Consider the following 57671-nt stretch of genomic DNA (forward strand, 5'->3'; position numbering starts at 1 on the left):
TGCGCTCCTGTTTCGCATTCCTTGCGAAGTGTGCCGTAGACAAACAAATAATGGCTTTCGGGTTTTTCGTTAAAGTGCGAGTCGTACATTTCTGCTATTTACCTGTACTGCTGGCTTTATATTTGTAACAAGTGGTGATGTGATCGTTCACCATGCCCGTGGCTTGCATAAACGCATAGCAAATTGTAGTGCCTACAAAATTAAAGCCCCTTTGTTTCAATGCTTTGCTCATAGCATCTGACTCTGGCGTGGAGGCTACTGCCTGACCCATATTTTTTAATTTATTTTGTTTGGGTTTTCCGCCAACAAAACTCCATAAAAATTCGCTAAAGTCTTCGCCGTTTTTTTGCATGGCCAGGTAGGCTTGGGCATTTTTAACAGCGCTCTCAATTTTTAACCGATTGCGAATGATGCCTTCGTTTTGCAATAGCTTGGCTTTTTTGGCGTCGCTATAGCGAGCGATTTTTGCCGGATCAAAGTTATCAAATGCTTTGCGATAGTTTTCACGTTTGCGTAAAACTGTAATCCATGAAAGACCGGCCTGCGCGCCCTCCAGAATCAAAAACTCAAACAGCGTTTGATTGTCATACAGCGGTGTGCCCCACTCGTTATCGTGATAGTCAACATAAAGGGGATCATCTCCGCACCAGGGGCAGCGAATTTTTTCAATCATTGTTCCAATCCTGACAAGATTCATCCTGCAACGCTAAAAAATGTTTCAGGCTTTTGTTATCGTGGGTTTCAAAAATTTCGTTCAACACGTCGAGTGTATTGATGCGGTCAAGCCTAAAGGTGCGGTATTCCACTCTGAGTTGGCACCAGGCAACCAGTGTCCACACCTTGCCCCAAAAGATAAGTCCCAGCGGTTCGATAGTGCGCGTGGAAGCTTGTGCGTCGGCGCGAGTGTAATCAATTTTAATGCGCTGGCGGGCGCGTATGGCTTCGCGGATAGGTTGGCTGTGCGCCGTATAAAATTTTTGTATTTCTTCCATATTCGGGACGAGCAGGGGTAAGTTTTCATCGCTATGGCGCAAGTGGTCGGGCAGTACAGCAAGAATTTTCTGTATGGCTTGTTTGGCGTGTGCAGCCATATCCATGTCGCCCCAACTGCTTACCATGCGCGCGCCCAGCAATAGCGCTTCAACTTCATGGCGATCAAACATCAGGGGTGGGAGTTGGTAACGATGCGAAAGCCGATAGCCCACACCTGCTTCGCCTTCAACCGGAACGCCAGAAAGGCTTAGCGATTGGATATCGCGGTACACGGTTCGCTCGGAGACTTGTAAATGCTCGCTCAACTGTTTGGCGGTCATAACCGTGCGGCGATTGCGCAGCAAGGTCAGCAGTTGGAATAGGCGTTCGGCGCGTTGCATGGAATTCCTGAATCGGGTTTTACAACGTTAAAGTTAAGGAGGTTGAGCAAAGTTTACACGACCCGCTGCCAATAAATGTCAGTAGCGCGCACATTGGTCTTTTATTTGTTGGTTTGGAGGAGGAATGGACCAAAAAGTCCGCCTAAAGCCGGGCGCTCTGTGCTACCTTTAGACATTGCCCGGCCTTGTGCTGGGGCGCTTTGTGCTTCAACTTGCTTTGGTTCACATAAGTTTCATGCAAATAACAAGGTCAGTCTATGCATACTTTTTTTCCTGAGATAAAACCCTACCAGCGTCATATCATTGCAGTTGAACCACCTCATGAACTTTATGTGGATGAATCAGGAAATCCTGATGGTATCCCAGTGTTATTTGTACACGGCGGCCCCGGAGCAGGCTGCGGCAAATTCGACCGCCGTTTTTTCGATCCTCAAATCTATCGCATAGTCTTATTTGATCAACGCGGTGCGGGTCGCTCGCGTCCCCATGCAGAATTGCAAACCAACAGTACCCAAAAGCTGGTTGAGGATATTGAATTTATCCGTAAAACCCTGGGAATTGATAAGTGGGTTTTGTTTGGTGGCTCTTGGGGTTCAACCCTGAGTTTGGTGTATGCGCAAACCTACCCCGAGCGGGTTTTAGGTTTGATTCTGCGCGGTATTTTTCTCTGTCGCCCGGTCGATTTGTTGTGGTTCTATCAGGAAGGTGCGAGCCGTTTGTTTCCGGATTACTGGGAGGATTTTATCCAGCCCATTCCAGAAGAAGAACGCCACGACATGATGAACGCTTATTATCGCCACCTCACTGGCGATAACCAAATCCAGCAAATGACTGCCGCCAAAGCATGGTCCCTGTGGGAAGGTCGTACTGCCACTTTGCGCCCCAATCAAGAGGTGGTTGAGTCATTTACCGAGCCGCATCGTGCGCTTTCCCTTGCACGTATTGAAGCCCACTATTTTGTGAACAATGCATTCCTCGAAGAAAACCAGATTCTGCGCGACGCCCACAAGCTTGCCGATATTCCGGGCGTTATTGTTCATGGCCGCTACGATGTAATTTGCCCCTTGGATAACGCCTATTTACTTCACAAAGCCTGGCCTGGTTCAGAGCTCAATATTATTCGCGAAGCGGGGCATGCATCGCGCGAAGCCGGTATTGTTGATGCACTAATTCGAGCCACCAATGATATGGCGAAAGATCTGGGTGAAAGACCTGATCAGTTGGCCTAGTCATCAAAAAGTTAAAAAATTGAATGGAGCCTTAAGGCTCCATTTTTATTTGTGGCGGTCTCGCACGAATAGATTTCTCACGCTTAAGTGAGAACTAATAGTTAAGTTGAGTTCAGCAGAGTGCATTTAGTCATATCTAGCGGTTACACTTTATAAAAAAGTAATTCGCTAAAATCTAAAAAAACATTAAAAGTTCAAAACAACAATAAAATCCAAAAAGTTTCCTGGCGTGCAACCTTCTTATAACAAGAGTGTGAGGGACTATGTATCAAGTGATTTTCAATACTCACGATGTCGTGCTATTGATGACGGCATATCAATGCATTTTGTTTGCGATTCTCCTACTGACGATCAAGCGTGAAAAGCCCCTAAGCAATGTGTTTTTGGCTTTTTTTCTGTTGCAGCAAGCGGCAATTCCATTAGATATCCTTATCAGCTTTGGCGCTGAATTTCGCCATGTAGCCTTAGGTTGGTCTCCCAATCTATTTTATGTTTTTGGGTTTGGCTATTGGTTAGAGGCGCCGTTTTTGTTGTGGTACACGCGGTCGTTAATTTACAAAGATTATCGCCTCACAAAAAAAGATCTCATTTTTTTGATTCCGTTTTTTAGCTACCTCGTTTATCAAATCCTCTTTTATTACCGCTTGGCGTGGCATGACAAGCTCCATTTGCAGGAGGCCTACAATCTATTCTCTGCACCTCACTATATGAATTATGTAACTCTCTTTAGGGAAGTGTTTCGTGCGGCGCTGGGGGTGATGTGTATTCTGGAGATAAAGCGCTACAGTCAGCACATCAAAACCAATTTTTCAGATATAGATCGAATAGACCTCACCTGGTTGAAAATCCTGGCGATAGGTTTCCTCGGAATCAGAGTCTGGGCAGTGTTGGTGGGTGTATTAATTTTGTTGTCGGTAAGCTTTGGGGTAACAACTAATTTTGAAATTATGGGGCTACTTGGTAATTACACCACCTTCATTATGGTAAGCATGCTGATCTTTTTTGGTTTGGGTCATTCGTCCGTTTTTGAGGGAATAGAAGCCAAACACACAGATTCTGCAAAAGCCGATGTGCCTAAGGACAAAATAAAAGATGCCCAAATTAAACAGGTAGTCGATTATATGAAGCAGGAAAAGCCTTATCTTGCTCCGGCTTTGACCTTGGATAAATTGGCGGCGCAACTAAAAATGCAGCCGCGTATTTTATCGCATCTTATTAATCGCCACTTTTCCTGCAACTTTTTTGAGTTCATTAATTCCTACCGTGTCGAAGAATCCAAACGCTTATTGACTGATCCGGCTTGCGCAGAAAAAAATATGCTGGATATCATGTATGATGTTGGTTTTAACAGTAAGGCCACCTTTAATACTTTATTTAAGAAAAAAGTAGGTATGACGCCCACTGAATATCGTAAGCAATCAATGGCACAATCCAATATTACGCAAGTGACAGGTTTATAAATGTTAGGCTTAATCCAACGAGTAAAAAAAGCGCAAGTTGATGTTGATGGCGAATGTGTAGGAAATATTGAGCAAGGATTGTTGTTGTTTCTCGGTTTGGAAAAAACCGACACACAAGTTACGGCCAACAAAATGATTGATAAGTTGCTGGCCTATAGAGTTTTTGCCGATGAGCAAAACAAAATGAATTGCAGTGTTCAGCAAATTAATGGCGGGGTCTTGGTCGTTTCGCAATTTACTTTAGCTGCAGATACGCAAAAAGGTTTGCGCCCCAGTTTTTCATGTGCCATGCCGCCTGCGGAAGCAGAAGAGTTGTACAATTATTTTGTGGCTCAATTGGGTAGCAAGCATGAGAAAATTGCTACTGGAATATTTGCGGCGGATATGCAGGTGAGTCTTGTAAACGATGGGCCGGTAACGTTTATATTAAATATGGAATAACCTAATTTTTTTGTGCATCAATGACGCTTGCTATTTCCGCCATTAGTTCATCAAGAAATTGTTCTGCTAGTACCAAATCATACTGGCGCATAGCATTGTGAATCTTTTGGTAGGAGTTTTTACCCAGTGTTTGCACGCTCTGCAAAGCAAAAAGCTTTTTGCTGTTATTCATATCGCCACTATTTAGGCTTAATTTAAGTGTTTGAAGCTGTTGTTGTAGCGCCATTAATTCATCTGGAATATGCCAGATGCCTCTTTCAATCACGTTCTGGTCGTGACTTATCAAGCTATCTTCGGTAGCAACAAATGCTACGCCGGTAAATTTTTGCAGGGCGCTATAAATGTCGCTAAATTGGTAAGGCTTGCCAATAAATTCATGGAAGCCTTCACCCAAATAAAAGTTGCGTTCATGTTCAAGGCTGGATGCGGATACGGCCACGACAGGTAAATCTGATTTTGCAAAAGTTTTGCGCAACTCCTTGAGCATGTCAGTCCCGCTTAGTTCCGGCATGCGAATATCCGTGAAAATAATATCCGGCTTTTGCGCCAGTGCGTTAAAAAGACCTTCCTTGCCGTTATGTGCTTCTTTTACATCGCAACCCATGTCGCGCAATAAATTCACTAACAAATCGCGGCTTGCCGGGTCGTCTTCAATAACCAGCACCTTGCATTCTTGACCTTCAGCCAATTTGGCATTTACGACTAAAGGTGCGCTATCAATTTCGGTGTCCTCTTCAATCTCAAGTGGCAAACGCAAGCATGCGCGCGTGCCTCTGCCGGGTTCGCTATCCAGGGTGATATCGCCACCTAAACTTTCTGCAATGTGTTTGGATATAACTAATCCTAAGCCAGTGCCGCCAGATTCCTCGCCGGCCTTCCCCTGTTTAAATACGGCGAATAATAATTGCAATTCTTGTGCAGTAATCCCTGGGCCTGTGTCGATAATATTAATCACCAGGCTTTTGTTATCGGTTTGCACTTTGATATTAATTTCGCCTGTGTGCGTAAATTTAATAGCGTTGCCCAACAGATTTAAAATGATTTGACCAATTTTTTGTCGGTCACTTTTCACTATGGCAGGTGTTGGCAATTGAATATCGTAATGCAAAGCCAGGCCCTTTGCAGTTGCCTTGGTGCGCATGATAGCAATGGTGTCATTTAACTCCTGCCGCAAGTCAAAAAGATCTTGTCGGAAATGTAAAACGCCGGCCTCAATTTTCGATAAATCCAAAACATCATTAATCAAATGTAGCAGGCGTTGGCCTGCATTGAGAATTGCCTGCAACCGCTCGTGTTGTTGTGTAGAGAGCTGCGGCTCAGTCATCAATAATTGTGAATAACCTAAAACAGCATTAAGCGGTGTACGGATTTCGTGGCTCATATTAGCGAGAAAACGGCTCTTGGCTCGTGTGGCTTCTTCTGCTGCTTCCTTGGCTACCTGCAAAGATTTTTCAATTTGTTTTTGTTCGGAAATATCACTCATGATTTCGCCGATGTATAAAGGTTTCCCCTTATCATCGCGCAGTGCGAAAAAAGTAGCTTTGGTGGGGAAACGCGATCCATCTGCCCTTAGCGCCGCCAACTCGCCCTGCCAATACCCTTTTAACAATACATAGGGAAAAATATCTTCACGCCATTGCTCGTGCAGGTCTGCTGGAAAATAGTTCAGGAAGTGATTGTGTGAAAATGTATTGTCGCTTAATAACATCCGCTGCATGCTGCGATTCATATACAAGGTTTCGGCAGACAAGGACATAATTGAAAAGCCTTCGCTGGCATATTCAGAAAAACGTTTAAATTTTTCCAGTTCATCAATTAAATAATGTTGCTCGGTAATATCCCGCGCAATGCTCAGGATGCCCGTAGGTTTATTATTTTCATCGCGCATTGCGACTTTAATGGTATCCATCAGACGGTTTTCGTTACTGGCTGGTATGTGCATCCACAGCTCGCGTCTGACAGCTTTTTTGCTGGCTAATACGCTGGCTTCAAATCTTTTGATAGTGGCTTCGAAGTCTGCGTCAACATAGTCGCCGGCTTTTTTTCCTATCATTTCCTTTTCGTTGCGTTTAAACAGCGCAACTACAGCTTTATTAAAGCTTAAATAAACGCCTTCGGGAGATTTAAACCAGATAGGATCAGGTATGTTGTCTAAGAGCGCGCGCATGTGCGCTTCACTCGCTTTGAGCTGGTCTTGTGTTGTGCGTTTTTCTTCAATCTCTTTTAACAGCCAATCATTCGCAGCACGCAATGCTTCTGTCTGGCTATTGATTTCTTCTTTGAGCTTTTCCCTGCTATCAATAATTAATTGATCCTGGCGATAGAGCGCTTGTAAATAAGCACTTAATAAACATACCAGTGCACATCCGATAACGAAGATAAAGCATTGCAGCAGGTTTGGTAAAAACCAAATGGAAATATTTTTTTGGCTAACCAGTAATTGCCATTGGCTATCCATTATTTTAATAACAGGAATTCTTCCATGTAGCAGGGTTGAACTTTTAACGAGACTTAGATTGCCTTCGGCTTGTTTAATCCATTGATCCCCGCTCCATTGCCAATAAGTGATTTGGTGTGGTGAGCTGTTGATTGCGAGTTGAATGTCGAGTTTCACCAACGGGTTTCGGCTTGTAACAGAGTGCATAAGCGAGTTTAAATTGAGAGCGCTGCTGACCACGTTATGAATTTTGCATTGGTGTTTTTGGGCATGGCTGCAACTATAGATAGGGGCCGCTAAATTAATTATTGGGCTGGCGCTTTGCTTTCCGTCAGCATCACTTCGTAAAAAAATGTCGCTATTAGCGATTGAAAGTTTTTTGGTTAAATCCGCAAGAAGATCATTTGTGAAACCTTGATCGTTAGCGGTTTGCCAGGATGAACTTGTCTCTTTGCTGCGAGCAAGCTCGAAGCCATCGTTAAAATTGAGCGCCAGGTTCGCTTGTTTGCTGTTGGTTGCCGGTATCCAGCTGAAGGAATCAAGCGACGGATTACGTTTTAGCAAAGGTTCTGTCAGCTTGCGGAATTCATCTTGATTGGGAATATTATTTGAAAAATATTCCTGCAAGGTGCTGAGATCGCGAATTGCTAAATCAATATTCGATTGAATTCCCGTCTGTAAATTTTCTGTCTCGTGGATTAAGTTTTTCTGGTAAGTTTCGCGTTCGTTATGGCCTACTGCGGCTACTGTAAGCAGCACCATGCCGATGCCGGCACAAAAAATAAGGAACGCATGGGTTTGCGGACGTTGGGAAAAAGCTTTGCGGTGATAAATCCACAACAACAATGGGCTAATAATTAACACACCAATGCTGTCGCCCATCCACCAGACTGCCCAATTTTGCAAGGCTGTAGCAAGATTAATGATATCGGCTTGCCAAAGTGTGATATTGCCAATGGTTGCCGCAATAGTGCAAAAAATTAAGACTTTTAGCGTGAAATAAACTGCAGAAGATGTTGTAACGCAGAAATTGTTTAAATAATAATGTTTTGAAAAGCGCGCAATAACAAACGCTTGTAAAATACTTGCACTACCGGTGATGCTTGCAATGAAATAAGCAAAGGCGCTGGCGCCAGCGGGGTTCGAAAACGAAATGCTCTGGCTGGAAATAATCGCGCCCAATACCAAACCCGGTAGCGCACGATAACCAAAAACAATACATGCAAAAACGGCGAGGCCTGAGGGTGGCCATAAAAGCGTGGCGTTAGCCGTTAACGCACCCCATTGAAAACCTAGAGTAGCCAATAGAAAATAACTGACACAGAGCAGGACATTCAGCGTAATGGTGTTGTTAATGAAATCCTTCAAAGCTCCGCCTTTGTGTGTAGCTGTTATTTGTTATGCGAATTCTTTTGTATTGATGCTCTAATACTTGCCCTTATCGGATCTGTAATTTATCAAAAACTAGCTCTTCAAATGGCTAAGCAGAGCTTCATAACTCAATGCTTCTGGTTTATGGTACAAAAATCCCTGTCCCCATTTAACATTGAGTTTTTTCAATAGTTCTACTACTTCAGCCGTTTCGACAAATTCAGCAACCACTTCTTTTTCAAGTGAATGCGCCATCTCTACAATGGCTTTTACCATCGCGTAGTGATTGGGTTCGCGGTCCATGTCACGTACAAAAATGCCATCGATCTTTAAAGTATCGAAAGCCAACTTATGTAAATAAGCATAGGAGGCAAACCCGCTACCGAAATCATCTAAAGAAAAGTAGCAACCTAACTTATGCAAGCGCTGCATAAATTCGTTAGCAACTTCCAGATTGGTGATGGCTTCGGTTTCAGTTATTTCAAAATTAATTAAGGATGGTGGGATTTTGTATAAATCTATTAAATGAATAATGTGATCGGCAAAATGTGGCTCACGCAACGACAGCGCAGAGAGATTCATGGATACAGATTCAATACCCGTGAGCAGATCTTTATGTTGGGTCAGTAAATGAAATACTTCTTCAATCATCCATTTGTCCAGCTCGGGGATTAAATGCAAACGTTCGGCCGGGCCAATAAATTCACCCGGTGGAATCAAGCGCTCCTGAATTGGATCCCACATGCGAATAAGCGTTTCAATGCGAATCTTTTTCGGCTTGGTGTTATCAGGTATAAAGTCTTCGATCAGTTGAAAATGTGCGCGGAAATGTTTGTTGTGATTGGCATCCACCAGGCGCTGCGCCCAATTAACGTTTTCTTTGTCATCACTGGAGCGCTTGGTGGCTTCGTTGTAGGTGCGAATTAATCCACGGCCCTCACGTTTGGCGAGAAAGAGAACTTCGTCAGCCATGAGCATAACCTGGTCAAAGCTGACAATTTCCCGGTTCAGCGGCACCAATGCAATGGATGCTACTAGCCTGAATTCGCGTTCTTCCCAAACAAATTTAAAGTTTTTAATGTGCTGCAGTATTAGCTCTGCCAGTTCGCTGCTGTTATCGACGTTAGACTTATGCGTGACAATGGCGAATTTATCACTGCCAATGCGCGCAAAAAAATCGTCGCGTGAAAGCAGGCCCGCAATAGAATCAGAAAATTGACGCAAAAGTTCGTCGCCTGCAATGCAACCACAGCTTTCGTTAATTACCCGAAAGCGATCTATATCAATTAATAGAAACGAAGCTTTAATGCTCGCGGTTTGAACTCTTGCTAGCAAGCCACAAACATAAGCTTCTAATGAATTGCGATTGTGCAAACGCGTGACAAAATCGTGGGTGGCTAAATAGCTCAAGCGATCTTGCATGTAGCGACGTTCATTAATTTCTTCACGCAGCTGGCGGTTTACAATCGTTAAGTCTGCTGTGCGTTCGCGTACCTTTTGTTCGAGTTCCTTGTTGAGGGTTTGCAACTCGTTTAGTAAAAGTCTGCGCTCAAGTTGATGGCGCACACGCGCACGCACCTCATCGGCATTAATAGGTTTTGAAATATAATCATTACCGCCTACAGAAAATCCAATACTGATATCGTCGGTGCGGGCGGTGACAAAAATAATGGGAATTTCAGCGGTGGCTGAATTTGCTTTTAATAGATTGCAAACTTCAAAGCCATTCATGCCCGGCATCATGACATCGAGCAAAATTAAATCGGGGGATTGTTTTTGGGCGAGTTCTATAGCGCGCTCGCCGTTGGTGGCAACAATAAGTTGGCACTCAAGATCTTCCAGGATTGCGCTTAGCACATCCAGATTTTCTGGGGTATCGTCAACCAGCAGTATCCGTGAACTCGCAAGCATAACCAGCCTCATTCCATCGTTATTTTCTATGGGCCACATTTGAGAAGAGCTTACAAAGTGTAGCCTATGAATGCGGTTTGATAATAACAGAGGCTAGCTAAATTGCACTATTGCTCGCTTTGAGACGCCTGAGAAATTGTAGGGTTTGTTACTTCAGGCGTTTCTTTTTGAGAGAAACGAATGTGGAATCATAAAAATAGTTTTTTTATGACTTTTTAATCAGAGCGGCTATTCCCAATCCGATAAGAATAATACTGGTGGCAGTGAAATTGAGGTGATGGAGATAGGTGCCAACCGCTTCGTAAATTACCGGATGCGCCAGCGCAATTGCGGCTACTAATAAACTGCCTGCTACCCAATAGCGGCGTGTGGATTGTGCAGTGCGCTTTTGCAATTGCTGTGCGGCCTTATGTAATTCTGGTGCGAGCTGACCGATATTTTGCAGTTGTTGCAAGCCGTTAAAAATGAGCTGTGGCACTTGTGGAAATTTTTCCATCCAGTCTGGGCCGTAACGCTTGAGTTCGCTCCACAATGTTTTGGGGTGAAAACGCTTTTTCAACCAGCGCTCCAGGAAAGGGTGCGCAGTTGTCCATAAATCCAGATCGGGGTACAGCTGGCGCCCCAGGCCTTCAATGTTAAGAAGTGTTTTTTGCAATAAGACAAGTTGTGGTTGCACTTCCATATCAAAGCGGCGTGCAGTCCGAAATAAATTCAATAAGACGTGGCCGAAGGAAATATCTTTTAATGGCTTTTCAAAAATCGGTTCGCATACGGTGCGAATGGCGGATTCAAATTCATCTACCCTGACATGTGCGGGAACCCAGCCGCTTTGTACGTGAAGCTCGGCGACCTGACGATAATCACGGCGGAACATGGCGAGCAAATTGCGCGCTAAATAATATTGGTTTTCGCGGGTAAGCGAACCCACAATCGCCATATCAACAGCCATGTATTGTGGGAGTTCCGGATGCTCGCGCGAAACAAAAATATTCCCGGGGTGCATATCAGCATGGAAGAAGTTGTGATCAAACACTTGCGTAAAAAATATTTCTACTCCGCGCTCGGCCAATCTTTTCATATTGGTATTTTGCGCTTTAAGTTCATCAATATTGGTAACGGGAATGCCGTGAATACGTTCCATTACCATGACATTGCTGCGTGTGTATTCCCAATAAACTTCCGGAACATAGAGTAACGACGAGTTGGCGAAATTACGACGCAGCTGTGATGCGTTAGCCGCTTCTTTTTGCAGGTTTAATTCATCGAAAATGGTGTTGCGGTAATCTTCTACAATTTCAACGGGGCGCAAACGGCGACCATCAGTACTGTATTTTTCCAAAAGTTGTGCGAGCTTTAGTAAAAGTGCAACATCTTGCGCGATGATATTTTCAATATTAGGTCGAATAGCTTTAATCACTACCGCTTTGCCATTTTTTAAAGTGGCAGTGTGGACTTGCGCTACAGATGCTGAGGCCAATGGCTCGTGATCGTAGTCGTTAAAGATGTCGTCAACTGATGCGCCCAAAGCGCTTTCCACAATGCTGCGGAATTCGTCGTTGGGGAAAGGAGCCACACTGTCTTGTAAATAATTTAATTCTGCAACTATATCGTCGGGCACTAAATCCGGGCGGGTGGAAAGTAACTGGCCGAATTTTACAAAAATGGGCCCCAGCTCCTCGCAAGCGCGGCGTAGCCTTTCACCACGACTTAATCTGGCGGCGGGGAAAAGTGCGCACGGAGATAACAGCAACCTGGCGCGTAAGGGCAGATGCTGTTTGGGAATGAGTTCATCCAATCGATAACGCGAGAAGATGCGGATAATGGTTAGGAAGCGAAAAAAAACGGTCACAAATAAATTCCTATTGGGCGCCTTGGCGCTCTATGCGTGCGAGGATTTGCTCAATGCGCGCAGCTACGCGATCTGCACCTAATCGTAATTCGTCAACTTGTGCGTTAAAAAAAGCCAACTCCGGTTGATTGGGTAATATGCGCAATTCTTCAGTGAGAAACTCGCTCGTCAGTCGTTGGATATTAGCTGCGCGATCTTTCGCCCACGACATTTTCCCGCGAATTAATTCTGCACTTTGGTGGCCCACAATATCGCCGAAAACCTGGCTCAGCATTTCTTCCCAGTCAATCTCAAGATTTTTTAATATTCTTTGTAGTTCTGCGAGAAAATGAGTGCTGCCAAATATCTGAACACCTGTATCTTTTAAATTCAGTCTGGCGCTTTTTGCCAGGCTGATTAATGCCGGTATTGTGCCTTGCAATTGCGTGGTGATCTCGCCTTCGTAATGGCCGCGCAAATTAACGCCATCTTGAGTGGGTAGCACAAATAATTTGAAATCGGGCGAGATGAATTGTATGGCCAACACCTGCGGTGCCAGTTGTTCGAGCGCAATGCGCGAGGCTGGATCATAAGCGAGCGCTGAATTAATAATTTTTTCAGCGCTGGCAATTGCCGCAGTGCTAAGCATTGGGTCCATACGCAAATTCCTTAGGGCTTTATGCCTTTATGAAGCGCGACAATACCGCCGGTCATGTTGCTGAATTCTGTATTCACAAAGCCTGCGTCTCGCATCATGCCTTTCAAGGTTTCCTGATCGGGATGCATACGGATGGATTCGGCTAAATAGCGATAACTATCGGCGTCATTGGTAATGAGCTTGCCCATTAGCGGCAGCAATTTAAATGAGTAGGTGTCGTAAACTTTTTCCAAGGCTGTGTGCTGTGGTTTTGAAAATTCCAGTACCAATAAACGGCCACCGGGCTTGAGTACTCGCAACATGGAGCGCAAAGCCAAATCCTTGTCGGTTACGTTGCGCAAACCAAACGCAATAGTAATGCAGTCAAAAGTATTATCGGGGAAAGGTAGATACTGCGCATCGGCTTGGGCAAATTGCAAATTGCCAGCTACGCCACGGTCTATCAAACGATCACGACCAACATTGAGCATTGAGGCATTAATGTCCGCGAGAATCACCTGACCATCTTTGCCCACCAATTTTGAAAATTGATAACTTAAGTCACCGGTACCGCCAGCAATGTCCAACACTTTATGGCCAGCACGAACGCCGGAAGCTTCAATGGTAAAACGCTTCCACAAACGGTGAATGCCGGCTGACATCAAGTCGTTCATCAAATCGTATTTGGCGGCTACCGAATGGAATACATCCGCAACGCGCTCAGCTTTTTTCTCAACGGCTACTTGCTCAAATCCGAAATGCGTTGTTTTTTGGTCGTTCGTCATAAAAAAGGCCGCCTTAAAAATGTGGCGGCTATTGTACAATGCCCGCCTAATACACCCAATATAAAAGTCGGGAGAAATGAATTAATGCGTATTTCCTACGCAATAGCACCCTTTAGCCTTATCTTGGCGTTGATTTGTGCGCAACCAAGCCTCGCCCAACCGGGCGGGACTTTAAAAGACACCTTAAAGCCATTCACTACCGATGGTTGCTCTGTCTGGATTGATGGTCCGCCCAAGGCTCCCTATTTATGGCGTCATTGTTGTGTCGCACACGATATAGCTTATTGGCAGGGTGGTTCGCAGCAGTTGCGCGTGCAGGCCGATAAAGATTTGCAGGCTTGCATTGCGAAGTTGGCAGGCGATGGCATGGCCAATTACATGTATTTTTTTGTGAGCACGGGCGGCAGCCCTCTCTGGCTAACGCCTTATCGCTGGGGCTACGGTTGGAGTTATTTAGATGCTGGAAAGCCGCGCGGTTATAAATTGCTGACGGCGGAAGAGCAAGCGCAAGTAGCTGCTCTTATGCCAAAAGCTGAAGAAACAATCGCAGAAGATGCGAAAAATCATCCTGCATCATCTACGACTTTATTGTTTAAATAAGTGTTATTTCAGAGTTAGCCAAGGATGGTTAAGACTGCTCGCGATGCAAATGGATTCTGGCCCGCCATTCACCCAAAGCCGCCAGCGCGCCCTGGAATTCACGCTCGATTAAATCTGCTTCGCGCTCGGTAATAACACCATCCATTAATGCTTCAGAAACAGCTTCAGCAACATCTCCCACCTGGCTCATCACCTTGCAAACGATTTGTGACAAATCGTCATTGCTGATTTTAGAGGGCTCAGGAACCAAAAACGCCGCCATACCGTGACGAGCCATAAGCGCATGCAATGGCAAGGTTGCATCCTTCACCCCTGCCTCCTGGCACAAGCTAATAATGTTCGACACTTCTTCAAACGACGGGTAATGCGATGCAATGCCCGGCGCTAATTTATTGCGCAACACATTGGCAGACATGTTCAGGTTTTGCGCAAGCGCTTCAATGCCGCCGGGATAAGCGCGGGCAATTTTATAGAGAGCGTCGTGTTGGTTCATATCTGAGTAGCGGCGCGTCATGGTGATTATTCCTGTTTTTTACCGATGCGACTGAAGCAACTGCGACTTATGCTGCGTCAACAGATTGCGATTGGGGAATTGTAGCGAATCTGCAACGGATTTGTATCAGGGATTGAACGGATTTTTTTAACCATGAGGAGGAGTAAATGAAAACAATCAAATTATTTGTTTATGCGTTAGTTGTATGCATGAGTTTTGTTAGTGTCGCCGAAGCTAAAGGCCGCAGCGGATCATTCAAAACCGGCTTTTCGTCACAGAAGCGTGCCGCGCCAAAACCGGCTCCTTCTACGTATCAGGCGCCTCCAACAAACACGCAAGCGAAAAATACGGCGTTCGGTTCTTTTGGGGCTTCGAATCCCAAGCTTGACCAAAAAGTTGCGAATGTTCCTCAGTCGCAAATGAGTAAAGATTTGAGTGCAACGGCTGCGCAGTCCAACGCGTTAAAAACAGCGGATGCACGCACCAAAACAAATGCGAACGGAATGAATAACGCAACCAACAGTGAAAGCGGTTGGTTTAGAAGTGGTAACCAAAATGCAACAACGCAAAAGCCAAATGCAGTTGCCGGTGGTGCAACAAATTCGCAACCGACGCGTTACCAACCGGCGCCACAGCATAACAGTGGGCAGCAAAGTAGTGGGCTTTTGCCAGGGTTGATCGGTTTTATGATTGGAAATTCGCTGGCGCAGCAACATGCAAATACGGCGCATGTGCAACAGCCGAATCAAAATGCAGGAACTGATACTGGCGCAATAAATTCGACAACGGCTGATGGAGTTGCAATTCAACCGACACAAGATGTACCTGTTGTTGAAACAGAATCTTTTTTTGTAAAGCTACTGCGCTTTGCATTGTGGATAGCAATGATCAGTGGAGTGGTTTGGTTGGTGAGAAAATTTATGAATTTTCGCAGCCGCAATTTGCATCAAGCAGCAAACTATAGCTTAAGGAGTTAATCATGAGTTGGAAAAGTGCAGTGAGCTACGCAAAGGATATCGCAGAAAAGCACGGTTTCGGAGGCGAGAGCGCGCAAGATGAAGATTTGCCTTTGGGCGCGCGTATAGGTGGATTTATTCGTTTGCAAAAATCGCCATTTATTCGCGCTGTATCAGAAGGCTCTTTAATCGATATGCCGACTGACGCGCAGAGCGTAGTTAAAGCGATTAGCCGAGTGAAGTTAAATTTATCTGGAAGTTTGTATCGCTACTATCTGCAAACGGGTGACACAAACGAAAAAGAAATTTTTCTACAAGTATATGTCGATGAGTTGGGGCAGGTAAGTGAAGCAATTTATTGCACACAGCTGACGCGTTTGATTCCGGAAACCGATGAAGACCAACAAATATTTATGGGCTTGGCGGGCTACGGTCTGGGCGATAAGCGCTATAGCTTGTGGCGTTTTCAGTTGGAAGAGCTGGGTTACGTAGAATCTGATTTGCAAGTGATTTTTGGCGGCGATGAAACGATTGATTACAGCCGCGATGCTGGCGATATAGATCAGGAATTTATCGTGCCCTTCACAGGTTCAGAGGTGCGTTTGGATGACGCCAAAGGGCAGCAGGGATTGCAACAGGAAATTTACTTTATGCCATATAAGCGGGAGGTGAAAGGACATACCGAATATTTATTCATTACAACTGAATTAGTAAAAAGCAAAAACGGCGATGCCAGCCAGCGTGAGATTCACGTGGATTTTATGGTGGGCATTCCTGTAGAGCTTGAGCGCTTAGTCATTCAATAGTGAATTTCATTAGTTTAAGCACATAAATTTATTTCGAGGAATTGATCATGAGTAATTTAAAAGGTTGGAATTTAACAGCACGTTTAATCTCAAAACATTTTGGTGTTTTGGGCGATAAAATTTCCGAAGCCATAGCTAACTTCGACCCCGAAACCGCCACCGAAGCAGATCGCGATAATTTGGCCGATACTTTGCGCCAAACCGCACAAAAATTAGCAGCAGCGCGTAGTTCTTTTGAAAAAGAGCGCCAGGATGTAGCAAAGCTACGCACACTTATCGAAAACGATGAAAAAGCGTTTGATGTGCTCGCTACCCGTTTGCAAAGCGGGGCGATTACAGAAGCAACAGTAAACCTGTTTTGCGATGAGTTGGAAGCTAACAAAGCTCGCTTGCCTATTGAGCAGCAAGAGGAAGCCGACGCTCAGGAATATATGAATGAGTTGCAAAAAATAGTTGATGCGCTTTCGCAACAATTGGCCGAGTTTGACGCTCAAGCGAAAAAGGCGTTAAAGTCGCTCGCTGCTGCCCACGCACAACGCGATTTGCAAGAGCTGCGCGCTTCACGTCAACAGCAATTGTCAGAATTGGGTGGTTTAAAAACGAAATCGTCAGCGCTGGATGCTTTGACTCGTCGTGCACAAAAAGTAGCAAACGATGCCGAAGGTTTAAAAATTATTGCAGATATCAATCAAAAACCGCGGGATCAACAAGCAGAGCTGGATGCAATCCGTAAATCGGTAGCAGAACCAGAAACTGCAGGTGAAACAGCGTTGGAAAGATTGAGACGCTTGTCGGGCAAGGTAGAGACGCAAGTCGCATAATCAAGACCTAATTATGCAATTATATCCCCGTTGCCCATTGGGTCGCGGGGATATTTAATTCTGTTTATGCATTTCCCATAAGTGCGCTGCAACTAGAGCGCGCCAGGGCGAAAAATCCAGCAGCCATTGTTGAGTTTCCTTTTCTGAGATTTTATCGTTCGCACCTAATAAAGTTTGCAAGCTTCTTCGCACGGCGACATCGCCGTGTAGTGATCCATCAAGCCAGCCGAGGCCGCGCAGTAAAGCATAATTGATGGTCCAAGGGCCTATGCCGCGTATTTGCATAAGTTGATCGGATAATTGAGCAACGGATTCTGTGTTCGGCTTTAGATTGTTTAAATCTATCTTCTGCGCAACAAGATGATTGCTTAACATTAATATTGTGTTGGCTTTGGCCTTTGAAAAACCTGCGGATCGAAGTTGTTCTTCAGTTATGTTTATTACGCAGTATTCATCGGGGTAGCACCACAAGCCAGACGCCTGTTGTATTCCGGCAAGCTTAATAAATCGGCGACGAATGCTAATAGCCGCGCTTAAGCTAATTTGTTGACCAATGATTGCCCAGGCTATAGCTTCGTAAGGTGTGGAGGTTACTGCGACACGCAAACCCGGATTTTTCTTAATCAGCAATCCAAGTCGTGGGTGGTCTGAAAATTTTGCTTCAAATTCTTTAACATTTTGCTGTAAGCCCAACATACGCTCTATGCTGGCTTGAAATTTTTCCAGCTCAAAATTTAGTGTGTTGGTTGTATTCAACTTAATGTCAGCACGATTTTTCTGGAAGTTGATTTGCAATTTTGCCGGCTGGCCTTGCCACATAATTCCCTTAATCAAACTTTTGTTCTGTACTTGTTCGGCAATCATTTGCGAATCGCGTTGGTGAAACGCAAGAAAATCGGCGCAGCGATAATTGTGTGGAATTTTTATGCTGAAAGCATGGTTCATGATGGGCGCTCAAGTTCCAATAATTTACGCTTGCGCTCTACACCCCAGCGATAACCGGATAGGTCGCCATTGTTGCGCACTATGCGGTGACAGGGAATTGCTACGGCTAATACATTAGCTGCACAAGCACTAGCCACTGCTCGTGATGCTTTAGGTGAGCCTATAAGCATAGCTAATTCGCTATAGCTGAGTGTTTGGCCGGGCGCAATTTTTTGCAGGGCTTGCCATACTTTTTGTTGGAAGACAGTTCCGCGAATGTCCAAAGGTAAATCAAAATTTGCACGGGGTTGTTCAATAAATCCTATCACTTGCGCAACTGTAGCTTCGTAATTTTTATCGCCGCCAATTAATCTTGCATGTGCAAATTGTGTTTGCAGCTCCTGTAGCAAAACATCGGGATCATCGCCCAAGGCAATTGCACAAATGCCACGTTCACTTTGTGCGACCAAAACCGAACCCAAAGAGCATTCGCCAAGCGCAAAATAAATTTCGGTGGCCAATCCGCCGGCTTTATATTGTTTAGGATTCATGCCCAATAATTGTTTGGATTCTGCATAAAAGCTACTGTTGGAATTGTAACCTGCTGTAAAGAGCGCATCGGTAACTCTAGTGTTTGGTGTGAGTGATTTGCGCATGCGCGCTATTCTATTGACGCGAGCATATGCTTTTGGTGTGACACCTGTGATGCGTTTAAATAATTTATGTAAATGATAGGGGCTGAGGCCCGCGCGTTCACTTAAGTCTGCAAGGCTTGGCTCTAGCTCTCCGCTCACTATAAAGCGGCAAAGGTCCACGATCATTTGCTGTTGTTGTTTGTGGAACGACTGTTGGTCTGGCTTGCAGCGCTGGCAGGGGCGAAACCCTGCCTCTATGGCTTCTTTGTTGTTGGAAAAAAATAAAACATTTTGGAATTTTGCATGACGTGAGGGGCAGCTTGGCAAGCAAAAAATACCCGTGGTTTTTACCGCATACACAAAGCTGCCATCAGCCTGGTTATCGCGCGCCATTACTGCTGCCCAGCGCGAATCCACAATAGTGGTGGTGCCATTTTTACTGCTTGATGTAGTCATAGTTTCTACAGCTGGTAGTGAATGCATGGCTTACTTTAGCCTGTTTCAGCAATGGCAACATCCTGAATCTTGCGGTTAAATTCAGTTGCTATAAATATGTAGGGGAATGTTTTATTTTGGCATGCAAATGTTGAGAAATGCGCACCCGGCTTAATTCAGTTGTAGAACTGTTAATATGGCGACATTGAACCAACCGTGTTTTTTAGTGATCTTGGCCCTAAAGGTGATGGCAAATGAATAATAAATATATCGGGATAGTTTGCATGCTCGTGCTTTTATCCGGCTGTGCGACTATGAGTAAAGAAGAGTGTAAGCAAGCGGATTGGTATATAAAAGGTGTTGAAGACGCTACCAAAGGCTTTCCGCTGGATCGCGTTATTGAACATGGCAAGGCTTGTGCACGTATAAAAATAACTCCCGATATGAAGGAGTACCGCGAAGGGCACGCCAAGGGCGCGCGCTTATATTGCGTGCCGGAAAAAGGCTACAGCGAGGGCAGGGATGGCGCTGCTTACAATGGCATTTGTCCGGTGGAGTTGGAACCAAAGTTTTTGCGCGCTTACCGTGATGGCCAGGAGCTCTACAGGATTCAACAAAACATGAATCGCATGCTCAATGAAATCAATGGCAACAATTCACAAATTGATAGCTATTACAACGAAATATCACGCTTGAAATACGAGATAGTGAACAGTCGTGATGAAAATGATCGCCGCTACAAAATGCGCCGTATTGACGAGTTAGAGCAGGACATCCGCAATCTATCGCTCAATGCTGATCGCGCCGCGCGCGAATTGGAATTATTTAAAAATGATTACCGGGTGGTGGAGGATAAACATCGCCGCATGGGGTATCTATAGCAGAGAATTTTATGCCGAGTTTAAATCAGCAAATTTTTATAGGCGCGTTTGTCGGATTAGTGGTAGGTAGTTTACTCAATCAATTTGGTGGAGCAGGCGAAATCCAAAACGGCGTGCTCTACGCCAGTACATTGGTCGCCAACTTCTTTGTTGATTTACTAAAAATGGTATTAATACCTTTGGTGTTTACCACTTTGGTAGTTGGCGTTGCAAATTTACAAGCACATAAAAATATCCATAAAGTCTGGACAACCACCTTAATCTTTTTTGCTACTTCCACGAGTTTGGCGATGCTGTTGGGTTTGGTGGTGATGAATTTATTTCGTCCTGGTGAAGGAATGCACCTTGCGATGTTCCATGATGCCATGGGGAATTTCCAGCCCCTTAAAATGACGACATCCGAATTCTTTGTTCACTTTTTACATAACATTTTCCAAAACCCTTTTTCCGCTTTGGCAAAAGGCGATGTTATGGGCGTGGTGGTTTTTGCACTATTTCTCGGCGTTGCTTTGGTAATGGGAGGCGAGCGTTACCGCAATATATTGAATTTATTCCAGGAGTTCCTGGATGTAATGATGCGCATCATCGGTTGGATTATGTATATAGCCCCGCTCGGTGTGTGCGCACTTTTGCTGAAGTTGGCTGCCACGCAAAATGTCGAGTTACTCGCAACCCTTACAAAATTTGTAGTGATTGTTACGGGAGCAACATTATTTCATGGCGTAGTTGTTCTTCCATTGCTGCTATTTTTAGTGACAAAAAAATCACCCTTCTGGTTTTGGCGTGGTGCTCGCGAAGCTCTTATAACAGCTTTCGCCACCAGCTCCAGTAATGCAACACTTCCGGTTACCTTGCGCTGTACTGAGAAAAATTTAAACGTGCGCAAAGATGTTGCCGGTTTTGTGGTTCCTTTGGGCGCAACTTTGAATATGGATGGTACCGCTTTATATGAAGCCGCTGCCGCATTGTTTGTAGCGAATTTGGCGGGAATTGATTTAAATCTTTCACAACAGTTGGTGGTATTTTTTACGGCTATGGTTGCATCTATAGGAGCGCCAGGCTTGCCAAGTGCAGGTATGGTGACCATGGTATTAGTGCTACAAGCTGTTGGGCTACCGGTTGAAGCTATTGCAATTTTATTACCTATTGACCGCTTATTGGATACGGTGCGCACAGCGGTGAATGTGCAAGGCGATATGATTGGCAGCGTGATTGTGCAAAATTATGTCGATAAGAGTGAACAAATCCGTTAAGGGAACACCGATTGCTGAGCAATAAAAAGGGCGCCTTGTGCGCCCCTTTTATTTTCTTGATTAGCGTTTTACAAACGGAACATTGGTCGTTAAATAAGTTGCTGCTCTCCACACCCACTCTAGAGGGCCGTAATGGAAGCGTTTTAACCACCAGTGCGCAAACAATACTTGCAGGCTAAAAAATGCCATCCCGATCATAAGTGCTTGCGCTTGCGAAAGCTTGTCGTACATGTGCAAGCCATAGCCGTAGAAAAAAGGAACACTGCACAGGCTTTGGCTAACATAAATCGTTAAGCTCATACGGCCAACGGGTGCGAGCACATCGAGAACTTTTTGACCAAGAGGTTTCAAATAAATGGCAATAAATGACAAGACTAAAATAGTCATAAAGGCTACGCAGAAGTAACCATTGACCATTTCATCTAAAAACCATTTCGCATTACCCGTTGTTGGCCATTGCGCTTTAATTGCCGGGGTATTCAAATATTGTTGCAACGCGAATAATCCGATCGCAGCTAATATGGCAAATACAAATAGTGTTTTGCGAACGTGAGTAAATTTAATCGGATGCACCAGGAAACCAATGCGCCCCAAGACAAGGCCTATAAAAAACAAACCAAATAGTTGGAAGCCGCGAGCACCATCAAAAAAGAAAAACCATTTTGCTAGCGAGCCCGTGGTGACATTGAACGCAAGCACTTCGGTGAGTGATCCTGTTGTCCACATTTCGCCTGTATGTTCGTACAAAACCGAGCTGAGCAATTTGTCATTGGCGCCCGGTAAATTGTTCATGGCGGCCCAATAGTGATAAATAAGATTTGGTGTGAGCAAAAATAAAATCGCCAGCGCAATTAGCCATTTAGTTGGAACGCGATACAGCAGAATCAAAAAGAAACCGTAGCCTGCCAAAACCTGCAGCACTTCGCCGGAATACACCATGCTATTAAGCGTTCCCAAGGCGAACAAAATTAATAAACGCCACGCAAATCGTAAACGGAAGTCAACACCTTTTTGCGCCTGTTTATCCATAATGATAAAAAAGCTAATGCCGAACAACATGGCAAATATTGCATAGGCCTTACCGGCAAATAAAAAGAAAATAACATCGTGTACTTTGCTCTCAACGGGGTTTTGCCAGTAGAGTTCAAAGAGTTCGATGGAATGCACCAGGAATAAACCCATGAGGGCAAAGCCCCGTAGCGCGTCGACCAGCGAGATGCGCTGGGGTGTATCCGGGTGTTGCAAAAGGGAGGATGTAGTCATGACTTTATTCTTTGTTAGGTTGATTAAATTAGCCCGATTATTATTTTGGGTAAGTTGAACTCCTGTGTCTTTCAAGAATTGTTAAGTTTCCCTTTACATAGGTATTCAGCAATCATTTTAGTTGCGGTCACTCTATAATGCGAACTTTCGCAGTGCTGGAGCAGCTCGTGTCGTCCGCCCCCCATGAAACCCCCGCTCTAAAGTCCAAAACCTTTTTGGTAACCCTATTAATGCTTGCCCTGCCGGTTGCCGGGCAAATGTTGCTGCAATCCTTCCTGGGGATGGCAGATGTAATGATGGTCGCGCCGCTGGGTGAACAGTCAATTGCTGCGGTGGGGCTTGCTGCAAAAATCCATTTTTTATTGTTGGTGTTGATGAGCGGTTTCGCGACCGGTGGCAGCGTGCTCATTGCCCAGTATTTTGGTGCAAAAGATTTTGTGAGTTGCCAGCGCATGCTGGCGGTTACATTGGTGGTTGGTATTTCTATTATCCTTCCCATCATGTTCCTTTGTGGTTTTGCCGCTCCAATCTGGATTCACTGGATAAATCCAGATCCTGAAGTTGCAAAACTTGCTGCGCAATTTTTGGTGATTACCGCGCCCGTACTTTTGCTGACACAAATTATTGTCATTATTGAAGCCTCTTTACGCGCGCTTGGTCAAACCACCATGCCGTTATTCGCGGGCGTGATTGCTGCAATCATTAATGTGACTTTAAATTACGCGTTAATTACCGGCAATTGGGGTTTCCCGGCCCTGGGTATTGCAGGCGCCGCCTGGGCGACGCTTACTGCTCGCTGTGTGCAGCTTCTGTTTATGCTGGCTTATGTGTATGGCACCAGGCACGGTTTTGCATTGAAGTTCAAACAGCTCGCGCAGGGAATTGATCCTGTGCAAATCAAACGTTATCTCGCTTTTTCTTTACCGCTGGTTGCTAACTACGGCATTTGGGCCGTGGGTAATGCAACCTATCATGTGTTGACCGGCTTTGCTGGCACCGATGCTCTGGCAGTTATGGGCATGGTGGTACCTGTTGAAAGTACATTCTTTGCTTTATTTGTAGGCATCGCCAATGCGGCAGCGGTTCTTATTGGTCGTTCGCTGGGTGCTGACCAAACGGAAGAAGCATGGCGATTACAAAAATTCTTTAACCGTATCACTTTATTTCTGGTAATTATTTTTTCCAGCACATTGTGGTTTGCACGACCTTTGGTGGTAGATATTTTTAAGCCTATGGCTGATGAAACTGCCCAGTTGCTCATGCAAACACTCGCTGTTTTTTGCGGATTAGTGTGGTTAAAAGTATTGAATATGATCCGCATTATCGGCGTGCTTCGCGCAGGCGGTGACAACAAATTTTGCCTAATTACCGATACTATTGTGATGTGGTTGTTTGGTTTGCCTATTTACGCTTTGGCGATATTTGTAGGCGGTTGGCCGTTTACTATTTTATATGCGCTCATGTTTTTTGAAGATGCCTTAAAATTCCTGCCAGTTTATTTCCGCATTCAAAAAAGAAAGTGGATGAAAAATTTAACTCTGTCGCATTGATATTCTTGCCGCTTTTCTGCGACTACTCCGTACTGATTGCGCACATTTGCCCTTCTAAACTCAATCGTTTAGCAGCGGATTATCGCTCTTACGCCACAAGATTTTCGGGACTTCATTGTCTCCCTCATTAATAGTCTTAGATTAAATTCCGCTCAAATCGCCGCCGCTCTGGGGCATCTTGCCTGCGTAAGTAACGGAAAAACCTATGCATTCACACTTAAAAAATGGCTTAACCGATTTCATTCTTTCTTTTGGTTGCGCAATCAAATCGGGATAGTAGTACACTAGTTGTAGGCAGAATCGGGTTAATCCCCATCTGCAGGGTATCCGGGTGAGACCAGGTGAGAGTGGGATTATTGGGTGGCCTTACAAGGACTCGTCGAAGTTGTTTCGTCTTAAATAGGACAATATTTAGTCGATACCAGGTATCGACAATTGCCGATCCGGCTTGGCCCGGAGCAATAATAACGAGTCATTGGGAGTCGTATATGAACTCAACAACTGTTTTGCGCAGTGCTATTTTTTCGGTGTGTTCCCTGTTTGGCATACAGGCGATTGCCTGTGAAACGCAGCCTAACCAGCCCGCCATTTATAAAAATCCGGATTGTAGTTTTGAGGCGCGCGCCGATGATTTGTTGGCGCGCATGACCTTGGAAGAAAAAATCAGCCAAATGATGAATGCAGCGCCCGCCATCCCGCGCCTGCAAATACCTGCCTATGAGTGGTGGAATGAGGCGTTGCACGGTGTTGCGCGTGCAGGGGCCGCTACCGTATTTCCGCAAGCTATAGGTTTGGCTGCAAGCTTTGATACCCATTTGATGGGCGATGTGGCAAGCGTAATTAGCGATGAGGCACGCGCAAAACATCATGACTTTATCAGCCGGGATTCTCGCTTACGTTATCAGGGGCTTACTTTTTGGTCTCCCAATGTAAATATTTTCCGCGACCCGCGTTGGGGCCGTGGCCAGGAGACTTACGGTGAAGATCCATTTTTAACGGCTGCTATGGGTGTGGAATTTGTAAAAGGTCTGCAGCAAACCGATGGCAAATATCGCAAGCTTGACGCTACTGCAAAACATTTCGCCGTGCACTCGGGGCCAGAGGCAAATCGCCACGAATTTAATGCCAAGCCGAGCGAACGCGATTTGTATGAAACTTATTTACCCGCGTTTCGCGCGTTGGTTCAAGATGCCAATGTGAAATCTGTAATGGGTGCGTATAACCGTGTTAATGGCGAATCTGCATCAGCAAGCCAGCGTTTGCTGCAAGATATTTTGCGCAAAGACTGGGGCTTTAAAGGTTACGTAGTTTCAGATTGCGATTCGGTTGAAGACATCTATTTGTTCCATAAAATTGTTCCAACGGCTGCTGAAGCTGCTGCACTTGCCGTTAAAACCGGTGACGACTTGAATTGCGGAAAAACCTACGCGGCGCTGAAAGAAGCGGTTGATAAAAAATTAATCACCGAGCAAGAAATTGATGTGTCGCTCAAGCGTTTGTTATTAACGCGTTTTGAATTGGGCATGTTTGATGACGCCAAAAAAGTAATCTGGGCGCGCATTCCTTATTCCGTTAACCAGGACAGTTCTCACGATCAATTAGCGCGTCGTGCTGCGCAGAAATCTATCGTCTTGTTAAAAAACAATGGCATTTTGCCTCTATCAAGTAAGCAAAAAAATATTGCTGTTATTGGTCCAACTTCTGACGAAATTATGTCATTGCTCGGCAACTATTACGGCACGCCTGCGGCACCTGTCACTATATTGCAAGGTGTTCGTGCGGCTGCGCCAGCGGGTACACAAGTTAACTATGCTCGCGGTGTAGATTTAGTGGAGGGCCGTGATGACCCGCGTGCCGCACCTATTATTGAGCCCAGCTATTTGCGCCCCGATGCAAACTCTAAAGAGCAGGGCTTAAAAGGCGAATATTTCCGCGGCCGCGATTTTGCAGGAAAGCCGATATTCACACGCATTGATTCACGCATTTCGTTTCGTTGGGATCGTGGATCTCCCACTGACGATGCAGTGGCGCGCGGGGAAATTAAAACTGCCGATGCCGTTCCAGCAGATAATTTCTCAGTGCGCTGGACAGGACAATTAACTGCACCCACCTCAGGCGCTTATGAAATCAGCGTGGCAGCAAATGATGGAATGCGTTTATACATCAATGGCGCTTTGGTCATTGACTCTTGGGATTTATCTGCGCGCTTACAAAGCAAATCCGCAAAAATAGATTTGCAAGCCGGAAAATCCTATGCAATAAAACTGGAATATTTTGAAGATATTCGCGATGCAGAAGTGCGCTTGTCCTGGCGCTTACCTAATTCAAAACCCGGCGTTGAAGAAGCCTTGGATCTGGCGAAAGCAGCAGACGTTATTGTGTTTGTCGGCGGCTTAACAGGTGATGTTGAAGGTGAAGAAATGACGGTGAATTATCCGGGCTTTGCTGGTGGTGATCGTACTGATATTCATTTGCCACAAGTCCAACAGCGTTTGCTGGAGTCTTTGAAAGCAACCGGAAAACCTGTTGTAGTAGTTTTAACAACGGGCTCAGCACTGGCGGTGGATTGGGCCAAGAAAAATGCTGATGCAATTTTAGTAGCCTGGTATTCCGGTCAGCGCGGTGGTAATGCGGTGGCAGATGTCTTGTGGGGTACAGAAAATCCAGCAGGGCGTTTACCCATTACTTTCTATAAAGGTGATGAAAAACTACCAGCCTTTGATGATTATTCCATGCACAACAGAACCTACCGCTATTTTACGGGCGAAGCACTTTATCCATTTGGCCACGGCTTATCCTATTCGGAATTTAAATATTCCAATTTAAAACTGAATAAAAAAGCGGTGCGCAAACAGGATGAGATTCAGGTAGCGGTGGATATCACCAACACCAGCAATCGCGATGGAGATGAAGTGGTGCAGCTCTATGCGCAACCCGTTGCAGTCAAAAAAGAGCAGGCTATAAAAAACTTGCGCGGTTTTGTGCGTGTACATTTAAAAGCAGGCGAAACACAAACTGTGCATTTCACGCTTAAGCCGAATAAAGCACTAATTCGTTACGATCTCGCATCAAAACAATATGTGGTTGATAAAGGTAAGTATCAATTGCAGGTGGGTGCATCCAGTTCGGATGTGCGCTTGCATGATGTGATTAGCGTGAAATAATTTTAGTGTGAATAAGAGTTGAAAAATAATGCGCTGATTACTTGTGGTCAGCGCATTATTTTTTTCTAATTCAGTTTGTCCCTAAACATAAAAAATACTGCACCCAACAAGCATAATCCCGCCCAAAGATAATCGAGCTTTAGTGGTTCTTTTAAATAAAAAATGGCAAAGGGAACAAAAACGCCAATTGTAATAACTTCCTGCAAAATTTTTAATTGCCCAACATTCATTACGGTGTGACCTATACGGTTAGCCGGCACCTGTAACAAATATTCAAATAACGCTATGCCCCAACTTACCAGTGCAGCAATAATCCAGGGCTTATTGTTGAGTTCTTTTAAGTGCGCATACCACGCAAAAGTCATAAAAATATTGCTGCAGATTAATAACAGAATTGTGATGATGGTAGGGTTCATAAATAGCTCTGTTAAGATTGGTTTTTGTCGGGTGCTTCTAGCAAATCCTGCTTCTTGCCAACAAAATACGAGGAAATAATACTGCATAGCCAAGCGGCAATAAGAATACCCTTGGCAATGTTTAGCTGATCTTGATGGGTTGCGATACTTTGAAAAATTTCCTGGTAAAGTTTTAAATAAAGTGCATCCAAATTTGAGGGGTCTACAATTAATATTCCCTCTTCGGCATCGCGCAGCATTCTTGCGTAAACAGGCGCAATAGAGTTGTATAGGGTCGAGCACAAATACCAAAGCGCTACTAAAGTGGGCGCTATAAATATGGCGGCACGCTTATATTGCTTTAGCCATAAAAGACCTACGCCGGGAAAGACCAATGCAGAGTAGAGTGCAGCTTTGGTTGCTTTTTTCATGGCCATAATAATGTCCGTTTATTCTGCGACAAGTTGTTCAAGCCGATAGAAACCTTCGCCATTTTCACCTAAGGTATCGGCCAGATAGGGTAATGCTTCTTCCATTGCTTTCCATAAAGTCCAGGGTGGATTAATTACAAATAAACCGCTGGAATTCATGCCGTATTCGGGGCTGTCGGGTGCAATGCCTAATTCGAACAGTTGAATATTTTTAATACCGCTTTTCACCAAAGCTTTTTGCATGTCATCAATACGTTGGCGCAAAACCACGGGATACCAGATAACAAAAGTTCCGGTAGAAAAGCGTTTATGTGCATTTATAACCTGTTTAATCACATCGTAATATTCATTTTTTAATTCGTAGGATGGATCAATAAAGATCAAGCCACGCCTGTCGGGCGGAGGTAACAATCCCTGCATGCCTGCAAGCCCATCATCGTCAATAATCTTGACTTGCTTGTCGCCTCCAATTGCCTCCGTTAATAGGCGCCAATCAGTGCTATGCAACTCATGTAAGAACAAATTGTCTTTAGGCCGTAAGGCAGATTGCATAAACAAAGGCGAACCAGGGTAGTACTCGAGTTGGTCGCCTTGATTAAAGGCTTTGATAAAGGTTACATAGTCTTTCAAGGCGGGAGGTAAATCGTCGCGCATCCAAAGCTTGCCAATGCCGCTATCAAACTCACGATTCTTGATGGGTTGATTGCCGCTGAATTTATAAGCGCCCGCCCCGGCATGAGTATCGATAATCCGCAAAGGTTTTTCTTTTTGCACCATGTAATTAAGTGTGTGTAGTAACAGACTGTGTTTAAGTACATCGGCAAAATTGCCTGCATGAAATGCGTGACGGTAACTGAGCATGTGCGATTTTTCCTAAGGCCTGGGCCTGAATCCTGGGTGCTGATTAAGTAGCCCTAAAATGGTTGGGCAGATTATAACGGAAATTGACAATAATCCCTTGAGTGTTTCTCATGCTAGGGTAAAGTGCTGAAGGTTAGTGTTAGTCGCTCCAAGTCATAGGGATTTACCATTGATTGCTGCAATGATTCGATTATTTCCTCAATTGCTTTTGCGCTTTTTTCTTGCGCCAGGCTTTGTTATTTTCTGTTTGCCAGTGTTAGCGGCACCTTCACCTCAAATTCATATTGACGGCGGTTCTGGCGAGTTGCGGGACAATATTCGCCAGTATCTGACTATCGCGGAAGAATCCTGTGCTGCTCCGGATTGGCGACTTAAATCCTTGTTGCTGGAAGGTGAGGATGAAATAAAAAAAGCGGCTCAAGCGCTGGGCTACTATCAACTCACTTTTTCTACCGATCTCAAACAGACCAATGATTGCTGGCAACTGGATATTCAATTAACGCCGGGTGAACAAGTAAAAATTACCGAGTTCACGTTGAATATTCGCGATGACGGTGCGCAGGGCGACGTATTTAAAGAACTCTACGATAAGCCTGATATGCGTATTGGCGACAGCTTGCACCACGGCCGCTATGAAAACTTTAAAAACCGGATCACGACACTGGCAACCAGTCATGGATATTTTGATGGTCATTTTGATGTGGCTCGCGTCACAGTTAACGCCGCTGAAAATACTGCCTATGTAGAATTAATTTACAGCACGGGTACGCGCTATCGCATTGGCGAAATACACATAACGCACAATATTTTAAGCAAGGATTTTTTGGAAGGCTTTTTAAATGTTCATGAAGGTGAGTATTACGACACTGATAAATTATTGGAGTTAAAAAGTTATTACAATTCCAGTAATTATTTTTCCGTGGCAACAGCATCGCCAGATCTGCAAAACCTTCACGACCATAAGGTTGATATCAATATTCAGTTAGAGGAACGCAAACGTTTTGCTTATTCCATAGGTGCGGGTTTAAGTACGGACACGGGGCCGCGTGTTTTATTGGGGTTTGAAAACCGTTATGTCAACAAGGCGGGGCATAGCCTAAAAGCTGATTTAAGTGCATCTAACATAAAAAACACGGCACAGGTTGCCTATACAATTCCACTCGCTAATCCCTCTTACGAATTTTTAAAAGTTTACGCGGGTTACGATAAAGAAGTGACCGATGATACCTACAGTAATAAAAATACCTATGGCGTTAGTTATACCAATTATGAGCGTAACAAGTGGCTTCATACTTACGCTGTGAATGTAGAGAATGAAGATTTCGTGTTAGCAGGTAAAGAAAAATATACACATCTGCTAATCCCATCGGTCACTTTTTCGCGCACGCAGACGGATGCCACTCCATATCCGTTACAAGGTTGGAGTCTGCTGGCACGTCTCTCCGGTTCACCTAAATCCTTTGGTTCTTACGTGAGTTATGAACAGCTCTATTTGCGTGGAAAATATATTCATGAATTTGGCGGCGGTCGATTTTTATTGCGTAGTGAAATAGGCGCTACCAAAGTAAATGACTTTGATGAGTTGCCAACATCCGTACGCTTTTTTGCAGGGGGCGGAACCAGCGTGCGTGGTTATGATTACAAATCGCTAGGGCGAAAAGTTGATGCTATAGATAATAAAACCGGTTTGGAGAAAAGAGACGAAAAAACTGGCGAGATAATTCAGGAGGTTATCGGCGGTAAAAATGTGTTGGTCACTAGCGTTGAGTATGACTACCGCGTTCGCCCCAATTGGGCTGTTGCCGCGTTTTATGATGTCGGTAATGCATCAGACGATTTTAATTTTGATTTAAAACATGGTGCTGGCTTGGGGTTGCGTTGGATTTCACCTATAGGCCCAGTGCGAATTGATGTGGCGCGTGCGCTGGATGATAACAAAGCGTGGAATTTGCACATTAGCATGGGGCCGGATTTATAATCATGAAGCTACCACGTCTTAATTCATTCTCGCGCCTTAAAAAGTATCTCATCGGATTTATTTTATTCCTGAGTATTTTAATTGCATTGTTAAGTAGCCTTATGTCTACCGAAGTGGGTAGTCATTGGGTGGTGCGAAAAATTGCCAACAGTCTCGAGCTTAAATTAGGCGATCTGCACGGAAATTTATTGTCTGGATTGGATGTATCCAGCTTTAGTTATCAGCGAGATGGTGTTTCAGTTCAAGGAGAAAAATTGTCCTTTCGTTGGCAGCCGAGCGGGCTGTTATACACATCGATAAATGTTGGTTCCCTGTCTGCAGAAAAAATTCGTATTAAATTGCCGCCCTCAAAAAATGAACCGGAGCCGGAGAATTATCAATGGCCAAGTTTGGCGCAACCTGTTCGCATTAAATTAACAAAAATTAATTTGCACGATATACAAATTCAACAGGGCGAAACCCTAATTCCCATAGCATCAGTGACTGGTAGTTTAGGCTTGGGTTCGTTTCATTTGCGTGCGCAAGATTTTTCTATTGCCAACAAGCAGGGGCAGATTAACCTTAATGGTGCTATGGGGTTGCGCTATCCCTACGGCCTGGATTTGAACGCGGACTGGCAGCTAAAAGATAAATCTATATCGGCCGAAACATTGGTCGGTAGGGTTAAATTAGGCGGCGATATTAAAACGCTGAAATTGGAACAAGCTTTATCGCAACCGCTTGTTATGAAATTAACGGCAAATATTTCGCCAGCGCTACATCAACCGAAGTTCTCGCCTACTGCTGATATAAATCTAGTGTGGTCCGAACAAAAATTGCCGGCTGGATGGGCAGATTATATTAATTTTAAAGTTAATACTGACCCACAATCTACATCAACGCCTAAACAAAACCTAAATGGCACAACGCAAGGTCAGGTTAAAATTGCAGGCTGGTTGAATGCATTTAAATTGAACAGCCAGATTCAAGCGGCGACTGATGCTAACCGTCTTGTATTGGTGGGAAGTGCGCAAGGAGGTTTTAACGAGAAGGATAAAGTCGTTAGCGCTAATATAGAAAAACTTAGTTTGCTCGCGCAAACCAATTTGGATTCAGATGGTTCCAGAGATGGATCAGTGAATAGCAATTCAATTGTGCTCAATGGCAATATCCGTGGTTTTAAATCATGGCAGTGGAATTTAAATGTGCAAAGCGAGCATTTCAATCTTAATCATATTATTGAAAATTGGCCGAGCGACTTGCAAGCTTCAATGAATGTTAGCGGAGCTTATGATCCCCAGCAAAAAAACAATCTATCCAATGGTTTAAATCTCGCGCTGAAAAAAATAAATGTGCAAGGTGATTTGCGCGGGCTCGCTGTTTCTGCCCGCGGCCAGGTTGATTTTGATGGAACCCATTGGAGTTCGTCCGACGCTAATCTTGCGATTGGTGCGAATCAAATTTTGTTAAAAGGTAAAACCGGTGATGAGCTGGCGGTAGAGTGGAAAATTGATGCGCCTTTGTTGGCACAAATCGATCCTGGTATACGCGGCAGTATTGTTTCCAGTGGGACCATTACAGGTGATAAAGCTAATCCGCGGATTCACATAAAAGGTCAGGTTAATCAATTTTCATGGCGCGATTATGCCGTGCAAAATTTGTCGCTTGGTTTGAATCCCAAAGCGGATATGCAGAATTATGATTTGGTGTTAGATGCCTCGCATGTACAACTACAGGCGCAACATATTGCGCGTATTAATGTGAAAGGTCAGGGTTCACTCGCGCAACATAGCATTCAAGGCCGGCTTGAAAGCCCGGATTTAGGTAATGCGGATTTAACAGTAAACAGCAGTTGGGAAAACGAAATATGGCGTGGCAAGTTACAAGCCTTTACGCTAAATATTAAAAAAATGCCGCCCTGGAGTTTATCGTCAGCGGCCCAAATAGAAATCAATACGCAAGCCAATAAAAAATCGGCAGACTTAGGCAAGCTCTGCATGACCACCACCAAAATCAGTGGACAAGATCAGCCTATGCTATGCGTTGCTGGGCAATGGAATCCAGCAGCAGGTTTGAAAGTTGAAAGCGAATTAACGGCGGTTCCTGTCAGTCAATTCCAGGCCTGGTTTAAGCCGGAAGCTATATTAAGTGGCTCGCTGGATGGTCAACTTAAATTGCAAACACCACCCGCCAAACCCATGGTTATGGATGCGCATTTGCGCACGCGCGATGCAAAGCTTATATATCAATTTCAAGGCGGCAAGGTGGAAACCTATCCACTGCAAAAAGGCACTATTGATGCATCGATTAAAAACGATCAATTAAGCGCGAGTATGCAAATGGATTGGGCGCGTTACGGGCAAATTAATGCCGATACCAAATATTCGCTCAAAGATAAAAAAATCCAGGGAAAATTTTCTGCCGCATTAAATGATTTGGCGCCGCTGGAAAGTTTGTTACCTTTTTTAAATGATGTTCAAGGCTCGGCCTCAGCCAACATTACTATTGCAGGTACTTCAGACAAGCCAGAAGTTTTTGGCAATATTGCGTTAAATAATGGCAGCGCCAACTTACCCAAGTTGGGTTTAATTTTACGCGATGCGTCTTTGCAAGTAAGCGCGCAGCGCGCGGGCCCGGTACATGTGGAAGGGCAAATAACCTCGGGTGACGGTACTCTCATGCTGCGCGGTGATTTGCAAAACCCGGGTACGCCACAATGGTCGTGGCAAAGCAATATTTATGGAGCCAATATTCGTTTTATTGAGCAGCCGCAAATGACCGCCACCCTTAGCCCTAACTTAAAATTGTCAGCAAATGCCGATGCAATTAATTTAACCGGCAGCACGGAAATTCCCTGGGCGCGAGCCGCGCTAAAAACCTTGCCATCGTCGGCGACGCGTGTGAGCAGTGATGTCGTGGTGATTGAGAATGAGCAGCAGCTTGCAACAGCAGGCGCAAAAAAATCTATTCCCTTTTTTACCAACATCATTCTCTATTTTGGTGATGATGTGCGCTTTAAAGGTTTCGGATTGGATACGCAATTGCTTGGCAAAGTGAATGTGTTGAAAGAAGAAAATCGCCAAACTTTTGTGACAGGTTTTGTAGCGGTAGGTAAGGGTAATTACAAAGCATACGGGCAAGATTTGGTTATCGAACGTGGTCGTTTGATTTTCCAGGGGCCTTACGATAATCCTGGGTTGGATATTCGCGCTACAAGACTATTGGATGAAGGCATGGCCGGGTTGGAAATTGGCGGCACTTTGCAACATCCAAAAAGTAGTGTCTTCGCGATTCCCGCCGCAACCGATAGCCAAGCCATGGCAATGCTGTTAACCGGAAAAAAATTATCTGAATCTTCGCAGGCAGATGCCTATTCTTTAATTGGCGCCATCAGCAGTTTGGGAATGGATAATGGCGAAGGAATGACTTCAGATATAGCGCACTTTTTCCATATCGATGAAATTACCGTTAAAGCAGATAAAGGCCTGGATCAAAGCGCCTTGTGGATGGGTAAATACGTGACCCCAAAATTATTTATTCGCTACATTGTCGGCTTATTTGACCAAACGTTTTCGCTTGGCGTACGTTATCAATTGAGCGAAAAATTACGGCTTGAAGCTGAGTCAGGCAAAAATCAAAGCGTGGACGTAATTTATAAAATTGAGCGTTAGCATTTTGTTTAAAACTTCCACCCCATTTGCAAACCGCCTGCTTTCATATCTGCACTTTCTGAATAGGCGATATCCATAACAAATCTTCGCCATTGAAAACCTAAACCGGCGGAGGCTGCATTTTCGCGTAAACCGGTTTGGTCCTGGCGGTAGCCAACGCGCAATGCGAGGGTGTTAAAGAGGCGATATTCCGCTCCCAGGCTTAGATCCTGGCTGGGCGCTTCATTGGCCATGGGTGTTGATTCTTGTAAATCGTAATCCACACCCACGCTGAAGTTTTCAGTTACATAACCCACGCCCATGCGCGAACGCGGACGCAGTTTTACAGTAAGGTCAGGGCGTTCTAATCCGGTAATGGGATCAGCGTCTTGATGGGTCGTAAAATCTTTTTTGATGAGATCTTTCACGGCGATGCCGACTCTGTAATGTTCGGCAATAATTGCCGCTATACCTATATCCGCATTAAGGGTGATGTGGGTGCTCTTGGTATCAGAAAATTGATTGATGGTATCGTCAATGCTGGTGCTTGATGTGTTGAAATTCGCATCGTCACGGTAGGCATCCACGCGCATCAGTTTTGGTGTTACACCAAAAGAGATCGGTTGACCCCAAAAGGTAAATTCTTTCGCCGTTGCCATTCCCCATTCGCTAATTGCTAATGCGCTGACGTCGGCCGAGGAGTTGAGCGTTTGGGTTGGATCTTTCAGGGTGCCGTTGGCGTTCACAAGGTTGGGATATTGTGCAGCGACTGTTTGTGGATTTGCACCTGCCGCCAGATCAGTCATTGCGGCAATGTAATCGTCCAGAAGCGCCAGATCAGTATCTGTAACCTTGGACGTACCTGCACCTATAACCCGTGCTCCTATGTAAAACGCGCCGCCTTCATGATCGCTGGGTTCGCTAACCGACAAGCCAAAAAAGCCATTGATAGAAACATCTTTATTGGCGATTTCATCCAATACTTTGCGCAAATCACTGGCACCGGCGGCAACTGCTCCTGCACTCGCTGCTGTCCGTAGGTTGTTATAAGTGTTTACAGCGTTGCTTAGCTTGGAGTCCAGCTCTTCGTCCACCGCATCAATAGCGGAATCCACAGTATCAGTGGCTTGTACCACTATGGTTGGAAAATAGGTACGGCCGTCGCGGGTTTTGTCTTCGTCGCCCTTGTGAAAAGCGAGTAACGCAGGGTTGTAATATTGCCCTTGGGCCGTGTTGCCAACGGCCAGTGTTGTTCCGCCCATGGCGAGTGCGCGGGCGTCAAAAATGCCGTAATCAACTGCCAATGCGTGTTGGGCCAAACTGCTGGCCAGAATTGCGCTGGCTAAGGCTTTGCCGGTGAACGGGATCATGTTGATTTTGCGCATAGGGGTTCCACAGGGTTGATGGCTGCGTAGGCTTATGGCCTCAGCTTAAACCATCACTGCGGGCTTGGCAGGTTGTGGGGGCGGTCATGCGTTGGAAAGGAGAAACTGTTGGCAATTTTACTGGTTCCCATGCACCTGCTACGGTAGAGTGCGAGTGTGGCAAAGCCCTTCTTTGCTGTGGTTTAAGTGACCCTCATAAGTGGTTCTCATAAGAATAGGTTTCTGGTGTTGTTGAGATTTTTAATCCCTATATTTAAACGACCTTTGCGCCTGGTTTTGTGCGCGCTGGTATTTTGCTGCGTTGATGTCGCGCAAGCGGCGACGGTCAAAACCCTGAGGATTTGGCGAGCAGAAGATTACACTCGTGTGGTGCTGGATTTGGACGCCCCCGTGCGTTACAACCTGGTTTTGGCTAGCAACCCCACGCGCATTATTTTGGATGTCACTGGCAGCGAATTAAAAGCCCCTTTGACCAAGCTCCCGCTCGCGGGCACGCCTATTGAGATTGTGCGCAGCTCAGTGGTGAATGATGCGGACTTGCGTTTGGTTTTTGATTTAAAACGTAAAGTATCGCCAAAAAGTTTTGTATTGAAAAAGACGGAAGGCAATGATGATCGCCTCGTGCTCGATTTGTTTGATGCAGCACCCGCGTCATCGACAGCTACGGTAGCGCCGAATAGCGAGCCGGTTAATATTGAATCCGTTATGGAAAGCGATATTCCCGCAACGCAAAAATCTGGTGATACGTCTGTTGCAACTGAAGCTAAAAGCGGCCGCCCTATTTTGATAGCGGTAGACGCGGGGCACGGTGGTGCCGATTCGGGCGCTTTGGGCCCCAAGAATATGCGCGAGAAAGATGTCACCCTGGCGATTGCCAAAGAGTTGGTGCGCGTCATTAATGCACAGCCAGGTTACAGCGCGCGCTTAACCCGCAACGGCGATTATTTTGTGGAATTACAAAAGCGCCGCGATCTTGCGCGCGATATGAAAGCCGATTTATTTATATCAATACACGCAGATTCCTTTACTGATTCGAGCGCTTACGGCGCCTCTGTATTTGCCCTGTCTCGTAAAGGAGCCACCAGTGAAATGGCACGCTTCCTTGCGCAGCGCGAAAATGATTCGGATTTGATTGGGCGTGTGGGTGGTGTGAGTTTGGAAGATAAAGATCCGCAACTTGCGGGTGTGTTGGTAGATTTATCCATGACATCAACGGTGAATTCCAGTTTGCAAGTGGGCAGCAATGTGTTGAATTCAATATCTACGATTGCGCCCTTGCATGCAAAACACGTTGAGCAAGCAGGTTTTGTTGTTTTGAAATCACCCGATGTGCCCTCTATTTTGGTGGAGACAGGTTTTATTTCCAACGCGGCTGAAGCTAAAAAATTAGCGTCTGACGATTATCGCGAGAAAATGGCGCAAGCTGTATTTAAAGGTGTTCGCCAATATTTTGCGCAACATCCACCGGCTAGCTCGTCATCATCCGCTACTGTGGTGGCAGAACGTGCCCCGGTTGAAAAAAATTCCGCTGCAAAAAATGCTGTAGAAAAATCAAGTAAGAAAAAGATTATTGTAGAACCGCACCCTTCGCTCGAGCGTAAGCATGTGGTTATCAGTGGTGATACCCTTACCGACATTGCGGTGCAATATAAAGTGAGCGCCGCAAAAATTCGCAAAGCCAATAACATGAAAAATGATGTGGTAAAACTTGGCCAAACCTTAAAAATTCCAGCTCAGTAATTAGCGCAACAAATTGAACAGTATGAAACGAATTAAATTACTCAGCCCTCGCCTTGCAAACCAAATCGCCGCTGGTGAGGTGGTTGAGCGTCCATCGTCGGTGATTAAAGAATTGCTGGAAAATGCATTGGATGCTGGTGCAACACGTTTGGAAATTGATGTTGAAGATGGCGGCATAAAATTAATGCGCGTGCGCGATAACGGCGGCGGTATTGATAAAGATGATTTGCCCTTGGCGCTCAGTCGTCACGCCACCAGTAAAATTTATGAACTTGATGACCTTGAAGCTGTTGCGACTTTAGGTTTTCGCGGCGAAGCTTTGGCTTCCATCAGTTCCGTTGCGCGCTTGGCATTATTGAGCAGCACCAATGACGACAGCGCTGGTTGGCAGGTAGTGGCCGAAGGCCGCGATATGGAAACTGAAGTCTCGCCGGCGCCGCATCCACGCGGTACAACAGTTGAAGTGCGCGATTTATTTTTTAACACGCCCGCGCGCCGTAAATTTTTGCGCACTGAAAAAACCGAATACACGCATTTGGAAGATGTAGTAAAACGTTTGGCCTTGTCGCGTTTCGACGTCGCTTTTAATTTGCGCCACAACGGACGTGCGATTTATTCATGGCGTGCAGGCGATTCGCAATTGGAGCAAGAACGTCGCGTTGCACAAGTTTGCGGTCCGGCGTTTATGGAAAACGCTGTGCATATTGATATGGAGCGCAATGGCTTTCGTTTGTGGGGTTGGGTTGCCTTGCCGACTTTTTCGCGCAGCCAGGCGGACTTGCAACACTTTTACGTAAATGGTCGTTGTATTCGCGACAAGCTTGTAAGCCACGCAGTGCGCCAGGCTTATCAGGATGTTTTATATCACGGTCGCCATCCTGCGTTTGTGTTGTATCTGGAGCTTGATCCCTCAACTGTGGATGTGAATGTGCATCCCACCAAACACGAAGTGCGCTTCCGCGATAACCGCAGTGTGCACGATTTTATTTATTCGAGTTTGCATCGCGCGCTTGCGAATGTAACACCTGAAAGTTCTCTTGCTAAAAATTCACCAGAATCAGGCGATGATTTTTTACAAGCGTCAGCTGCGCCACAGGGAATTGCGGCGGGTGAGTTCCGTGGGCAGGAGACACTCGGGTTGCGAGCAACACCTGCGCAGCCGTTTACCGGCTCATCGTCCTATTCATTTGCACCGCAGAATTTTTCACGTCCATCGGGTGTGAATGAACAATTAAAAACTTACGGCGAATTGCATCAAGCTACACCGTCGTTTTCATCGCCAGCTACGCTACCAGCCTCTTCATTTCCAAGCAGCGGCGATGAAAGTATTCCACCGCTCGGCTATGCCATTGCACAATTAAAAGGTATTTATATTCTTGCGGAAAATGCGCAGGGTTTAATTTTGGTGGATATGCATGCTGCACATGAACGTATTACCTACGAGCGCATGAAAGAATCTTTTGCTTGTGGTGGAATTCAAACGCAACCTTTGTTAGTTCCTGAGTCAATTGCCATTAGCCAAAAAGAAGCAGATTGCGCCGAGCAGTTTTACGAGATTTTTAAAAACCTTGGCTTTGAATTGCAGCGTGCCGGGCCAGAGACTTTATTGATTCGCCAAGTTCCGGTGGTTTTAAATCGCGCAAAAGTAGAGCAGCTTGTGCGCGATGTGTTGTCAGATTTAATTGAGCATGGCACTAGCGAACGCATTCAACATCACATCAACGAAATTCTGGGCACTATGGCCTGCCATGCCTCCGTTCGTGCGAATCGCAAATTAACGATTCCTGAAATGAATGCACTGCTGCGTGATATGGAAGCCACCGAGCGCAGCGGCCAATGCAATCACGGTCGCCCAACCTGGTTACTGCAGTCGCTGGATGATCTCGACAAAATGTTTATGCGCGGGCAGTAGTCATTGCAATAGCATTAGTTATCGAGAGGTGTCCATCAACGCACGAATATTTGTCAGGGGGATCAAGGCTTCTTTGAAGGGTTCTTCGCCCATAGCGTTTGCGACATCGCCAAACATTTCTGCTAATGATTGCACGGCAAGATGGAATGCATCTTTGCCTTGTTGCGTGATCATCACCTGCTTTCCACGGCCATCCTCCAAGTCTGCACTCACACAAACATAATTTTTTGCTTCGAGTTTTTGCAAGGTGTTGGTCATGGTTGGCCGAGTTACCTGAAATGCGCTCGCCAGTTCTGCGGGGCTGCTTGGCGTATCTTTTTTAACAAGATAACTAAGCGCCGTGAAATGCGAAACCTTCATATCGTCGGGCAAGGCGCGTTCCATGCGGTTGCGCGCCAGTTGTTCGAGCGTGAAAATTTCTTTAAAAAAATTCATAAAAACATTTTCAGGATGACTCATGCCGTTCCTATTTATTAACCTGCCAATAACATTTAACTACGAATAAAAATAGTGTCCAATGGCCAGCGTGGGCTTGGACCTTCAAATTTAGCATAACCAATACGCCCAAACATTTGCACGCGTGCTGGCGCAGCAATATTTAACAGGCTATGCAGTTGTTGATAGTGAGTTTGCATTTCTGGAAACTCTTGTAAAGCCTGACTCAATGGTTGCATGGCAAGTCCCAGCTCGGTGGCTTTCAAATGCAGACGCAACCATTGTTTACCGGCATTGAGTTGCGCAGCGCGACTGTTGTTATCTGAATCTAGCCATACGTAGCCCATGGCGGTAGCCATTCTGGTCTCAATGCTGGCAAAACCACTTTGCATCGCCGAAGAATTGGGATCTTTCATTGCTTCCTGTGTTAAAAAACCGACTTTGTTCATCAACTCAAACATGGGGCCGGTCATAGAGAGGCCATCGGGGTTGGCAATAATTTCCTCTTTACCAAAGCGGGTCAGAAGCGCACTTTCGGTGACCGTGCGGGGAGTGGTTAGCTCTACCTTCATGGCTGACCAGGCTTTTTCGCGCAGTGTGCCGCGCAATGTTGGATCTATAGAACCTTTGGCGCCTACTGTTGTTAAGAGTGATTGAAAAACCTCCGGGGCTATTTCACGGTTAGTATCAAAATCAAAGCGGTGAGTGTGCCTCAGTAGCATTTGTTCAAACAGCGGGTCTTTAATTGCATCGCCCTTAATTAACTCAATGTGTGCAATAGGGCGTTGATCAAGGCGTGGTTCTGGTTCGCCTTCGGGGAAAATATCCACTTTTAAGCTGTAGCCTTTGTTTTCGGCAGCCATACGCAGGGCTTCCAAAAAGCAGCCCAAGCCAATGGTTATCTGGCGATCAAAGGGGTCGGTTTCAGGGAGTCTACGCTCAAGATCACAGTACAAACTCATACCCAATTCATTTTTTAAGGCGATCTTCCAGGGTTGGCGGTTGTGGGGGTTGGGCACCAAAATGGCATAGGCCAAGGCATCCAAACGAGGATCGCCAAAACTTTGCCCAGCCATTGTCCAAGGTGCATAAGCTGCGGTGGGAGTACGTGTGTTCCACCAAGCAACTGAACCTGCACCCAAAACGGCGATACTTGCCGCCCCAACTTTTAACAACCCTCTTCTGCTCAGCATAAGAAATCCTTAATCAAAAATGAATTTAGTTAGATGTTTAACTAATTATAGTTAGGCGTCTAACCAAGTCAATGTTTTTCTTGTTTGTCCTGAAACAGGTGTGATGGAAGATGGGTGGTTGGTCTCGACAAGGTTTGTGTGGGGTAAGAGTTTAGGCTTGATCGAATTCCCGATCCTTCTGTGGGAGAGGGGGGCGAATTAAATAACTGCGCGCCCCTCAACCTGAACTTGTCGAAGGGTTCTTGTGGCGATCGCCATCACACATCGTTCGATATTGCGGCAACTTTTTTGGCAGATTCTTCTGGAAAATTGCTGTTGAACTTTTCTGTGTTGCGAAATTCTCTGCTTTAGAAATCATGCTGTAGCAAGCGCAATTGATCATCAGCATAAACACCGGCAACATGAAAAATTGTTTATCCAGATGGCGAAGCTCTTGCACAGCTATTCCTCCTTATTTTTTAAAACGCTTTTGCAATTCCCGCAAAAACACCCCAGGCATTTTTGTTTTCAATAATCGGGCTGTTGGTAATTTCTTTGGGTAAGAAATTAACTTCAGCCCCAGCAATTAATGTCCATGAATCAAACACCGGGTATTTCACTAGCGCATTGATTTTAGGTGAAATTGCATCTTCGGTTTTGTAAGCAGTGCGATTAAACACTTTGTTTTCTACGATCAAGCTCCGCGCTTCTGACGGTGCAACGCCGTAATAATATTGGTTCAGTTTTTCACTCTGCCAAGTCACGCCTGCACCGAGCATCACTTCGGCTTTGCCCACGCCAAAACCCTTGGTATACGCGAATGCGACTTCATCACCTTTGTGTTTAGATAATAAATCGTGAGTGTAGGAAAGGCTGAAACCGTTCCATTCCAAACTGATTCCACCGTCCACTGTATTTGAACGATCCTTCATTCCGGCGAGGTAAGGGCTGTCAGCGACTTCATAGCCTTGTAATCGACCAGAGGCAAGCGCGCTGATCTGTACATCACCCAGTTCCACAAGGCGATAGCTCAAGGTGGTTACTTGAAAGCTCAGGCGATCTCCCGTGTAGGACACCAGCGGAATAGCCAATTGGCGAGTATCCATACCTTTTTGCGGATCTTGGAAACTTGCAATGCCGAGGCCTACTGCCAGGTCTGCATAAGAGTTGCTAGCAAGGCTCGCCATGCTTAAAAACGACAGGGAAAAAATACGCATGTTCATAGGGGGGCATTTCCTTTAGAGAGTGGGAGAGTGCGGGAACTTAGGTAAAGATAAATTTCGGCCAGGGCCAGGTTGCCGATCCAGGCGCTCCAGGCAACGATCAGGTAGCCAGTTTCAAATCCCCACAGCATGGCAAATATCGGCAATTCAATGCGCAGGCTAATAGCAGCTGCGGTAATGGCGAGGCTTCGTATAATCCAGCGGCGATGCTGTACGATCTGCCGCGCGCGGGCGAAGCTGTAGGCCATAAATGTGGTGTAGAGCCAAAGCAGGGCAAGGATAAAAAATCCCACACCGGTGGAGGGGCCGAGATCGGCGAAGAAGGACAAATAACCTCCGCCTAGGCCGCCGATCAAAACGGCAAGGCAGTAACCAATGCCTAAACGGCGATGCCAGCGCGATCCCTGTTTACTAAAGAGTTGTATGGCGCCCAAAGACAATGCAAGAGCACCGCCTATTAGATGGCAGTAAACAAAAAAGCGATTCAGGCTTTTGAATTTCACAGCTATGCCTTGGGTAGCGTTTGCGTAAATCCAGTCGTAACCCAATGCATAAAGTGAGATGAGTAAGGCTAGTAACAAGAACAGGCTTTTAAACGATGTTTGTAGAGGTGCACGCATGAATTAACCCGCTCGTTAATATTGTGAGTGGGGCCATGGTGCGGGTTTGAATCGCCAAAAACGTCGGCTTTTCTAAGATTGGACGTGCAAACTCTTAGGCTTGGACGGATTTGCGGTATTCCGAAGGGGTTTTACCGGTTTGTTTTTTAAAAATGGCGTTGAAACTGGATTTGGATGAAAAACCGCAGCTCAGTGCAAGGTCGAGCAAGTTTTGGCTGTGAGGCTCGCTCAGCATATGGCAAAGCGCGTTGACACGATATTGGTTGAGGTAGTCGTTAAAGGATTGTCCGTGGTGGTCGTTCAATACCTGCGAAATATGGTGGCTCGCTAAACCCGTACTTTCCGCTAATTGGGAAAGAGTCAGGTTACTGGAGCGCCAGGGCGTTTGTTCGCGCATATGCTGCTCAAGTGCTGCAAGGATTTGTTCGCGCAGGTCATCGGGTAGGCGGTTATCGCCATATTTGGGCACGCTGTCTTTGGTTTCGCTGACAAGATCATTGGTCGGCGCACTAAATAAATCGGGTTGGCGCAGGCTGGCATAGCCCAGTAAATAGATAAACAAACTCACCAGGAAATAGACCAGTTGATTGTTGCTCGGGATATGGAAATAGGGGACTAAGGTGCACAGCCACACCACCAGCCAGATGGTGATATTGATGAGCAGCAATCCATGCAGCCATTTAAAGCGCGCTTTGTTTACGGCTGATTGGTTGCGTTTCAGCAGCACTATGCAGGCGATGGCGTAGATGGTTGCGTAGGTCGGCATAAACCAGTCAATCAATCTGTATTGCCAAGGTTCTTGATCAGCGGTGATTCGAGCGACGAGTTCCAGTTTGGATTCCGGGGACGATAAAAGATCAGGCGATATCAAGAGTATCCCTGCAAAATATCCGACGAAGTGGAAAATATCTTGCCAGCGAATCGGTTGGCCGGTGGTAAAACTGCGAACATATAAAAAGAAAAATCCGGCGTAACTCAGCGGCAGGCAATTAGTGAGGCCAATCAATTGTGGAAGTTGTTTGTAAATATCTTCTGCGTAAAAAATTTGTCCTAATAAATCCAGCGACAAAAGCGCAACCCAAAGCGCCAGAATATGGTTCGCCTGAATATTGCGCTTATGAATAGCGAGCACACCCGCTAATAAAAAACCTTGGGTAGCGGCGGCAAAAAATAACAGTGAAAGAATATGTTCGAACACAACACTATCCGCAGAAATTTATAAACTAAACCAGGTAATCGCAACGAAATAAACGCAAAGTGCAAAACCGGCAACAATTAATAATGCGAGGGTTCGCCACAGGGCTGAGCCAATAGTTAATTGATAGGTGCCACGCAATTGCATAAACATATGTATAGGCGGAACTATCAGGATTAGCACCCACGACCAGCCGGCCCAACCCACTCTTGCCAATGTCGCTACCAACATAATGAGCAGGCAAATAAACGACAGTGAGTAAAGCGAAAAAATACAGTGGTCAAACAATACTATGTCTTTGCGTCGAATAAATAACAGCCACATAAACGGCAATGAAATTGGAATTAAAATAAACGCAAATTTAGATGCGGTGCCCTTCATTTTATAGAGCACTAAATCGGGATTTTGTAATGCATGATTAATGTTGCGTTCCAACCATGTCAGTTGGTTTTGTTGTGTGGAATCTTTTGCATTATCGGCGGCGGCTTCAAAATCATCTGCCGCTCGGCTTGCAGCTAACGCTTTTTCTGTGCCCGCCAGTTTGAGTTTTAATTGTTCCGTTTCACTGTTGATGGCAACAAGCTGCGGGTCATTAGCGGGAAGCGATTGTCGTTTTACATTGAGCTCTTCAAGTCTTGTTTTGGTATTGCTGATCTCGTTAATCATGCCGCCTGTGATGTAAGACTTGTAGGATTTGTCGTGTGTAAGACTGCTGCCTAAATAAGACAAGCTTACAAACATCACCAGGTTGAGAAACAAAAACAGAAACAGTGGTGAAACATAACGCGTGCGTTTGCCATCAATATAATCGCGCGTAAGCTTGCCGGGGTGAATAATCAGTGCGGGCAGTGTGCGCCAGGCTTTGCTATCAAAATGTAAAACTCCGTGCAGCAATTCTTCAATCATGTGGCTAATAGAGCGATGGACATGTGCGGTCTGGCCGCATTCATGGCAATAGTTGCCCGCGAGCAGGGTATTGCAGTTGGCGCATTGTGCGGGTGCTATTGCATGGGCAGCTTCTGATGCTTCCGCTATTTTTGATGCGTCTGTCGCTTTTGATATTTCCGATAACTCCAATGAGTCGCTCATAGCTAATCCTTACATGCCTTGAATATTGCAGAATGATGAATGGCTTTTGGTTTTATCTGCACGAAATACGTATTTTTTATTGTCATATCCGCCCGGTGTGAATTCCAGCGGTGAATTTGCGCTAGATGGTATCATTGCCGCTTTAGATTGATAAGCAGAGTCGAGCAAGCATGTCGTCCCCTTCACGTCCCACGGTTATTTTTCTTATGGGCCCAACGGCGTCCGGTAAAACGGATTTAGCCATTTCATTGCGCCAGCATTTGCCCGTGGAATTAATCAGTGTGGATTCGGCGCTGGTGTATCGCGGTATGGATATTGGCAGTGCCAAGCCAACGGCGGAAGAGCAGGCTGCGGCGCCCCATCGCTTGCTGGATATACGCGATCCTTCTGAACCCTATTCCGCCGCTGATTTTGTGGCTGATGCGGAGCGCGAAATTGCGGATATTCATGCACAAGGCAAGATTCCGTTGCTGGTGGGCGGAACTATGCTCTATTTCAAAGCTCTGTTAGATGGCTTGGCCGATATGCCAGAAGCCGACCCTGAAGTACGCGCGCAAATTGAGCGTGATGCAGAAGAATTCGGTTGGCCTTTTGTGCACCAACAATTAGCACAAGTTGATCCGGAAATCGCAGCAGAGATTCATCCTAATCACTCGCAACGTGTAAGTCGTGCGTTGGAAGTCTATCGCCTAAGCGGTAAAACCATGAGTGAGCTGCGCCGTGAGCAAGTGCGAAATTCAACTGAGCTGTTTAGCGAGCGGTTCAATCTAATCCAGATTGCAATTGCACCGCGCGAACGTGCGCTACTGCACGAACGAATTGCTTTGCGCTTTAGTAAGATGGCCGATGCGGGCTTGGTTAAGGAAGTACAAGCTCTGTACGATAGAGGCGATTTGCACGCAGATTTGCCGGCAATTCGTGCAGTGGGTTACCGTCAAGTGTGGGATTTTATTGAGGGTCGACTTTCGCATGATGAAATGTTGGAGCGCGGTATTATCGCTACTCGTCAGTTGGCGAAACGGCAGTTCACCTGGTTGCGGGGTTGGCAAAACTATCCCAATACTCAGTTGAATTGGCTTTATACTGATGACGAGGCTGGAAATTTGCTGTCTAAAGAAGAAATTGTGCGTTGCGCCTTGAATTTTATAGGGATCGCAGCCATATAATACGAGCTGAGAACAGGTTTCTGTTTTCTATAATTCCTCCACCCTTCCCAATTATTAAAAAAGACGGAAACAAGGTGGGTTAAATTTTATCTTCCCTAGGAGAATAAACATGTCAAAAGGGCATAGTTTACAAGACCCTTACCTGAACGTTCTGAGAAAGGAACGTGTACCTGTATCCATTTATTTGGTAAATGGTATTAAGTTACAAGGTCAGGTTGAATCATTTGATCAGTTTGTTGTGTTGTTGAAAAACACTGTAAGCCAAATGGTTTACAAGCACGCAATCTCCACCGTTGTTCCATCACGCGCTGTGCGCGTACCGCTGCTGAACGAAGCAGATGGTGTTGATGGCGAAGAAGACGAGCAAGCCGAGTAATCAACCCTCTACGAGGTTGCTAATTGTTTTTTGATCGCCCCGAATCAGGTGAGCTAGCGGTGCTAGTTCACCTGAACCTATCCCATGGCCAAGAGCCGGAAGACCCCCGCGAATTTGAAGAGCTGGTACTTTCTGCTGGTGGTGACCCTGTAGCTTTTATTACAGGAAAAAGTATTTCCCCCAACGCTAAATTTTTTATTGGCACTGGCAAGTTGCAAGAGCTGCAAGCCGTTGTTGCCGACAATAAAGCTGAAGTAGTGATTTTTAATCACACGCTTTCGCCCAGCCAGGAACGTAACCTCGAAAAAGAATTGCAATGCCGTGTGCTCGACCGCACGGGTTTGATTCTGGATATTTTCGCCCAGCGCGCGCGAACCTTTGAAGGTAAATTACAAGTTGAGTTGGCGCAGTTGCGCCACATGTCCACACGCTTGGTGCGTGGATGGACTCACCTTGAGCGCCAAAAAGGTGGTATCGGTTTGCGCGGTCCCGGTGAAACCCAGTTGGAAACCGACCGTCGTTTATTGCGTAATCGCATTACCATGATTGAACAACGCCTGGAAAAAGTGCGCTCCCAGCGCGAGCAGGGCAGGCGCTCACGTCAGCGCTCCGCAATTCCTACGGTGTCTTTAGTCGGCTACACCAACGCCGGTAAATCCACGCTGTTTAATCGCATTACCGGCTCGGATGTTTATGCCGAGAACCAGCTTTTCGCCACGCTCGACCCCACTATGCGTCGCATAGATCTTGCGGATGTAGGTGCGGTGATCATGGCAGATACCGTAGGTTTTATTAGCCACCTTCCGCATAAATTGGTTGAGGCTTTTCGCGCGACTTTGGAAGAAGCTGCAAACTCAACGTTGCTTTTGCATGTGATTGATGCGGCCGCCGATGAACGTATTCGTAACATTGAACAAGTTGAGTTAGTGTTGGAAGAAATAGGCGCGGCTAAACTGCCGCAGCTTAAAATCTACAATAAAATTGATTTACTGGATGCCGCCGAGCCGCGTATTGATCGCGATGACGCGGGTAAACCGATTGCGGTTTGGCTGTCGGCGCAAACGGGTGTGGGCGCTGAGCTACTGGATCAGGCGGTCGCTGAGTTGCTTGGCACTGAGATGATCGTTGCGCAACTTCTGCTGCGTCCACAAGATGGTCGTTTGCGCGCAGCGCTGTACGAGCAGCAAGCCATTGCAGAAGAGTCCTTTCGCGACGATGGTGTAGGGCTGGTAAATTTGCGTGTCCCTAAAAGCGATTTATTGCGTATATTGAGCGCCTTGCGCATTCAGTTCGACGATTTGGTTTGGGCTGAGTAGTCGTTTCAACAGCAATAAAATGTTAATTTCGCACTTTGGTTGAAAAGACCAGAGGTTGCCCTCACATTACGTAAAATTTCTTAAACATGTCGGAGATGTGGTATGGCCTGGAATGAACCGGGAAAAGACAAAGACCCATGGGGTGGGCGCGGTGGTGGTAATGACGGCCCGCCGGATTTGGACGAGGCTTTTAAAAAGCTGCAGGACAAGCTCAACGGCATGTTTGGTGGTGGTTCAGGCGGCGGTAGCAACGCGTCCAACAATGGTTCATTCGGCGCAATCTTCGCAGTGATCGCATTAGTGGCTGTGGTTCTTTACGGCTTTTTCGGTATCTACACTGTGGACGCCAAAGAGCGCGCTGTGGTGCTTAGGTTGGGCGTTTTCCAGGAGACTATGACGGAAGGTCTGCATTGGTCCGCTCCGCTGTTGACCCAGGTATTTAAAGTGAATGTGACGGGCGAGCGCCAATATCCTTCTAAAGGTTTGATGCTGACGCAAGATGAAAGCATTGTTGAGTTGCCGCTCACCGTGCAATGGAACGTTGCCGACGTAAAATCTTATGTGTTGAACGTTGCTGATCCAGAAACCAGTTTGAAACACGCAACTGACAGTGCCCTGCGTCACGTAGTGGGTTCAACTGAGTTAGAGCAAGTGCTGTCAGAAGGTCGCGCAAAAATGGCTGCAGAAGTTAAATTGCGTCTGCAAACTTATCTCGATAATTATCAAGCCGGTATTCAAATTATTAACGTGAACATCCAGCAGGCACAACCGCCAGAAGAAGTTCGCGCTAACTTTGACGATGTAATCAAAGCGAAAGAAGATGAAACCCGTTTGAAAAACGAAGCGGAATCTTATTCCAATGGTGTAATTCCAGAAGCTCGTGGTAGAGCGCAACGTTTACTGGAAGAAGCTGAAGCTTATAAATCTGAAGTGGTTTCCCGCGCAGAAGGTGAATCAGCGCGTTTCGAAAATTTATTGGCTGAATATAAGCGCGCGCCTGAAGTCACTCGCAAACGTTTGTATATAGATGCCGTTGAATCTGTGATGACCAAATCATCGAAAGTGATGGTCGATGTAAGCAACAACAGTATGCTCTATTTACCGCTGGATAAAATGACCAGGTCAGTTCCGGCAACAGTGCTCGAGGAGGCTGCCGATGCACGTCCTGCGCGTGAAATAGAAGCCAAGCCTGTCGTTCGTAGGGAGTCTCGCTAATGTCGACTAAAAGTCTAATTGCCGTAATGAGCTCGTTGATTCTGCTGGCGTTAATTTCCAGCAGTGCCTACGTGGTCAACCAATATGAGCGCGCTGTTGTTTTGCAATTCGGTGCTTTGATTAAATCTGACGTAACGCCCGGTTTGCATTTTAAAATTCCGTTCACTGATCGCGTGCGTAAATTTGATGGCCGTTTGCAAACTGCCGATATGATTCCTGCAAGTTTTTACACCATCGAAAATAAACGTTTGGTGGTGGATTCATACATCAAATGGCGCATTAAAGACGTGAGCACCTACTACCGTACCACCGGTGGCGACAGCCGTTTGGCTGAGGATCGCTTGGGTCAACGTGTTGCTGATGGTTTGCGTAACCAATTTGGTCGCCGCACCTTGCACGATGTAGTGTCTGGTCAGCGCGATGAATTGATGGCGGAGCTAAAAGCGACTATCAATGAAACAGCAAACAGTTTGCTGGGTATTGAAGTCATTGATATCCGCGTTAAGCGTATTGATTTCCCGCCTGAGGTAAGCCAATCCGTATTTGCGCGTATGGCGGCAGATCGTGAGAAAGAGGCCCGTGAATATCGTGCGCAAGGTAAAGAACAATCTGAAGTGATCCGCGCTGATGCAGATCGTAAAAAAGTCGTGTTGGAAGCTAATGCTTACCGTGATGCAGAGCGTTTGCGCGGTGAAGGTGATGCCAAAGCAGCAGCAATTTATGCAGCGGCTTACAGCAAGGATCCTGAGTTTTACGCCTTTTTGCGCAGCCTTAATGCTTATACCAAGAGCTTTAAAGGTAAGGAAGACTTGATAGTGGTTGATCCCAAAAGCGATTTCTTTCGTTACCTGAACGATCCGCAAGGCAAGAAATAATGATTTCAGGGGGAATTTGTATTCTTACCTACAAATCCCCCCTCAATCAGTGTTAAAATGCCGCAACCGAGCCGAAAGCTCGGTTTTTTTATGTTCAGGGTGCGCCTTATTCTTATGTTCTGGTTGCGCCTACAGCTGAACGCCTCCCGAATTCTGGAAGTTTAGAGTCTCCTTATGACTTACGCCGATCGCTGGTTATTGCCCGATGGGGTGGAAGAAATTCTGCCTGCCGAAGCTAAACCTATCGAATTATTGCGCCGCCAGTTGCTGGATCTTTATGCTACCTGGGGCTACGACCTGGTGATTCCACCACTGCTGGAATACACCGATTCATTGCTTATCGGCCTCGGCCGAGATGTAGACCTACTCACCTTTAAAGTGACTGACCAGCTTACCGGTCGCACCCTCGGTATCCGCGCCGACATCACCCCACAAACCGCCCGTATTGATGCCCACAGCATGGCCGCCAAAGGTGCCAACCGCCTGTGTTATGCCGGTAATGTTGTGCATACCAAACCTAAAAATCCCCTGGCGACACGCACGCCCATGCAGGTAGGTTTGGAGTTTTACGGTGAGGCTGGCTTGGCGGCTGATGTAGAAGTTATTTCCCTCTTGTTGGAATCCTTGCGCGTATCTGGCTTGCCCAAGTTGCACGTCGATCTTGGTCATGTAGGTATTTACCGCGCTCTGGCAGCTTGTGCCAAGCTAAATCCAGCACAGGAAGATGAATTTTTTGATTTGCTGCAACGCAAAGCCGTAACTGAAATCCGCGAATGGGTTGCGGCGAAAGTCACCGACCCTAAATGCGCTAGCTTGTTGCTCGCTTTGCCAACCCTGGCGGGCGGCGTGGATGTGCTCACCAAGGCGCGTGGCCTGTTTGCAGAGATTCCCAATGCAGTAGCGGCAGTAGACCAGCTGTTGCACGTAGCCGGCATTATGGCGGAGCGCTACCCCGAAGCCGAGTTCTACTATGATTTAGGCGAGTTGCGCGGTTACCACTACCTGACAGGTCTGGTGTTCGCTGCCTATGCGCCCGGCTTTGGCAACCCTATCGCTAGCGGTGGCCGTTATGATCATATCGGCGAAGTTTTTGGTCGTGCGCGCCCAGCGACTGGCTTTGCGCTCGACATCTGCGCCATTAGCAAATTAGGTTTGCTGCAAGCGAAATCTGGCTATGCGATTGCAGTAGTTGAGAATGGCGATGCGCGCCAATGGCAGGCAGTTCAAGCCCTGCGCGCGCAAGGTGAGCGTGTAGTTTACGCCCCGGCAGAAGAGATTAAGGCTGTGCGCGAGTTACGTTTGGTAGGCGATGCTTATCAGGTTGTTAACCGCTAATACGATTTTATTTTTCAATATTGTTTAACAGAGAGTTTTCCAGTCATGGGCAAAAACGTCGTCATTTTGGGCACCCAATGGGGTGATGAAGGTAAAGGCAAGATCGTAGATTTGCTGACCGATCAGGTTTCCTTGGTTACCCGCTTTCAGGGCGGCCACAACGCTGGTCACACGCTCGTAATCGACGGCAAAAAAACCGTCCTACACTTGATTCCTTCTGGCATTTTGCGCGAAGGCGTTAAGTGTTTAATTGGCAATGGTGTAGTGGTATCGCCAGAGGCCTTGTTTAAAGAAATTAATGCACTGGAAGCCACTGGCGTGCCCGTGCGTGAGCGTTTGCGCCTGTCACCAGCGTGCCCGTTAATCCTTTCTTACCATGTGGCGCTCGACCAAGCGCGTGAGTTAGCGCGTGGCGATGCCAAAATTGGCACTACCGGTCGCGGCATTGGCCCAGCTTATGAAGATAAAGTTGCGCGCCGTGGCTTGCGTGTTGGTGATATGGTGGATATGCAGGGCTTTGCTAAAAAGCTGAAAGAGATTTTGGAATACCATAATTTTGTATTGACCAACTACTACAAAGTAGAGCCTGTTGATTTCGATAAGACCCTTGCTGACTGCACTCTCTGGGCAACTCAAATGTTGCCGATGATGGATGACGTAACCGGCATATTGCACAGCGCGCGTGAAAACGGCGAAAACATCTTGTTTGAAGGTGCACAGGGTTCGCTGTTGGATATCGACCACGGTACTTACCCGTTTGTAACCTCGTCTAACACCACTGCAGGCGGAACTGCTACCGGCACAGGTTTCGGCCCGTTGTATTTGGATTACGTATTGGGCATCACCAAGGCTTACACCACTCGTGTAGGTTCAGGCCCATTTCCGACTGAGTTGGATTGTGAAGTTGGCGCATACCTTGGCGAGAAAGGCCATGAGTTCGGCGCTACCACCGGCCGTAAGCGCCGTTGTGGCTGGTTTGATATTGTTGCCGTACGCCACGCAAACCGAATTAACTCCGTAACCGGTGTGTGCTTAACCAAGTTGGACGTATTGGACGGCCTTAAAACCGTGAAAATCTGCATCGGCTATCTTGATTCTGAAGGCAACTCTGTTGGTGTGCCTTTCGATGTAGAAGGTTGGGAAGAAGTGAAGCCTGTTTATGAAGAAATGCCAGGTTGGAGCGAGTCTACCGTGGGTGCGAAAAGTATTGAAGAGTTGCCTGCGAATGCTCGTGCTTACATCAAGCGCTTGGAAGAATTGATGGCGACTCCAATCGACATTATTTCTACTGGTCCAGATCGTATTCAAACAGTGGTGTTGCGTCATCCGTTTGATGCTTAATTATTAGCGCGTTTCGCGTAATAAAAAACGGCGCTCAGAGATTATCTGGAGCGCCGTTTTTTTATGGGCAGGATTTGAGTGCTCTCACTAAGAGGATGACCATTCCCTGCTAAATATTTATCTGCTCATCCTCAGCGCGATTGATTTTCATCTCAAAACCTTCGGCAGGATTTGGCTGTGGATAAGGAAATACGGCCAATAAAAAACGACGCTCCAGTTTCCTGCGAGCGCCGTTTTTTTGTAGCTAATTTTCAATTACTGCCAGGTGTAATCCTTTGGTGGATACTCTTCCATGTCTTGCTCGGGCATTTCGCTCCAGTTATCGGGCGGTAGCGCCGGGATGCCAGCAGGTGCGGGCAAGGGTGGATGTTCAACGGCAAGCAAGCGCTTAAGATCGGTTAATACCGGGTCTTCGTTGGTTTCATCCGGGCTGACGAAAATTTGATGCTTCAGGCATTTCTCGCCCAGCTCCAGGCTGCTGGAATAACGCACTATAGGAGCCGCGAGAACCAGGCCAGTGAGGATTGGCATCAACCACCAGAAGAAGATCGGGGCGTAGGTGAAGGTCATGTAACCCCAAGCCAGTGCCACTATGGTTGTTCTGAGTGTACGCGCAAAACTTTCACCCCAGGTCAGTAGGCGACCTTCGCGATCTTGCGCATCCCAGTTCACTTTGAAGCCCAAAAATACCGAGATTACGAAGTAAGCGTGGAAAGCCATCATGATGGGGGCGATCAATACTGCGAATGCTGTTTCAACGATGGTGCCGCGGATAATCGCTTTGGTGCCGCCAAATTGCTCACGACGGTGCGCCATGGTGCTGATAATTCCCATCACTTTGGGGAACAACAACAAAATTGTCGTCATCACAATGAGTGCAATGATCAATCCGGTTTTAGCAATTGGCCATTCCGGCAAATTGATAAAGTGCTCCATGGTGGGGGTGGAGTTGGTGAAGTATTCATTGCTGTGCAAGGCGCGCACTACGGCGTCTGCGGTGCTCAATACCAACATCAACAACCAGATCAGCGAGGAAATATAAGCGGTTGCCCCCAGCAGGAAGTGCAATCGGCTAATGGGATGCAAACCGGCGGCGCCGAGCATGCCCAAATGTTGGATGTTGCCCTGCACCCAGCGGCGGTCGCGGGTCGCGTAGTCGATGATGTTACAGGGAACTTCTTCGTAACTGCCTTCAAGGTCGGCAAGCAGGAATACATCCCAGCCGGCGCGACGCAGCATGGCGGCTTCCACGAAGTCGTGGCTGAGAATATCGCCGCCAAAAGGTGCTTTACCCGGCAGGGTTGGCAGGCCGCAGTGGTCGATAAATGCCTTCACGCGAATAATGGCATTGTGGCCCCAATAGTTGGCCGCACCGGTTTGCCAGAAGGCGATGCCAGTAGCCAGCATTGGGCTATAAAGCACAGCGGCGAACTGTACGAAGCGACCAAAGAAAGTCGTTTGGCGCACAGGAATAGGTACGGTTTGGATCAGACCCGAGCGCGGATTGGCTTGCATGGTGCGCACCATGCGCAACAAGCATTTACCGCTCATAACGCTGTCCGCATCCAGCACAATCATGTGCTCGTAGTTTTTGCCCCAGCGTTGTAAGAACTCAGCGATGTTGCCTACTTTCCTGTGCAAATTCTTTTCACGACGGCGATAAAACGTCTGCTTGCTCAGGTCGCCGATACGATCAGTAAATTGCTGCCACTGATCGCGCTCGCGCTGGGCTATATCCAACTTGGTGGTATCGCTCAGCATAAAGAAATCGAAATGCTCGATTTCACCGGTTGCTACCAACGAATTCAGAGTTGCTTCAAAGCCGGCGATTACGCGATGGGTATCTTCGTTGTAGATTGGCATCACCACGGCGGTGCGGGTAGTGATGGGCAGCGCATCGTTGTAGATGCTATCCATAGACCGCAGGGTCAGCGGATCACGGCGCATCATGAGTAATACGAAACCGAACACTGCGCTCCAGAATGCTGTGGAAATCCAGCAAAAAGAAATCGCAAACAGGATCAGGATCACCGCCTCCAGCATAGTAATGCTGTTGGCGCTGAGGATGTCGTACATCATGTACACACCGCTGATGGCGGTAATCACCGTCAGCAGGGCGTATACAAGGCGGCGCAAAGATTCGCCCGGCAGCCGGATTTCGTTTTCCGGCATGAGGTCGCGATTAATAGGTTTGCTCACAGTAAACTCGTTTTGGGCGATAGGCTCGCTGATAGTTGAATTATTGGATGTCATCTGGGTACCAGACATAACTCCAAACCTCACTTAAGCGCTTGTTGCCCGCTTTAATAAATACACGCATATCGACTGCGTTGTTGCCATCCGGTTCCAGCTTGAACGAAGCGCGGTAGGTTTTGCCGTCAGGCAATTTGCTCACGTGCAGGTCAGTAAAGTTGCCCGAGTTTTTACCAAGATCAGCTTCAACAACTGTACCCGTTGGCAGTTTGTCCAACTCGCCGCCCTGGAAATCAATGGCGAACTGACGCTTGCTCTTGGGTGGTGGATTACCTTGTGCAGCAACTGCGCCCCAACCGGTACGAGTACGTAATACTTTGGCAATGGTTTGGCCGGGCGCATTAGCATCTAGCGGTTGCAGGCTGTATTTGAATTCGCGGCTATCACCCGCTTTCATTGGTTGTTCTGGCACCCAGTAGGCAACAATGTTGTCGTTCGCTTCGCTGTCAGAAGGAATTTCAACCAGTTCCACACGACCTTTGCCCCATGCATTTTCAGGTTTTACCCACAAGCTAGGACGGCGCTCGTAATGAGCTTCGCTATCGAGATAGTTGTTAAAGTCGCGGTCACGCTGCATCAAACCAAAACCTTGCGGGTTGGTATCGCCGAGCGAAGAGATGTGCAATCCACGGTGGTTAGAAAGCGCGCGCCATACCCACTCGCCAGCCGATGTTTGCATCAACACACCATCAGAGTCGTGCACTTCAGGGCGGAAATCATCAAAGCGCGATACATTCACGCTGTTCTCGCCAAACATGAACATAGAGGTCAGCGGCGCTACGCCTAATTTTTGAATGTCCTTACGGGCATAGAGGCGAGCAGTCACTTTTACTTCGGTGTTAGTGCCAGGATAAGCATCGAAACGGAATGCACCAGTTACTGAGGGGCTATCCATCAAGGCATAAATGACCAAGTGTTTTTCAGTCGGGGTTGGTTTGAGCATCCAGTATTCGCGGAAGATTGGGAATTCTTCGCCCTTAGGTTCAGCTGTATCAATTGCCAAGCCGCGCGCAGAAAGACCCCAGGCGTGGCCGGGGCCGATAATACGGAAGTAAGATGAAGCGGCGCCCTGGAACACCATGAACTCATCTTTGTATTGGCCGTTATTGATCGGGTAGTGAACACGGAAGCCCGCATATCCCAAATCTTTGCCAGCAATGCCTGCCAGCTTGGCGGCGGTGCCTTCGTAGTTAAAATATTCTTGTTTGAAAGGAACTGTGGTGTCGTTGCCATTAGTTGCCATGTGCAGCACAACAGGCTCTTTGAAAATGTAACCTGCGTGAAAGAGTTGCACTTCAAACTGGGCTTCATTACGCCACAGCGAGGAATCAGGGCGGAAACGCACAGAGCGGTATTGGTCGTAATCCATTTTCGCCAAGGCTTCTGGCATCTTGCCAGAGAAAGGTTTGAAGTTACCTTTGGCGAGTAATTTGGCGCGTGAACTTATAGCGTCATAAAGACCGGGTTGCGATGTTTCACTGGCGGAGGTTGGTGTGATGGAAGGTTGTGCAGCGAAAGATTCGCTGGCGACGCACAATGCCAGCAGGCAAGAGGCGGCGAAAGTAAGAGGCTTGTGCAGCGGCCTGTTGTTAATCGACTTGCTGTTAATCGATAGTGTGCGCACAACATTTGTGAGTAGTTTACTCATCCGTTTTTCTCCGTACAGGATTAGTCTGCATTGCAGGCATGTCGTTCAAAACGAGACGCCCTGGTAAAAATGGCCAAAGCGCGGGGTTTGTTCTTGGGAACGGCTTAAAAATTGGCTGTCTCACCTGCATTTTTGAGCGGTTACCATCGCTTTGAAAAAAGCATGTTACAGGTGCGTTTCAAAGCCGGCGCATTGTAATACATCCGCTGACAAATATAGGTGCAAAAACCCATGCTAAACGAATATTTTTTCAAAAATCATGATGTTAATGCAGTTCATCCGAACTCGCCTCCGGCGAATAAACGAATTCAAGCGCAGCAACCTAATGAGCTGCTACACTTTTTAAGCGTCTGGACAAAAACGAAACACGGGCGCTCTTTAGGCCAACCGGGACGAGCTTGAATAATCCATGCTAAATATACGGCGATACTCGCGCGATAATCCCATCGCATTCCGATTGCTAGGTTTGATTGTGGTCAGTAGTTCGCTGATCACGCTTTTCGCTATTTTGCTGCAGCTCTACGGCAATTTTCACGACGACGTATCCTCCCTTGAAAAACGTTTGGATCAGGTACGCATCAGCACCTTGGCGAGTATTACCAAAAGCCTTTGGGGGTTCGATCAGGAACAGCTCAGTATTCAGATTCACAGTGTGTTGGATGTGCAGGATGTAGTGCAGGTGCAGGTGGTTTGGCGCGACTGGAACAACACTGAGCAATCCATGGTGGTGAGTAATAACAAGCAAACCCAATCTGAAATCGAGGCTAAAAAAAGCCAATTTTTGGTGAAGGAGTATCCGCTGACTTATGAGGATGCCAGCACTCCGGA

The 57671-nt window shown here is 46.4% G+C and carries 49 protein-coding genes (2 of these 49 running past the window's edge); 23 read left to right on the plus strand and 26 right to left on the minus strand.

Features of this window, described 5'->3' with window-relative positions; all coding sequences use genetic code 11:
• The 3 genes in view from IE104_RS17465 to IE104_RS17475 are tightly spaced (at most 5 nt apart) and all read right to left on the minus strand, a layout consistent with a single transcriptional unit that may run on beyond the window.
• Positions 1–89 carry the 5' portion of a gamma-glutamylcyclotransferase family protein gene (locus IE104_RS17465; RefSeq protein WP_189420911.1) on the minus strand. 334 nt of this gene lie to the left of the window's left edge, so only the first 89 of its 423 coding nucleotides appear in the window; the start codon lies at positions 87–89; the stop codon falls past the left edge of the window.
• Between the two features lie 5 nt (positions 90–94).
• Positions 95–673 (minus strand): DNA-3-methyladenine glycosylase I, encoded by a 579-nt coding sequence (locus IE104_RS17470; RefSeq protein ID WP_189420913.1) that lies wholly within the window; start codon positions 671–673, stop codon positions 95–97.
• Positions 666–1373 carry a helix-turn-helix transcriptional regulator gene (locus IE104_RS17475; RefSeq protein ID WP_189420915.1) on the minus strand — a complete coding sequence of 236 codons (708 nt, stop codon included), beginning with the start codon at positions 1371–1373 and terminating at the stop codon, positions 666–668. The genes IE104_RS17470 and IE104_RS17475 overlap by 8 nt, the downstream gene beginning before the upstream one ends.
• A 257-nt stretch (positions 1374–1630) precedes the next feature.
• Between IE104_RS17475 and pip the strand changes: the two genes are divergently transcribed.
• The 3 genes from pip to dtd all read left to right on the plus strand — a co-directional run bounded on the left by pip (position 1631) and on the right by dtd (position 4503).
• A complete protein-coding gene (pip, locus tag IE104_RS17480) occupies positions 1631–2602 on the plus strand; it encodes a prolyl aminopeptidase (protein WP_189420917.1) in 972 nt (323 codons plus the stop codon).
• A 263-nt stretch (positions 2603–2865) separates the two neighbouring features.
• Positions 2866–4062, plus strand: coding sequence for a helix-turn-helix domain-containing protein (locus IE104_RS17485; RefSeq protein ID WP_229838078.1), 1197 nt, complete (start codon positions 2866–2868; stop codon positions 4060–4062).
• Positions 4063–4503 carry a D-aminoacyl-tRNA deacylase gene (gene dtd / locus IE104_RS17490; protein WP_189420919.1) on the plus strand — a complete coding sequence of 147 codons (441 nt, stop codon included), beginning with the start codon at positions 4063–4065 and terminating at the stop codon, positions 4501–4503. It begins immediately after the preceding gene.
• 1 nt (position 4504) lies between these two features.
• Here the strand turns inward: dtd and IE104_RS17495 are convergent, their stop codons facing one another.
• The 5 genes from IE104_RS17495 to ubiE all read right to left on the minus strand — a co-directional run bounded on the left by IE104_RS17495 (position 4505) and on the right by ubiE (position 13472).
• A complete protein-coding gene (locus IE104_RS17495) occupies positions 4505–8308 on the minus strand; it encodes an ATP-binding protein (RefSeq protein ID WP_189420921.1) in 3804 nt (1267 codons plus the stop codon).
• A gap of 96 nt (positions 8309–8404) precedes the next feature.
• Positions 8405–10222, minus strand: a complete 1818-nt coding sequence (locus tag IE104_RS17500; RefSeq protein ID WP_189420923.1) for a putative bifunctional diguanylate cyclase/phosphodiesterase — start codon at positions 10220–10222, stop codon at positions 8405–8407.
• Positions 10223–10427: 205 nt separating this feature from the next.
• Positions 10428–12071 carry a ubiquinone biosynthesis regulatory protein kinase UbiB gene (gene ubiB / locus IE104_RS17505; RefSeq protein ID WP_189420924.1) on the minus strand — a complete coding sequence of 548 codons (1644 nt, stop codon included), beginning with the start codon at positions 12069–12071 and terminating at the stop codon, positions 10428–10430.
• A 10-nt stretch (positions 12072–12081) separates the two neighbouring features.
• Complete coding sequence (locus IE104_RS17510) at positions 12082–12708, minus strand: ubiquinone biosynthesis accessory factor UbiJ (RefSeq protein WP_189420926.1); 627 nt, start codon at positions 12706–12708, stop codon at positions 12082–12084.
• A gap of 11 nt (positions 12709–12719) precedes the next feature.
• Entirely contained in the window at positions 12720–13472 is a 753-nt protein-coding gene (ubiE, locus tag IE104_RS17515; RefSeq protein WP_189420928.1) for a bifunctional demethylmenaquinone methyltransferase/2-methoxy-6-polyprenyl-1,4-benzoquinol methylase UbiE, read from the minus strand.
• 84 nt (positions 13473–13556) lie between these two features.
• Between ubiE and IE104_RS17520 the strand changes: the two genes are divergently transcribed.
• On the plus strand, positions 13557–14072 hold the full coding sequence (locus tag IE104_RS17520; protein WP_189420930.1) for a helicase: 516 nt from the start codon (positions 13557–13559) through the stop codon (positions 14070–14072).
• A gap of 28 nt (positions 14073–14100) precedes the next feature.
• Here the strand turns inward: IE104_RS17520 and IE104_RS17525 are convergent, their stop codons facing one another.
• Positions 14101–14586 carry a phage regulatory CII family protein gene (locus IE104_RS17525; RefSeq protein WP_189420932.1) on the minus strand — a complete coding sequence of 162 codons (486 nt, stop codon included), beginning with the start codon at positions 14584–14586 and terminating at the stop codon, positions 14101–14103.
• 146 nt (positions 14587–14732) lie between these two features.
• Here IE104_RS17525 and IE104_RS17530 point away from each other — a divergent pair, with 146 nt between their 5' ends.
• From IE104_RS17530 to IE104_RS17540, 3 genes are read left to right on the plus strand one after another with little or no spacing between them, the layout of a single operon-like run.
• Positions 14733–15542 (plus strand): hypothetical protein, encoded by an 810-nt coding sequence (locus tag IE104_RS17530; protein ID WP_189420934.1) that lies wholly within the window; start codon positions 14733–14735, stop codon positions 15540–15542.
• Between the two features lie 2 nt (positions 15543–15544).
• Positions 15545–16327 (plus strand): DUF2491 family protein, encoded by a 783-nt coding sequence (locus IE104_RS17535; RefSeq protein ID WP_189420936.1) that lies wholly within the window; start codon positions 15545–15547, stop codon positions 16325–16327.
• Positions 16328–16374: 47 nt separating this feature from the next.
• Positions 16375–17148 carry a coiled-coil domain-containing protein gene (locus tag IE104_RS17540; RefSeq protein WP_189420938.1) on the plus strand — a complete coding sequence of 258 codons (774 nt, stop codon included), beginning with the start codon at positions 16375–16377 and terminating at the stop codon, positions 17146–17148.
• A 54-nt stretch (positions 17149–17202) separates the two neighbouring features.
• Here IE104_RS17540 and IE104_RS17545 read toward each other — a convergent pair whose 3' ends face one another.
• Both IE104_RS17545 and ada read right to left on the minus strand, forming a co-directional pair.
• Positions 17203–18093, minus strand: a complete 891-nt coding sequence (locus tag IE104_RS17545; RefSeq protein WP_189420948.1) for a DNA-3-methyladenine glycosylase family protein — start codon at positions 18091–18093, stop codon at positions 17203–17205.
• A complete protein-coding gene (gene ada / locus IE104_RS17550; RefSeq protein WP_229838081.1) occupies positions 18090–19190 on the minus strand; it encodes a bifunctional DNA-binding transcriptional regulator/O6-methylguanine-DNA methyltransferase Ada in 1101 nt (366 codons plus the stop codon). The genes IE104_RS17545 and ada overlap by 4 nt, the downstream gene beginning before the upstream one ends.
• 206 nt (positions 19191–19396) lie before the next feature.
• On the opposite strand from ada, the gene IE104_RS17555 reads away from it, so the two are divergent.
• Both IE104_RS17555 and IE104_RS17560 read left to right on the plus strand, forming a co-directional pair.
• Positions 19397–20023, plus strand: coding sequence for a DUF2799 domain-containing protein (locus IE104_RS17555; RefSeq protein WP_189420950.1), 627 nt, complete (start codon positions 19397–19399; stop codon positions 20021–20023).
• Positions 20024–20034: 11 nt separating this feature from the next.
• Positions 20035–21276: a dicarboxylate/amino acid:cation symporter gene (locus tag IE104_RS17560; RefSeq protein WP_189420952.1), complete on the plus strand. Its 1242-nt coding sequence runs from the start codon at positions 20035–20037 to the stop codon at positions 21274–21276.
• A 60-nt stretch (positions 21277–21336) separates the two neighbouring features.
• Here IE104_RS17560 and IE104_RS17565 read toward each other — a convergent pair whose 3' ends face one another.
• Complete coding sequence (locus IE104_RS17565; protein WP_189420954.1) at positions 21337–22539, minus strand: DUF418 domain-containing protein; 1203 nt, start codon at positions 22537–22539, stop codon at positions 21337–21339.
• A 167-nt stretch (positions 22540–22706) separates the two neighbouring features.
• Between IE104_RS17565 and IE104_RS17570 the strand changes: the two genes are divergently transcribed.
• Both IE104_RS17570 and IE104_RS17575 read left to right on the plus strand, forming a co-directional pair.
• Entirely contained in the window at positions 22707–24089 is a 1383-nt protein-coding gene (locus IE104_RS17570; RefSeq protein WP_229838083.1) for an MATE family efflux transporter, read from the plus strand.
• Between the two features lie 488 nt (positions 24090–24577).
• Entirely contained in the window at positions 24578–27253 is a 2676-nt protein-coding gene (locus tag IE104_RS17575; protein ID WP_189420958.1) for a glycoside hydrolase family 3 protein, read from the plus strand.
• 65 nt (positions 27254–27318) lie between these two features.
• Here the strand turns inward: IE104_RS17575 and IE104_RS17580 are convergent, their stop codons facing one another.
• From IE104_RS17580 to IE104_RS17590, 3 genes are read right to left on the minus strand one after another with little or no spacing between them, the layout of a single operon-like run.
• Positions 27319–27669 (minus strand): DMT family protein, encoded by a 351-nt coding sequence (locus IE104_RS17580; protein WP_189420959.1) that lies wholly within the window; start codon positions 27667–27669, stop codon positions 27319–27321.
• Between the two features lie 11 nt (positions 27670–27680).
• Entirely contained in the window at positions 27681–28085 is a 405-nt protein-coding gene (locus IE104_RS17585; RefSeq protein WP_189420961.1) for a hypothetical protein, read from the minus strand.
• 12 nt (positions 28086–28097) lie between these two features.
• Entirely contained in the window at positions 28098–28940 is an 843-nt protein-coding gene (locus tag IE104_RS17590) for a 23S rRNA (adenine(2030)-N(6))-methyltransferase RlmJ (RefSeq protein WP_189420963.1), read from the minus strand.
• A 181-nt stretch (positions 28941–29121) separates the two neighbouring features.
• Between IE104_RS17590 and IE104_RS17595 the strand changes: the two genes are divergently transcribed.
• Both IE104_RS17595 and IE104_RS17600 read left to right on the plus strand, forming a co-directional pair.
• Positions 29122–30918 (plus strand): autotransporter assembly complex protein TamA, encoded by a 1797-nt coding sequence (locus IE104_RS17595; protein WP_189420965.1) that lies wholly within the window; start codon positions 29122–29124, stop codon positions 30916–30918.
• A 2-nt stretch (positions 30919–30920) separates the two neighbouring features.
• A complete protein-coding gene (locus IE104_RS17600) occupies positions 30921–34568 on the plus strand; it encodes a translocation/assembly module TamB domain-containing protein (protein ID WP_189420972.1) in 3648 nt (1215 codons plus the stop codon).
• Positions 34569–34576: 8 nt separating this feature from the next.
• Here the strand turns inward: IE104_RS17600 and traF are convergent, their stop codons facing one another.
• Positions 34577–35932 (minus strand): conjugal transfer protein TraF, encoded by a 1356-nt coding sequence (traF, locus tag IE104_RS17605; RefSeq protein ID WP_189420973.1) that lies wholly within the window; start codon positions 35930–35932, stop codon positions 34577–34579.
• 225 nt (positions 35933–36157) lie between these two features.
• On the opposite strand from traF, the gene IE104_RS17610 reads away from it, so the two are divergent.
• Complete coding sequence (locus IE104_RS17610; RefSeq protein ID WP_373298531.1) at positions 36158–37672, plus strand: N-acetylmuramoyl-L-alanine amidase; 1515 nt, start codon at positions 36158–36160, stop codon at positions 37670–37672.
• A gap of 22 nt (positions 37673–37694) precedes the next feature.
• Positions 37695–39584, plus strand: coding sequence for a DNA mismatch repair endonuclease MutL (gene mutL, locus IE104_RS17615; protein ID WP_189420974.1), 1890 nt, complete (start codon positions 37695–37697; stop codon positions 39582–39584).
• A gap of 18 nt (positions 39585–39602) precedes the next feature.
• On the opposite strand, the gene IE104_RS17620 is transcribed toward mutL, so the two are convergent.
• From IE104_RS17620 to IE104_RS19115, 8 genes are all read right to left on the minus strand, one after another.
• Positions 39603–40043 carry a MarR family winged helix-turn-helix transcriptional regulator gene (locus IE104_RS17620; RefSeq protein ID WP_189420975.1) on the minus strand — a complete coding sequence of 147 codons (441 nt, stop codon included), beginning with the start codon at positions 40041–40043 and terminating at the stop codon, positions 39603–39605.
• A 32-nt stretch (positions 40044–40075) separates the two neighbouring features.
• A complete protein-coding gene (locus IE104_RS17625; RefSeq protein ID WP_189420976.1) occupies positions 40076–41212 on the minus strand; it encodes an Acg family FMN-binding oxidoreductase in 1137 nt (378 codons plus the stop codon).
• A gap of 217 nt (positions 41213–41429) precedes the next feature.
• Positions 41430–41651, minus strand: coding sequence for a hypothetical protein (locus tag IE104_RS17630; RefSeq protein WP_189420977.1), 222 nt, complete (start codon positions 41649–41651; stop codon positions 41430–41432).
• A gap of 19 nt (positions 41652–41670) precedes the next feature.
• Positions 41671–42414, minus strand: coding sequence for a MipA/OmpV family protein (locus IE104_RS17635; protein ID WP_189420978.1), 744 nt, complete (start codon positions 42412–42414; stop codon positions 41671–41673).
• Positions 42411–43034 carry a DUF2306 domain-containing protein gene (locus IE104_RS17640; protein ID WP_189420979.1) on the minus strand — a complete coding sequence of 208 codons (624 nt, stop codon included), beginning with the start codon at positions 43032–43034 and terminating at the stop codon, positions 42411–42413. The genes IE104_RS17635 and IE104_RS17640 overlap by 4 nt, the downstream gene beginning before the upstream one ends.
• 94 nt (positions 43035–43128) lie before the next feature.
• Positions 43129–44232 carry an AraC family transcriptional regulator gene (locus IE104_RS17645; RefSeq protein ID WP_189420980.1) on the minus strand — a complete coding sequence of 368 codons (1104 nt, stop codon included), beginning with the start codon at positions 44230–44232 and terminating at the stop codon, positions 43129–43131.
• Positions 44233–44250: 18 nt separating this feature from the next.
• A complete protein-coding gene (locus IE104_RS17650; RefSeq protein WP_189420981.1) occupies positions 44251–45318 on the minus strand; it encodes a DUF3667 domain-containing protein in 1068 nt (355 codons plus the stop codon).
• A 9-nt stretch (positions 45319–45327) separates the two neighbouring features.
• On the minus strand, positions 45328–45453 hold the full coding sequence (locus IE104_RS19115; RefSeq protein WP_268247528.1) for a hypothetical protein: 126 nt from the start codon (positions 45451–45453) through the stop codon (positions 45328–45330).
• Between the two features lie 35 nt (positions 45454–45488).
• Here IE104_RS19115 and miaA point away from each other — a divergent pair, with 35 nt between their 5' ends.
• The 7 genes from miaA (at position 45489) to IE104_RS17685 (ending at position 52942) form a co-directional block, all read left to right on the plus strand.
• A complete protein-coding gene (gene miaA / locus IE104_RS17655; protein WP_189420983.1) occupies positions 45489–46484 on the plus strand; it encodes a tRNA (adenosine(37)-N6)-dimethylallyltransferase MiaA in 996 nt (331 codons plus the stop codon).
• A gap of 109 nt (positions 46485–46593) precedes the next feature.
• Positions 46594–46860 carry an RNA chaperone Hfq gene (gene hfq / locus IE104_RS17660; RefSeq protein ID WP_189420990.1) on the plus strand — a complete coding sequence of 89 codons (267 nt, stop codon included), beginning with the start codon at positions 46594–46596 and terminating at the stop codon, positions 46858–46860.
• 23 nt (positions 46861–46883) lie between these two features.
• Positions 46884–48176, plus strand: a complete 1293-nt coding sequence (hflX, locus tag IE104_RS17665) for a ribosome rescue GTPase HflX (protein WP_189420997.1) — start codon at positions 46884–46886, stop codon at positions 48174–48176.
• A 102-nt stretch (positions 48177–48278) separates the two neighbouring features.
• Positions 48279–49391, plus strand: a complete 1113-nt coding sequence (gene hflK / locus IE104_RS17670; protein WP_189420999.1) for an FtsH protease activity modulator HflK — start codon at positions 48279–48281, stop codon at positions 49389–49391.
• Positions 49391–50266, plus strand: coding sequence for a protease modulator HflC (hflC, locus tag IE104_RS17675; protein WP_189421000.1), 876 nt, complete (start codon positions 49391–49393; stop codon positions 50264–50266). Before hflK ends, hflC begins: the two co-directional genes overlap by 1 nt.
• 174 nt (positions 50267–50440) lie before the next feature.
• On the plus strand, positions 50441–51601 hold the full coding sequence (locus IE104_RS17680; RefSeq protein ID WP_189421002.1) for an ATP phosphoribosyltransferase regulatory subunit: 1161 nt from the start codon (positions 50441–50443) through the stop codon (positions 51599–51601).
• Between the two features lie 45 nt (positions 51602–51646).
• Positions 51647–52942, plus strand: coding sequence for an adenylosuccinate synthase (locus IE104_RS17685; RefSeq protein ID WP_189421004.1), 1296 nt, complete (start codon positions 51647–51649; stop codon positions 52940–52942).
• Between the two features lie 255 nt (positions 52943–53197).
• On the opposite strand, the gene mdoH is transcribed toward IE104_RS17685, so the two are convergent.
• Both mdoH and IE104_RS17695 read right to left on the minus strand, forming a co-directional pair.
• Complete coding sequence (gene mdoH, locus IE104_RS17690) at positions 53198–55210, minus strand: glucans biosynthesis glucosyltransferase MdoH (protein ID WP_189421005.1); 2013 nt, start codon at positions 55208–55210, stop codon at positions 53198–53200.
• Entirely contained in the window at positions 55182–56843 is a 1662-nt protein-coding gene (locus IE104_RS17695) for an OpgD/OpgG family glucan biosynthesis protein (RefSeq protein WP_189421007.1), read from the minus strand. Before IE104_RS17695 ends, mdoH begins: the two co-directional genes overlap by 29 nt.
• A 409-nt stretch (positions 56844–57252) precedes the next feature.
• On the opposite strand from IE104_RS17695, the gene IE104_RS17700 reads away from it, so the two are divergent.
• A protein-coding gene (locus IE104_RS17700; RefSeq protein WP_189421009.1) for a response regulator crosses the window boundary here: on the plus strand, positions 57253–57671 show its beginning. It continues 1975 nt past the right edge of the window; the window shows 419 of its 2394 coding nt (coding positions 1–419); its start codon is at positions 57253–57255; its stop codon lies beyond the right edge, outside the window.

This window comes from Cellvibrio zantedeschiae (assembly GCF_014652535.1).
GTDB lineage: Bacteria > Pseudomonadota > Gammaproteobacteria > Pseudomonadales > Cellvibrionaceae > Cellvibrio > Cellvibrio zantedeschiae.

What these genes read in the sequence shown, in the direction of transcription:
- IE104_RS17470 (WP_189420913.1), bottom strand. Translation starts at nt 673, where the DNA reads ATGATTGAAAAAATTCGCTGCCCCTGGTGCGGAGATGATCCCCTTTAT.
- IE104_RS17475 (WP_189420915.1), bottom strand. Translation starts at nt 1,373, where the DNA reads ATGCAACGCGCCGAACGCCTATTCCAACTGCTGACCTTGCTGCGCAAT.
- pip (WP_189420917.1), top strand. Translation starts at nt 1,631, where the DNA reads ATGCATACTTTTTTTCCTGAGATAAAACCCTACCAGCGTCATATCATT.
- IE104_RS17485 (WP_229838078.1), top strand. Translation starts at nt 2,866, where the DNA reads ATGTATCAAGTGATTTTCAATACTCACGATGTCGTGCTATTGATGACG.
- dtd (WP_189420919.1), top strand. Translation starts at nt 4,063, where the DNA reads ATGTTAGGCTTAATCCAACGAGTAAAAAAAGCGCAAGTTGATGTTGAT.
- IE104_RS17500 (WP_189420923.1), bottom strand. Translation starts at nt 10,222, where the DNA reads ATGCTTGCGAGTTCACGGATACTGCTGGTTGACGATACCCCAGAAAAT.
- IE104_RS17510 (WP_189420926.1), bottom strand. Translation starts at nt 12,708, where the DNA reads ATGGACCCAATGCTTAGCACTGCGGCAATTGCCAGCGCTGAAAAAATT.
- ubiE (WP_189420928.1), bottom strand. Translation starts at nt 13,472, where the DNA reads ATGACGAACGACCAAAAAACAACGCATTTCGGATTTGAGCAAGTAGCC.
- IE104_RS17520 (WP_189420930.1), top strand. Translation starts at nt 13,557, where the DNA reads ATGCGTATTTCCTACGCAATAGCACCCTTTAGCCTTATCTTGGCGTTG.
- IE104_RS17525 (WP_189420932.1), bottom strand. Translation starts at nt 14,586, where the DNA reads ATGACGCGCCGCTACTCAGATATGAACCAACACGACGCTCTCTATAAA.
- IE104_RS17530 (WP_189420934.1), top strand. Translation starts at nt 14,733, where the DNA reads ATGAAAACAATCAAATTATTTGTTTATGCGTTAGTTGTATGCATGAGT.
- IE104_RS17535 (WP_189420936.1), top strand. Translation starts at nt 15,545, where the DNA reads ATGAGTTGGAAAAGTGCAGTGAGCTACGCAAAGGATATCGCAGAAAAG.
- IE104_RS17540 (WP_189420938.1), top strand. Translation starts at nt 16,375, where the DNA reads ATGAGTAATTTAAAAGGTTGGAATTTAACAGCACGTTTAATCTCAAAA.
- IE104_RS17545 (WP_189420948.1), bottom strand. Translation starts at nt 18,093, where the DNA reads ATGAACCATGCTTTCAGCATAAAAATTCCACACAATTATCGCTGCGCC.
- ada (WP_229838081.1), bottom strand. Translation starts at nt 19,190, where the DNA reads ATGCATTCACTACCAGCTGTAGAAACTATGACTACATCAAGCAGTAAA.
- IE104_RS17555 (WP_189420950.1), top strand. Translation starts at nt 19,397, where the DNA reads ATGAATAATAAATATATCGGGATAGTTTGCATGCTCGTGCTTTTATCC.
- IE104_RS17560 (WP_189420952.1), top strand. Translation starts at nt 20,035, where the DNA reads ATGCCGAGTTTAAATCAGCAAATTTTTATAGGCGCGTTTGTCGGATTA.
- IE104_RS17565 (WP_189420954.1), bottom strand. Translation starts at nt 22,539, where the DNA reads ATGACTACATCCTCCCTTTTGCAACACCCGGATACACCCCAGCGCATC.
- IE104_RS17575 (WP_189420958.1), top strand. Translation starts at nt 24,578, where the DNA reads ATGAACTCAACAACTGTTTTGCGCAGTGCTATTTTTTCGGTGTGTTCC.
- IE104_RS17580 (WP_189420959.1), bottom strand. Translation starts at nt 27,669, where the DNA reads ATGAACCCTACCATCATCACAATTCTGTTATTAATCTGCAGCAATATT.
- IE104_RS17585 (WP_189420961.1), bottom strand. Translation starts at nt 28,085, where the DNA reads ATGGCCATGAAAAAAGCAACCAAAGCTGCACTCTACTCTGCATTGGTC.
- IE104_RS17590 (WP_189420963.1), bottom strand. Translation starts at nt 28,940, where the DNA reads ATGCTCAGTTACCGTCACGCATTTCATGCAGGCAATTTTGCCGATGTA.
- IE104_RS17595 (WP_189420965.1), top strand. Translation starts at nt 29,122, where the DNA reads ATGATTCGATTATTTCCTCAATTGCTTTTGCGCTTTTTTCTTGCGCCA.
- IE104_RS17600 (WP_189420972.1), top strand. Translation starts at nt 30,921, where the DNA reads ATGAAGCTACCACGTCTTAATTCATTCTCGCGCCTTAAAAAGTATCTC.
- traF (WP_189420973.1), bottom strand. Translation starts at nt 35,932, where the DNA reads ATGCGCAAAATCAACATGATCCCGTTCACCGGCAAAGCCTTAGCCAGC.
- mutL (WP_189420974.1), top strand. Translation starts at nt 37,695, where the DNA reads ATGAAACGAATTAAATTACTCAGCCCTCGCCTTGCAAACCAAATCGCC.
- IE104_RS17620 (WP_189420975.1), bottom strand. Translation starts at nt 40,043, where the DNA reads ATGAGTCATCCTGAAAATGTTTTTATGAATTTTTTTAAAGAAATTTTC.
- IE104_RS17625 (WP_189420976.1), bottom strand. Translation starts at nt 41,212, where the DNA reads ATGCTGAGCAGAAGAGGGTTGTTAAAAGTTGGGGCGGCAAGTATCGCC.
- IE104_RS17635 (WP_189420978.1), bottom strand. Translation starts at nt 42,414, where the DNA reads ATGAACATGCGTATTTTTTCCCTGTCGTTTTTAAGCATGGCGAGCCTT.
- IE104_RS17640 (WP_189420979.1), bottom strand. Translation starts at nt 43,034, where the DNA reads ATGCGTGCACCTCTACAAACATCGTTTAAAAGCCTGTTCTTGTTACTA.
- IE104_RS17650 (WP_189420981.1), bottom strand. Translation starts at nt 45,318, where the DNA reads ATGAGCGACTCATTGGAGTTATCGGAAATATCAAAAGCGACAGACGCA.
- IE104_RS19115 (WP_268247528.1), bottom strand. Translation starts at nt 45,453, where the DNA reads ATGATACCATCTAGCGCAAATTCACCGCTGGAATTCACACCGGGCGGA.
- miaA (WP_189420983.1), top strand. Translation starts at nt 45,489, where the DNA reads ATGTCGTCCCCTTCACGTCCCACGGTTATTTTTCTTATGGGCCCAACG.
- hfq (WP_189420990.1), top strand. Translation starts at nt 46,594, where the DNA reads ATGTCAAAAGGGCATAGTTTACAAGACCCTTACCTGAACGTTCTGAGA.
- hflK (WP_189420999.1), top strand. Translation starts at nt 48,279, where the DNA reads ATGGCCTGGAATGAACCGGGAAAAGACAAAGACCCATGGGGTGGGCGC.
- hflC (WP_189421000.1), top strand. Translation starts at nt 49,391, where the DNA reads ATGTCGACTAAAAGTCTAATTGCCGTAATGAGCTCGTTGATTCTGCTG.
- IE104_RS17680 (WP_189421002.1), top strand. Translation starts at nt 50,441, where the DNA reads ATGACTTACGCCGATCGCTGGTTATTGCCCGATGGGGTGGAAGAAATT.
- IE104_RS17685 (WP_189421004.1), top strand. Translation starts at nt 51,647, where the DNA reads ATGGGCAAAAACGTCGTCATTTTGGGCACCCAATGGGGTGATGAAGGT.
- mdoH (WP_189421005.1), bottom strand. Translation starts at nt 55,210, where the DNA reads ATGTCTGGTACCCAGATGACATCCAATAATTCAACTATCAGCGAGCCT.
- IE104_RS17695 (WP_189421007.1), bottom strand. Translation starts at nt 56,843, where the DNA reads ATGAGTAAACTACTCACAAATGTTGTGCGCACACTATCGATTAACAGC.